The organism is Fulvivirga sediminis (assembly GCF_016757215.1).
Classification (GTDB): domain Bacteria; phylum Bacteroidota; class Bacteroidia; order Cytophagales; family Cyclobacteriaceae; genus Fulvivirga; species Fulvivirga sediminis.
Genome location: NZ_JAESIY010000002.1, coordinates 1 through 57,671, shown reverse-complemented (window position 1 = coordinate 57,671; position 57,671 = coordinate 1). Strand labels below are relative to the sequence as shown.

Below are 57,671 nucleotides of genomic sequence, written 5' to 3'. Positions count from 1 at the left end.
ACTTTTGTGGCGTCTAAGGATAATGACTATAATAATAAGATTTTGAAAGATTTGTTAGATAGCAAAGCTTCAAACTTTGTCTATACAGATTATATTTTGTAAATCATTCAGAAGCCGAATAGAATAGGGCTTGGGTTAAACTCTGTACCCAAGCCTTATTTTCTCTCTTATAATTGGTTATTATTCACTGATGATGTTAAAGTCAGTAGAATATGACACCTGCTTCCACTCATTGATGCTATTCATGATAGTACCTATTTTAGCGGTAGCTCTTTCGTGTGCATCACTACCTAAAAATAGATTTACAGGTGGGTTTTCGTCTTCAATAAGTTTTAATAGTGCGTAAGCTACTTGATCCGGGTCTCCAATTTGATGGCCGTCAGTTGATTTAAATTTTGCATGTGCGTCTCTGACGTGTTTATAGTCTTCAATTTGATTTTCACTGAGTTCAATCGACTCATCTTTGGCAAATGCAGTTCTGAACCAGCCGGGAGAAATTATTGAGACATGAATACCTAGTGGTTTTAGTTCATTGGCCAGCCCTTCAGATAGGCCGTTTATGGCTGCTTTCGCTGCTCCATATACAGACCACCCTGTGCCAGGTGCAAATCCTGCAATAGATGAAATGTTGATTATATGGCCGCTTTTCTCTTTTCTCATGTGAGGTAAAGCCTGTTGTATTACTTTTATTATAGCGAAGAAGTTAATCTCAAAGCTCTTTTGGATTTCAACTTGGCTAAGCTCTTCCAGTGCTCCTCCAGTACCATAGCCGGCATTGTTTACTACTACATCTATTTTTTTGAATTGCTTTATTGTAGCTTGTATCGACTTTTTGATGGAAATTTCATCGCTTAAATCTACTTCTAATGGTAAAAAGGAAGCTGAGTATTGCTCATCTACTTTGTGTTCCAGGTTTTTAGCGTCTCTGCTGGTAGCAGCTACTTGGTGTCCTAGCTTTAATAATTGATTGGTTAGGGCTAACCCGATGCCTTTTGAGGCTCCGGTAATGTACCATACTTTTGTGTTCTTCATAGTTTTTTACACAAAACTAGGTGAGACGTTATGAGCTTAATTTATATAAGCCAAACCAAAATTTGCGCTATTCAAATATTTCTATATTCGGAAGGGGAATAGTGAGTATGCTTTTTGAAAAAACTATTGAAATGAGACTGATCTTCATAACCTAGGGCTATACTTATTTCTGCAATATTCCAATGGGTATGTTTTAGTAATGCTTTGGCTTCAGCCAACGTCCGTTCGGCTATATGTTCAGTGGTGGTTTTTCCAGTAACTTTTTTTAAGGCTCTGTTCAGGTAGTTTACATGTACGGCTAGTTGATCAGCAAAGTGTGCTGGTTTTCTATATATGAAATTTTGATCTATGCTCTTAACAGGGAATTGTCTTTCTAGTAGTTCTAGAAAAACAGAAGTAATTCGCGCATTAGCATCTGTGGGGCCAGGTTTAACCTGGAGCGGTTCATATTTTAATGCAGAATATACTATTTGAGAGACATAACTTTGAATAAGAGCCGATTTATAGCTGAAATCAGAGTCTATTTCTTTTTTTATTTTTTCAAATAAAGTGTAGATGTCTGCTTTTAATGCGTTGGAAATCTTAAAAATGGGCTTGGCATTTGGTTTAAATAAAGGCAAGTTGGGTAGGCTTATTCTTAGGTTTTCTGCGAAAAACTCTTCTTTAAAAACGCAGAAAAAACCTTTAGTATCTGGTGTTAGTGGTTCGTATGAATAGGGGGTACTTGGGTTGAAAAATAACAGGGTAGTTCCCTCTACGGGAATACTTTCATCTCCAAAATGAAAAATATTGTTGCCTTCATATAGCATAATTTTATAAAAATCTCTGCGCACGTAAGCTGGGGTTTCATATTTAAACTTTATGTTCTCTTCTATATTAAAAATGTCAAAAAGGCCTATTTCATGATGCCTGATTTGGGGCGGTAATAGAAATTTATGATTATAAAATTCTTCTAATGACTCCACGCTTATGTGTTTTAATTGATATAATCTTAATTACTTTTAGTTTTTTGCTGCACTTTGGATGAATAATTCTTCAGGATTATCACTTTATTTTTGCATATATCTCAAGGCTAATAAACTGACCATTTTTTATTTCACAATCTCTCATAGTTCCTTCATGTTTAAAGTTGAGTTTTGTTAATGCCTTCTTGCTGTTTTCATTGTCTGATTCTACAAATCCTTCTATTCTATGTAGGTTAAGCTTATCGTACCCATATCTACAGATCTCTGGCAGTGCCTCTTGTATAATCCCTTGTCCCCAAAAAGGAGGTAGAAGCCAAAAGCCAATTTCTGCCTTATGGTGTTGATGTAATACGTCATTCAGGCCTGCTGCACCATAAAAAGTTTTATTATCAGCAGAGTTTATGGCCCACCAGTACTGGTCAGGAGCTGCGTACCAATCCATCTGCTCTTGGGTTGCTTCTAAGCTGTTGTAACTTATGCCATAGTATTGTATAACTTCAGGGTCTGACAGACCTCTGTAGATATTCTCAATATCCATTTCATTTATACTTCTGATAAGAAGGCGATTTGTTTTAATAGAGGGTAGATTATTCATCACAATATTTGTCAATAACCTTGAAATAAATTGACCTGTTTTAAAATTAAGTCAATAGAACCATCATTAACTATTACTATAATATAAAGGAGTTTATGCCTTGGTTCTTTCAAAGATATTTATAAAAATCAACATCATGTTAAGTGGCCTTTAGGCTAATAAAAAAGCCGTACTCAATGAAAAGTACGGCTTTCTATCTGACGTCCTAGGTGTAATTATGATTTGCGAACGGTTTTTACTCTAGTCAGTAATAAGGTTTTGTTAATAGTATTGTGATATCTTGATGGTTTTTCTTCAATGTCTACTACTTTAAACGTATCTACTATTAAGTCATTCCTTACTATTCTTATGAATATAGAATTTCCTTTGTCAATCACCTTAATGATGGTAGGTGATAGGTAGTACGATTTATCATAGTTTTGATTGCAGGTGGAGAGATCGGTCCAAATAAATTTGGAATCTGAAATCATACCCCATTCTATGAATTTGCAGCACTCTATGTTAGGGTAATAATTTTTATGTAGCTGGTGTATTTTTATAGTGTCTTGCTCGTAATACATACTGTCATCATTACAACTAACATAAAGAGCTTTTTCAGATTTATTTGCAAAATTAGACTCTATAAAATGTTTAATCTCTTTCCTTTTAAGGTAAGCTGAAGAGTTACTATTTTCTTCGTCTGGTATACGGGCCATTCCTTCGGAATTAGTTTCTGCCATAGCTAGGTTGGCTGGTTGAGCGTACACAATTCCAGAGATTAGAGTAAATATGGTAAGTATAATTATTTTCATGATCTTTCTCATTGGTGGTACCTTAATTATTGCCAATTAGTTGCCAAAGCCTGTTTTAGCTCATTTTGAGCTATGAAGCCCTTGTAGGGTCATTTCCGCGAGGAAGTATTTCTACATGATTGTATATTTATAGAGGAGTAGTGAATTGAAATTTCTACTGATTCAATTGTTGATAATGATTAATAAAAAGTAATTACTGATTTGATTTAAAAGCTGTGAATTTCGGCTTGTTATTTATAAAACGGATTTAATTAATATATTTATTTAAAAAATAAATATATTTGAAGTGAAATGGGTGCTATTTGATGCTCTGATCTTTTAATAAAATAGGCATGATTAACACTCACTATCTTATAAAAATCTATTTAAATGACTTTACAACAATTACAATATATAGTAGCGTTGGATACTCACAGACATTTTGTGAAAGCAGCAGATAGCTGCTTTGTAGCCCAGCCTACACTTACACTGCAAGTAAAGAAACTGGAAGAGGAGATAGGGATTAATATTTTTGACCGCTCTACTCAGCCTATAGCACCTACTTTAATGGGGGAGCGTTTTATTATTAAGGCACGGCAAATACTAAGAGAAGTGGCAGGCCTTAAAGAAATGGTAAATCAGGAATTGAATGAGGTCAAAGGAAAATTTAAAATAGGGATAATACCAACCATAGCGCCTTATTTATTACCGTTATTTTTGAAAAATTTCAGTGATGATCATCCAGATATCTATTTGGAAATAAAGGAGATTCAGAGTGAGGAAATTATTGCAGGTATTCAAAATAATACATTAGATATTGGAATTATGGCTACTCCTTTATCAGAAAGCCATGTTCGGGAAATTCCTTTATTTTATGAGCCTTTTCTGGTATATGCACATCGAGATCATCTGCTATTGAAAAAGGAAGCGGCAGATCCTGCTAATATTGAAAGAAAAGGGCTTTGGTTATTAGATAAAGGTCACTGTTTTAGAAATCAGGTATTAAATATTTGTGATGAAGAGCGACATAATAATACTGAAACTAGAATATCTTTTGAGAGTGGATCTATAGAGACTTTAAAAAATATGATCCAAAGTCATAGTGGCTTTACATTGATACCGGAGTTGGCAGTACACCCTAGCTATGATAATGATTTTGTGAAACGATTTAAAGAACCTCAGCCAGCCAGAGAAGTAAGCTTAGTGGTGCATAATAGTTTTACCAAAGAATTATTGCTTTCAAAACTCAGAAAATATATTTTGAAGGGAGTGCCTGATGGCTTTAAAAAGAACGAGCGCTTCATTACCGTGAAGTGGAGGTAGTCTCACAGTTAGTAAGCTGCCATTCTAATCTTATTAACTGAAAAAAAATAAAATCGTGAAACCTATAGAATGCTTTTACGTTATTAAATTGTGTACAATATAATTGCCTGCAATGAATAAATTTCTTTTAGAGAATCAGATTTGCTTTAAAATGCACGCTATATCAAGGCTGCTCACCTCGCATTATAGACCATTGCTAGATAAGTTGGATATAACTTATCCGCAATATCTGGTAATGCTGGTGCTATGGGAAGAGGAGGCTTTGTCAGTAAAAGAACTTGGAGAGCAGTTGTACTTAGATAGCGGCACACTCACTCCACTGCTTAAACGGATGGAGAGTAAGGGTATTTTGGAAAGAAAGCGCAGCGAAGTAGATGAAAGAAGTTTAATAGTAAGGCTTACAGATTCAGGTATGAACATGAAAGTGGAGGCAGAATGTATTCCAGATGAAATAGTAAAGTCTTTGGATATGAATAAAGAAGAGTATGATTTTCTGAAATCGAGACTTAATGAAATATTAAATAAGTTAAATCAAAAATAAATAATACAATTATGAAAGCGATATACACAGCACAGGCTACTGCTACAGGCGGTAGAAATGGACACGTTAAATCATCAAACGGCGTATTAGATGCAGATGTTAAAATGCCTAAAGAGTTGGGCGGTCCTGCAGAGGAGAATTTAAATCCTGAAATATTATTTGCAGCAGGTTATGCGGCTTGTTTTGATAGTGCATTGAACCTGATGATAAAAAATGCTAAGGTAAAAACAGGAACCACTTCAGTTACTGCTGATGTTAGCATTGGTAAAAATGGAGAGGCTTTTGGTCTTGCTGTTAAATTAGAGATTAATATTCCGGATGTTGACCAGGATACAGCTGAAGAATTAGCGAAAAAAGCGCACGAAGTTTGCCCTTATTCTAACGCTACAAGAAATAATATTGACGTAGAGTTGGAAGTAACTACCAAATAATCATTACCTTTGCTCGCTGTTGGAACATAGATTATTGAAGTTGGTGAGTGATGAGGATAAATGACGCTGTTGATAGAGTGAGTGAAACTGCTAAGAAAAGCGGTTACATAAGTACGGAAGATAAAGTGCAGGAGATTTTAGAGTCAATACGTATGGCTCCTACCTCTATGGGGGTTCAGCCGTTTCAGGTTTTTGTGATAAAAGATCAAGAGTTAAAGGGGCAGTTACTTCCTGTAACTTTTGATGAAAAGGAAATCGAAGATTGCTCTCATCTCTTAGTATTTGCAGCATGGGATAAGGTGACAGAGGCTAGAGTGAAAACTTTTATAGATATTAACATTGAAGTAAGAAATTTCACGCCAGAAAAATTGGCACCTCTGGGCGCTAAAATGGAAGAATACATAAAAGATACTCCTGAAAATAATTTTCTGTGGGCTGCTCGTCAGGCGTATTTGGCTTTTGGAGTAGGGTTGGTAGCCGCGGTTAAAGCGAACGTGAAGGCCACTCCAATAGAAAGTTTTAAATCTGAGGGCCTTGATAAACTGTTGGGGCTTAAAGAATTAGGGTTAAAGAGTGTTGCTATGATGCTTTTAAGTGATAAGATAGAGAAGAGAGATAGCGTAGCAGCACCTAAAACAGGCAAGTCTGAAGAAGATTTGCTAATACATGTGTGAAAGTTGGCTTAGTTTTAAAATATAAAGCTGTATTCATGATTTGAATGCAGCTTTTTTTATTTTAAGCATCTTTCATATACTATAATACGTACTCATATTTAGAGTTTAAACGACAAATTTAAATGGAGAGAAGAGAAGATATAAAGTACTCAGTTTTGGAGCTTGCCCCTGTTCTTTCAGGTGGTACTCCTAGAGATTCTTTTGATAATAGTGTGGCTTTAGCCAGACATGTGGAGAAATTGGGTTATAAACGTTTTTGGCTGGCAGAGCATCATAATATGATAAGTATTGCGAGCGCTGCAACAGCAGTGCTTATTGGTCATATTGCAGGAGCTACGGAATCTATCCGTGTGGGCTCTGGTGGTATTATGTTGCCAAACCATTCGCCGCTTATCGTTTCGGAGCAGTTTGGCACCTTAGGGCAGTTATACCCTGGTCGTATAGATCTTGGCCTTGGTCGTGCGCCTGGTACAGATCAAACTACAGCTCATGCCATTAGACCAGACCGTATTCAGGCGGTACACCATTTCCCTAGAGAAATAGAGCAAATTCAGGAATATTTTTCTCCTGAAAATGCTCAGGCAAGCGTAAGAGCTACTATGGCAGAGGGCATAGATGTGCCTATGTATATTTTAGGTTCTAGCACAGATAGTGCTTATCTGGCCGCTGAGAAAGGACTGCCTTATGTATTTGCTAGTCATTTTGCACCTACTCATCTGTTTGATGCTTTGAATATATATTATAATAATTTTAAACCTTCAGCATATTTGAGTGATCCTTACACTATTGCAGGAGTAAATATTATAGCTGCGGCCACTGACGAGGAAGCTGATAGGCTTTCTACTTCTATGGTTAGGATGATGCTAGGTGTTTTAACCAATAAGATGGACTATTTGCAGCCTCCTATTGATATGACTCCGGAAATAAGAGAGCTTATAGAAAATCCGGCCTTTCAAAGGATGATGAAGTATGCTTTTGTGGGATCTAAGGATACTGTGAAAGAGAAAACCGCTCAATTTTTGAAAGATACTGGCGTAAATGAATTGATAGTAACCTCTAACGTTTATGATATTAAAGACAGGTTGAAATCATTCACTATCTTTTCTGAAGTGATGCATGAGCTTAATATGGTAGAGCAGAGTGCATAAAAGAAGGTAGAAAAGCATAATTTCAATATGAATTAAAGCCGTATCAATGACAGTATTGATACGGTTTTTTATTTTGATGAATTAATGAAGGTATGAAATACTTTAAGAGGCATTGGAATGAATCAAGAGGAGATGAATATGATTCATGGGGTACTTCTTACTGGTGGTTTGAAACTACAGATCAAGGAGAAGTGATTAGGCAGATGGAATTTTACGACACAGGAACGGTACTTAAATATCATGAGCATTTTCGGGAAGATGAGTATGGTGGTTTAAGTGAGGTCTCATTGGATATAGAAGAGTTTGAATCCTTTGCTATTTCTAGAAGTGATTTTGAGTCTCAATGGAATACAAGCCAACATATGACATAGCGATCACTGACAAATGTCATATTCTCATATTTGAGAACAGATTAAATTTGCGGCCGGTTTTTAAAAAGAATAGGTAAGATGCAAAGTCGCAAGATAGAAATTATGGCACCTGTTGGTTCGTTTGAATCACTCTCTGCAGCTTTAAATGCAGGCTGTAATTCAGTATATTTCGGTGTAGAGCAGCTCAATATGAGAGCACGATCTTCTGTTAATTTCACCACAGAAGACCTTAAGGAAATAGTAAGGAGATGTAATGAAAAGGGGGTGAGAAGCTACCTTACTATTAACACGGTGCTTTATGATCATGATATCAGGCTTATGAAAACTTTGGTAGATCAGGCCAAAGAGAGCGGCGTGTCCGCAGTGATTGCTTCAGATCATGCGGTGATGTCTTATAGCCGAAAAATTGGCCTTCCTGTTCATATTTCAACTCAGGCCAATGTTACCAATATAGAAACCATTGAGTTTTATAGTGCTTTTGCTGATGTAATGGTCCTATCACGTGAGTTGAGCTTAAGGCAGGTGGCTCATATTACCAGAGAGATCGAAAGACAGCAGATTACCGGTCCTTCTGGCGAGCTGATCAGAATAGAGGTTTTCGCTCATGGAGCCCTTTGTATGGCGGTTTCTGGAAAATGTTACCTGAGCTTGCATTCACATAATGCCTCGGCCAATAGAGGTGCCTGTATTCAAAATTGCAGAAAAACCTATGTAGTGACTGATGATGAAGGCACAGAGCTGGCCATAGATAATGAATATATAATGAGTGCCAAGGACTTATGTACCATTGGGTTTATAGATAAAGTGGTAGAAGCAGGTGTTCAGATTTTGAAAATAGAAGGAAGAGGCAGATCAGCGGACTATGTGGATACTACTATAAGCTGTTATAAAGAGGCAGTAGATGCAATTGAGGCTGGTACTTACACCGCAGATAAAATTGAAGACTGGACTAACCGTCTGGCTAAAGTATATAATCGTGGTTTTTGGGATGGCTACTACCTAGGCCGTAAAATGGGTGAATGGAATAATACTTATGGCTCTAAAGCCACTGAGAAGAAGATTTACATTGGCCGTGGAGTAAAATATTTTGGCAAAATAGGGGTGGGTGAGTTTCAGCTGGAGGCCCATCAACTCAACAAAGGAGATAAGATATTGATTACCGGGCCTACTACCGGAGTAGTTTATGCCAATGTAGAAGAGCTCAGAAAAGAAGATTTATCAGTGGAATATGTAAGTAAAGGAGATACTTTTTCTATGCCTATAGAAAATGCAGTCCGTGCCTCTGATAAGTTGTATAAAATAGTAGATGCCTGATGCCTCGTATACTTTTTCAACGGAATAAATGTATAGGATGTAACGCATGCGTAGAAGCAGCCCCCAACCGTTGGCGTGTTTCCATGCGCGATGGTCGCTGCAATCTAGTGGGGGGCATAGAGAAAAAAGGCATTTTTCAAACAGATATACACATGGTAGAACTGGATGAAAATCTACAAGCCGCAGCCAACTGCCCCATGCGCATTATTCAGGTGGATGAGGGAAGGTGAGGCTTTTTTCAATCACATAGATTAATATTTAATTCCAATCTAATTTTTTGCTCACATCCTTTTACACCTTATTTGCGTATGGATAAAAGGTATGAGATCCTACAAAATACAAAAGTTCATTTTTTTCTTCGTGATTGTTGGTTCCTTAAGCTTCTGGGTATGTGATTGGGTGCCTATTGAGGTCACAAATAGAGTCATTCGTGATCTATTTACAGTAGTGGTGTTATGCGGCACTTTTTTATTATTGATTTTATCAGCCGGCAATATTTATAGGAGTAGTAAAACCAAGAGAATAGTACTAACTATTGCTTTCATTTTACTGATCCTGCATAATTTAATATTCGCCTTTGTAGCTTCATGGCGCCCTGTCTATGAAGATAAAAACGTATTGTGGACTGATCCTGAAAACCAAAGTAGAAAAAAGGTAGCACAACATGCTATGCTAGGCGTGAGTGTTGATCTTTATCGTACAGCAGAAATCATAGAGATAATGCCTGGTTTTCGGTATATTGTGGCTTCGGAGGGGCTATGATGAGATTTCTTGAGCGTGATGACTTAATCTGATGTGTTTATTCTGTAATTGATATTTCAAATAAAAGGCCTTTTGGAAATAAAAGGCCTTTTATTACTAATAAGTATTTATAATTACCACTGTTTAACAGAGGTTTTTAATCCCTGATATTGATAAATAATATTTTCAACATAATTAGAGAATTTATTGACATTACCACTCGTTGCCATTAGGTAATAATCTTTTATCTCTGAGTGACCCGTAGAATTTGATGAATAAAACGCCAAATAACCTGGCATACTATTAGCTATGGAAGCTCCTTTTAGCACGAAGTAGTGAACACCTATACCTGAATGAGTAGGAAGTAGGCCTATAGATGTTAGCACTAAAGGATCTCCATCCTTTGAAATTTTAACTTCATCAGAATTTCTCTCTACTTCAGTCATACTTACATACTTAAAAGCAAAAATATATTCATTCGACTTTATGTCTATGCTTTCGTTCAGGTCATCTTCATTTGATCTCGTGCATAGTGTAAAATCCTTTGCACCAGAATTGAGTAAATTAGTATCAGATATGAAGGTGGTGTCGTTTAGGCCCGCAGTAGAGACTTTGTACATCTGGCTTTCTAGGGCATCATATTCTTCTTTTGTTACTTCAATCCAGTCTCCGGCTGAAGCTTTATTATAAGAGTCAATTGAAGTAGATAAAATATGTAGAATATCATCTTTGTCGTTCAGATTGATAGTAACGTTTGATAACTCAAAAATTTCTCCTACGCTAATCCTTACAATGGCCTTAATATCTTGATTTAATTCGTAATTAAAAATAGAGGCCTCGGCAATTGTGAGTTCTCCGGTCACGGCATTTATTTGCATTGCACCAGCAGGTGTCTGGGAATCTATGCTAAAAATTATTTCACCTGTATTTGTGCTTGCAGGTACCGTACCTATTGATGTTCCTGTATCTGAGTTTTCATCTATGGAAGTAGTGTAGTCCGAAGCAGTAATAGTTGTAACAACTTCATCATCGTCCTTACATGAAAAAAGAGCAATATATATAACCAAAAGAACCCCAAATTTCAATGATTTTTTCATTCTGAAATGCTTTAATAAAATTTAAAAAATTAATGTATACTAAATGAAGCTTCATGTTTAAATCAATAGGGTTAATGATATGTAACCTTTAATATTTGATTTACAGTTGATTAACTTCTTTTTACTTGTTTCAGAATCTTTATATTGTCTAATAATAAACTATTTTATTTAATCATATCATCTACAAGTTATCTTATATATTTTTTATGTTTAATTTGATTTTTTTACATTAATAATGAATGTGCTATTTTATAAATAGCTTAGACTTCTATGTACAGGAGTGGATGCTGCTGTCAGCTCGGCCATAATTATATTATGCTGAAAGATTTGGATGTTACCTTTGCTTAAGATCACATTAGCTCGGGGCTCAGCGGCTAGTAGGCCGGAAAAGAATGATAATTTTGATAAAATGAAGGTACATGACTTCACAGTTCCTGCCAATGGCTACATAATGGTATATCTTAATAACGAAGGAGCCAATCTTACAGAAGCCTACTTTGATGATATGCAGCTGACATTAGAAGAATCTCCTATAATTCAGGTAGATGATTATTATCCCTTTGGCTTGGCTTTTAACTCTTATCAGAGGACCAGTGCGCAGCCTAATAAATATCTTTATAATGGAAAAGAACGTATAACTGATCTTGATTTAGGCTGGGATGATTACGGTGCCAGGATGTATATGTCAGATATTGGCCGTTGGGGTGTTATTGATCCTATAGCAGATAAAAGAGACTGGTTAACTCCTTACAATTATGTTCAAAATAATCCTTTGATTAGGATTGATCCTACCGGTATGTTAGATGAGTACGGTTTAGATACGGAAACAGGCAGTCTAACTTTTATAAGGGAAACCGAGGGTGATGATGTTATTTATACGGGAACGTATGAAAATGGAGAATTCATAAAAGATGGCGGTTCAAAAACTTTCACAAAAGGCTCGAGTAATATTAAAGAAATTACTACAGAGAGAATGGACGACGGAACGGTATTTGATGCTGGAGATGCTCAGTATGAAGGTTTGATATTTAAAGAGGGATATTTGCAGGAAGGTTTAGCTGTAATGGAGTTCATTTCATTTAAGACTGAAATAGAGTTGAATGCCTGGGGCTATGAAAGTAAAGATGGCCAAGGATTATATATTGAAAAATGTCATGAGAATGATTTTGCTAAGTCAAAGGAGTACCTTGATTTAGATAGTTATTATGTACCTGATTTAGGTAAGAAAATTGGTAACGTACATACGCATCCTAGTACTCGTAAAGGATATGGTATAGCAAATGATAATGATATTGAAATCAGAAATACTGGCGTAAGTAAAGAATTTAAGCATTTTATTAATTCTAGAAATAATGGATGGGTCGAATATTAAATTCATGAAAATTTTATTTATACTTATTACATTATCTTTTTCATGCACAAATACTTATGATGATAGTGTTAATACCAAGGCCTTAGATGAGATCGTTTACAATTATATTAACATGTTCAATTCACAAGGTTTTAAGGGCAAAGAATTCTTGTTAAGAGTAGATATTGACTCAGGGTATAATGAATATGATATATATAAGATACATATGACTCCAAATCTATTAAGTAATTATGAATTGCCTAATAAAATTGATAGCCACGAAGGTATTAAAATAGCTTATTTCACTAAATCTATGACATCCAAAGTATCAATAAGTAGAATGCGAGGCGAGCTTTCGCAAAGGAATTTTTATAGGGAGGATTCATCTTTGTATAGATATCACTATCCAGAATGGCTTGTTTTAAAAAACAAGCTTGATGGTAATCTTTTTCTTTTTAAAGATTCAAAAAGTGAATAATAATGGATTGTATTTTTTATGTAATTATTATAGAGGAATATAAATAATATAAGTCATTGCGCAATGCGAGGCTTTTTTTATGGATAAGCCGTCTGGTTTTGCATCCTCCGTTGCCTCCATGCCAAGCATGGAGTCATGATTACCTCAGCTCTTTGAATAAGCTGATTCAGCTTTTTGCAATTTGATTTAAAAATCTCACAAAACGCTAAGCCCTTAACACAATCATCTCTTTATAATTGTTTAATATTGATCTCAAAACAGTCTTCATTTTTGTTAGCTTCTATGGCTTTTACCTTGTAATCGCTTAGCTCCCACAAAAGTCAAGGTGAGACCTTAGTTCAACGTCATCAATGGTGCAAAGATGGTTTTGCAGAGCAGAACCCCTTGGAGTATCCTGGTCGAAAATAAAAACAAGGGGTTCAATATGTCCATTTTCCATTTCCATAAGAATTATTTTCTAGTATCCACTAGGCACTTTATGGGGTTTATCAGCGAAAGGAAGTGGTGGCATCTCTCTCATACAACGGACCAGTCATAACATAAACCACCTTGTATTTATTTACCATATTTCTTACTTTTTCTTCAAGTGCCAGCCAGGCTCCTTGGTTTAAATAAGATTTTTGAGGTGTAATATTAGAAAGGTAATTAGCTTTATAGTAATTTAGTTAAGCCATCCTTTTATATTAAAATGTTCGATCTGGTATAACTACTATCTCATTTTAAATCAACATAAACAAACCATGAAGCCTTTTGGCTAATACCTTCTTAAAGAAGATACTTTATGGGTTTCTAGGGTTTAATTCGATAACTAAAGTTTAATTTTGTTTTAATCATCAATTCATCCTGAAACAAATTTCAAGATGAGCATTCTTTTCATTTTCTAAAAAATGCCTCCAATAATTGAATTTGTTAAATTTTACTTTTATAATTTCATATAGCTGCCATCAATTTCCTGTTAACTCTTAAAATGTCAGCTCCAGCACAAGGCTGTTCTGTTTCTGTTAAGTGCTATCCGTAATGTTAAAAAACACATAATCAGTATTCTCGATTACCAGTTTGCTAAGTCGATAGATTTGTGGCAAAATTAAGCATGTCATAAGTATCTAATTATGAGTGCTTTATTAACTATCAATCTGACTTACTATGAGAAGAACTTTAATGTTTATTTTAATTTTGATGTTATGTTACGCAGGAGGGGCAATTGCGCAAGACATAATTAGGGGGAGGGTTACTGATGCTTCTGGTACCGCCTTGCCGGGTGTGAATATTATTGTAAAAGGCACCAACTTAGGTACGGTTTCCTCTTCTACTGGTGATTATCAGCTAGAAGCCTCGGCTGATGCTACTTTAATTTTTAGTTTTATTGGCTATCAAAAGCAAGAGGTGGAAGTGTCTGCCCGCAGTAAGGTAGATGTAACGCTGCAAGAAGAGCAAACTAGCCTTGATGAGGTGGTGGTAACGGCCATAGGTATCAAGCAGCAAAAGAAAAAGCTGGGTTATGCCACCCAGGAGGTGAATGCAGAAGTTATAGAAGAGGCTAGCACCATGAATTTAGGTAATGCGCTATCGGGCAGAGTGGCAGGGCTTACGGTAAATAACCCTACAGGAATTTTTCAGTCACCATCTTTTAGCTTAAGAGGCAAAGAGCCACTTATTGTATTAGATGGCGTGCCGGTAGAAACTGATCTTTATGATATTTCACCAGAAGATATTGAAAGTATAAATGTATTAAAAGGAGGAGCGGCCTCAGCGCTTTATGGTTCCAGAGGTCAGAATGGAGCTATTCTTATCACTCGCAAAAATGCTTCAAAACAAGGTCTAACCGTTACCGCTTCTACCAGTAATATGGTTACGGCTGGTTTTACGGTATATCCTGAAACACAGTCAGAATATGGAAATGGTTCTAATGGTAAATATGAATTCTGGGATGGGGCAGATGGAGGTATTTCTGATGGTGATATGATCTGGGGACCTAAATTTGAGCCTGGCGTTAAAGTTCCTCAGTGGAACAGTCCTATAAGAGACAAAGAAACGGGTGAGATTATACAGTGGTATGGTAATGTGGCTGGTACCGTGTATGACGATAAATCAAGGTACGAAAGAGTGCCTACGGACTGGGTGCAACATGATAATTTAAAAGACTTTTTAGGAACAGGAGTAGTTACAAAAAATGACTTTTCTGTGGCTTATCAGGGAGATAAATCCCGATTTTACTTTTCTGGTAACTATTCTTATCAGAAAGGCCGGGTGCCTAATACCTCTATGCATACGGGTGGACTTACTTTTAATTCTTCTTTTGATCTGGCCGATAATCTGACCTTAGATGCTGCAGTGAGTTATAACAAGGTATACTCGCCAAATTACCCACGCTATGGCTATGGGCCGAGTAATCATATGTATACCATACTTATTTGGATGGGAGATGATGTGAATGGCCAAGACCTTAAAGATCATATGTATGTGCCTGGGTTAGAGGGCTACCGTCAGGCAAATTATAACTATGCCTGGTATAATAATGTGTATTTTGCCTCTAATGAACTTAATCAGGAATTTAACAAGAACATTGTCGATGGGAAATTGAAACTTAGGTATGAGATTACTAAGGACTTTTATCTTCAAGGAAGGGTTTCTGCTCGCCAGCAAGGTACTTTTGAAGACAGGGAGACGCCAAAGTCCTATATGAATTATGATGACTCTCGTAATGGAGACTACAAAACATGGAATACTGGTCAGCTTAATTTTGATACGGACATTTTAGCCTCTTATTCTAAAGATATCAATAGTCAATTAGGTTTTACTGTTAATGCAGGGGCATCCGATTTTTATAGAAAATATCAGCAAGAATATTCTTCTACTGATGGTCTTATAGTTCCAGAAATTTATAATCTGAGCAATACGCAAGGTAATGTGAAGGCTACTAATAACCTGAAAGAAAAGGCTATTAAAAGTGTGTACGGTACTGTAGAGTTCGACTTTATGAATTCTATTTTTCTAAATTTCTCTGCTAGAAATGACTGGTCTTCTACATTACCCGTTGCTAATAATTCTTATTTCTACCCTTCGGCCTCTCTAAGCGGAGTGTTATCAGAATTTATCAATTTTCCTTCCGTTATAGATTATTTTAAAGTGTACGGTTCATGGTCCAGAGTTTCCAGTGACTTAAATCCTTATGAGATCTATGCTACCTATCAACAAGGCATAACTTATGGATCAACTCCATCAGTTAAATATCCTTCAGGTCTTATTAATTCAGAGATAATGCCGGCAAGATCTACTACTACAGAAATAGGATTTAACACCTCTTTAGTAGAGAGAAAACTATCATTAGAGGCTACTTATTACAGAATTCTAGATGAAAATCAGATTATTGACCTTAATATATCTGATGCTTCAGGCTTCTCTACACGTAAGGTGAACGGTAACGAGTATACTACTAACGGTGTGGAAGTAATGTTAAATTACAATGCTATTAGAAAGAGCGATTTCAACTGGAACATAGGGCTTAACTGGTCTCGGTCAGTGAAGAAAATAACAGATATCTATGGAGCCAGCGACCGCTTTGAAGATCTTAGAGAGGGAGATAGAGCAGATAGCTACTATGCCACTGTTTGGCAAAAAAGTGCTGACGGTCAGGTGATTATTGATGCTAACACTGGCTTGCCTACTAAAGATTCTTATAAGCAGAATTTAGGTCATTTAGATCCTTCATGGAGATTAGGCCTTCAGAATGTGTTTAAGATAAAGGATTTTACTGTGAACATAGATGTAGATGGTGCCTGGGGTGGTATTATAAACTCGATTACTGCAGAAAAAATGTGGTGGGGAGGTAAGCATCCTAACTCCACCAAATACAGAGACGAGGAGTACGCTGCAGGTAAGCCCATTTATGTGCCTCAGGGCGTTAATGTTACAGATGGTGAGCTTACCAGAGATGTGAATGGTAATGTTATTTCTGATACCCGCTCTTATTCGAAAAACACCACCGCTGTAAGCTGGCAAACCTGGAGCCAGGTTTATCCTTATCAGGCCAAGGTTACAGAAGATGAAAATGAGTTTTTTGCTAATACTTTTGATAGATCGTATTTCAAGCTCAGGAGGGTGTCCGTAAGCTACGATTTGATGAATATTATAGAATCGGATAAATTGAATCACCTCAACCTGTCATTATATGGGTATAATCTGGCCATTTGGAAGAAAATGCCGTACCTAGATCCCGATTATGGTGATGACAAAGACCTTCAGGATCCTTCTTCCAGGTATGTGGGATTTACACTGCAAGCCATATTTTAAGAATCACCCATCAAAGTATAGAAAGATGAAAAAGCTATTAATAATATTTGCAATTGCCTTAGGAATGACCTCTTGCCGGGATCTGGAAGAGATGAATGTAAATCCTAACTCGCCTACAGAATCGCACCCTCAGCTCTTGCTTACCAATGTAGAATGGACTGCGCCACAGGAATTTATAGGTACAGATCCACTTTATGCGATCAAAATGCTGGTACAGACTGATGGTGAAAATGCTTATCAGTATTATAAATGGAATCGTGGTGATTTTGATGATTTTTCTACGCTGCGTAATGTCACTAAAATGATGGAAGAAGCGGAGCGTATAGAAGACCAAACCTATGTAGCATTGGGTAAATTTTTTAGAGCCTATTATTTCTATAATCTTACCTTACAATTTGGAGATATACCATACACTGATGCGCTCTCTGGAGAAGTAAAAGAAAACTATCAACCTGCGTATACAAGTCAGCAAGAAGTTTTTCAGGGGATATTGGCTGAGCTCGCAGAGGGCAGTGATATTTTAAAAAAGAGTAATACAATCATAGCCGGAGATATAATTTATGATGGAAGCGTAACCTTATGGAGAAAGTTGATTAACGCTTTTCGCTTAAAAGTGATGCTTACCCTATCTAAGAAGAATGGGACTAATATGGCTACAGAGTTTGCTTCAGTTTATGCTAATGAGCCATTAATGGAAAGCATGGATGAAAGTGGCATGTTAAAATTTCTGAATCAGCAAGATAACAGGTATCCAAACTTTAACAGTAGTAGTTTTAGCTCAGGCATGTATATGGATTCTACTTTTATTAAAAGACTACAAGACCGTGAAGACCCTAGGTTATTTATCTACGCTACTCAAACAAAGAAGGCCAAGGAAGCAGGGAAGGATATAGATGATTTTACTGCTTATGAAGGCGGAGATCCTGCTGACCAATATAATGATGTCAACCTAAAGGCTGCAGAGGGTAGGGTTTCAAGAGTGAATGCACGCTATTATCAAGATCCTGAAAATGAACCTTATATGATTTTGGGTTATGCAGAACAGCAATTGATATTAGCAGAAGCAGCGGTTAGGGGCTGGATTTCTGCAGATGCCGCTTCATTATACATAGACGGAGTAAAAGCCTCATTTAAATTTTATGAGACGTATGCAGAAGCTTATTCGCAATATGTAAGTGAAGATGCTGCGGTAGATTATTTGTCTCACAATATCAATAATTTTAGCCTGGCTATAGGCACCGAGGCTCAACTAGAGCTTATCATAACTCAAAAATACCTACAGTCATTTATGCAGATAGGCTGGTCAGCTTACTATGAGCATTTAAGGACTGGTACACCTAATTTCAGGAGACCTTCAGGAGTTTCTATTCCTTACCGATGGATGTACCCACAGTCTGAATATAATTACAATGCAGCGCAGGTTTCTGCAGCCATAGCTAAGCAGTTTGGGCAGAGTAACGATGATATTCACGAGATACCCTGGTGGCTAAAATAAATAATTTAACATAAAGGAAACAATCCTTCATAAGCATAATATTTCGTGGTGCTTACTTTTAGGTGGTCTTAGGTTTTTTTGAATGAATAAAAGCCTGAGACAACCTTTTTTATCTATATCTAATATTTGTATTTATAATTTAATGAGTGATTCAAGAAGAGATTTTCTCAAGAAAGTAGCTTTGCTTACCGGTGGAGCAGGGGCTTGGCAGGTTTTGCCGGGTTCAATACATAAGGCCATGGCTATAGCTCCAAATCCTGGCACCACCTTTTATGATGCTGAGCATGTGGTAATGCTCATGCAGGAAAACCGATCTTTCGATCATTGTTTTGGCACTTTAAAAGGAGTGAGAGGATTTAATGATCCTCGAGCCATTAACCTGCCTGGTAAGTTTCCGGTTTGGCTACAGCCAGATAATAAAGGGAATCGTTTTGCCCCTTTTCGTCTGGATATTAAGAACACTAAAATCACCTGGATGGGCGGTGTGCCACATTCCTGGGAAGATCAGGTAGATGCTCGTAATGATGGTAAATATGATGGCTGGATAGAAGCGAAACGGCCCGGCAATAAGGAGTTTAGAGATTTTCCTATGACTATGGGCTATTATAGCAGAGAGGATATTCCTTTTTATTATGCTCTAGCCGATGCTTTCACCGTTTGTGATCAGCATTTTTGTGCCTCTCTTACGGGTACTACTACCAATAGAAACTATTTCTGGACAGGCAAAACCCACAACGGCCCACAAGATAAGGCGAAGGTGAGAAATGGAGAAATGGGTTATGATAATGAAGTGAATTGGAAGACTTTTCCTGAGAGGCTGGAAGAAGCAGGAGTTTCATGGCGTGTATATCAAAATGAGGTGAGCCTCCCTACCAATGTGGAGGATAGCTCGCTGTTGGCCAATTTTACTGATAATAATCTGGAGTGGTTTGAGCAGTATGGAGTAAGGTTTAGTGCAGGCCACTATGAGTGGTTGCAACAGAAAGAAAAGCAGCTGCTGAAAGAATGGGAGACATTAAAGGAGGCAGGTAACAAGGATGAAGCAACAAAGAAAGAACAGGAACTTACCGAAATAAGAGATTACGTTAGCAAATGGAATCCTGAAAAATTCAATCAGCTATCTTCTGAGAGAAAAAATCTTCATAATAAGGCTTTTACCACCAATATTGCAGATTCGGATTATCATCGCGTTCAAGCTATGCATTATGAAGATGATGGAGAGCAAAGAGAAACGCATATTCCTAAAGGTGATATTCTGCATCAGTTTAGGAGTGATGTGAGTAATGGTAAATTGCCTATGGTGTCTTGGGTAGTGGCACCTCAAAAATTTTCTGACCATCCGAGTGCTCCCTGGTATGGTGCCTGGTATGTTTCTGAGGTGTTAGATATCCTTACCCAGAACCCTGAAGTATGGAAAAAGACCATTTTTATCTTAAATTATGATGAAAATGACGGTTATTTTGATCATATCCCACCTTTTGTAGCTCCTGATCCTGCTAATGCTAAAAGTGGGAAAGTGTCTCAAGGTTTAGATGTAACCGGAGAGTTTGTAACAAAGGAGCAAGAGCAAAAAGAAGGATTTTCTGATAAAGAAGCAAGGACTAGCCCCGTAGGCTTAGGCTATAGAGTGCCGTTAGTAGTAGCTTCACCCTGGAGCCGTGGCGGATGGGTCAACTCCGAAGTGTGTGACATTACTTCAACCATTAAATTTTTAGAGAAATTCCTTTCTAAGAAAACAGGAAAGACTATTTCTGAACCCAATATTAGCCACTGGAGAAGAGCAGTAAGCGGCGACTTAACCTCAGTATTTAGACCTTATAATGGAGAGAAAGTTGATTTTCCTGATTCTGTTAATCAAGCCGAATTCACCAAAGAAATTTATAATGCAAAGTTTAAGGCTGCTCCAGGTGAAGTATTACCATTTTCTGAATCTGATGCGAGAATAGTATCTAAGCAAGGCAGGAAGTCAGGAAAATTGCCAGCTCAGGAAGCCGGAACTAAGCCTTCTAATGCACTCAAATATGATCTTCATACAGAAGCAAGCATCTCGAAAGATGGTAAAAATTTAGTGATCAGATTTGAGGCAGCTAAAGAAATATTTGGAGAAGAGTCATTAGGAGCTCCTTTTAATGTTTATGCTCCAGGCAATTATAAAAATGATTTTGACGGTCAATTTCAGCCAGTTAAAACCTGGGCGTTTGCCGTAAAGTCCGGTGATAAGATTGAGTATCAATGGCCTTTGAATGATTTTGAAGGGGATTCATATCATTTGCAGGTATATGGTCCTAATGGTTATTTCAGAGAATTTAAAGGGAAAAAAGGAGCAGCTTTTCCTGTGATTATGTGTGAGCCTGTGAAAAAAGGAAGGGAGTATAAAGATCAAATTAAATTAGTGATCAAGAGTGCAGAAGGCGGTAAAGTAGAGATAGTACAAGAGGTGTATGCTGAAAGTTTTAAATCCCTTTCATTAAAGCCTAATGATGTGGAAGAGGTGATAATTGATGCTTCTCAAACAAAAGGGTGGTATGATTTTAAAATTAAGCACCCCTCAGGAGAGATTCATTATGCCGGTAGGTTGGAGGTAGGCAAAAACAGTATTTCTGACCCAGCTATGGCATGATAAAAAAATAAGGTTAAGGCCATTGGCCTTAACCTTATTTTTACGTTTATGAAAGGGTGTTTATTTCAAATGTTTTGTAATCTCCTCATTTAGTGGATTTACCTTAGAATCGAAGTGCGCAATGAGCTTACCGTTTTCGTCTACTAAAAACTTGTTGAAATTCCATGATACTTTAAAATCATCTAATCCATTTTTATCCTTTTGTGTAAGCCACTGGTAAATAGGATGCTGATTTTTTCCTTTTACATCTATCACGGTAGTCATGGGGAAAGTTACCTGATAGTTATTAGAGCAAAACTCCTTGATTAATGATTCTTGGTTAAGCTCTTGCCCAGCAAACTGATCACAAGGCAGCCCCAGAATTACTAAATGATCTTTATTTAGTTCATAGAGTCTCTGTAAATCTTTGTATTGAGGAGTAAAACCACATTTAGAGGCTACGTTAACAAACAATATTTTCTTGCCTTTGAAGTCTGATAAATGAATAGTCTCATCACTATCCAGCGCTTCTATTGAAAAATCATAAATAGATGAATCGCTAATGGCGCAAATGCTAATAAGCAAGGTTATTATTATTGATTTCATGTGTGTTGGTTTGTTTAAGGTTTAAATCTACAAGCTTGCTCTAGAATAACGAAGCAGATGATATTAGAGTTTAGAAATTTATTGTGATAACCTATTAAAAGTAGCGGACAGAAGCTTAAGTTTTTTTATGCTTAAACCAATGTCTGATTTGTCTGCTGTATATCCATAAGCTAATAGATACCAATAGTGATATGCAGGCTGTAGTGCCTAATGCTCCGCCATATCCGTTAAAATAATGACTAGCGTTGATATACAGTATTGAAAATATTATACCTGAGATGGTTAGGAAAGTATAACTGTGAATAACTTCTGAAGAAACCATACCAATAAAGGAGCCACCTATAAAAACATAGGGAATAGTTGCGCAAACGGTAAGATCTTGAAGCAATGGAGTATGTTGAAAAATAATGGCTACTAGCAGAGAAAGTCCTGCGGAAGCACGAATAGGTCCTTGTTTCAGATCATGACTCACGAAAAAAGTGAGTAGCACACCTGCTACACCAGCGATAGTAATAATGATATAGTTCATTTAAGAAAATATTCTAAAATAATAGCTACCAAAACAACACCTCCAAAGGCCATGGTGCCAAGTTTTCCGCCATAGCCATGAAATACATTTTTTGATAAAATCAGCAATACACCGGCAGTAGTGGCGGCCAGCAATATAAATTGATAACCATGAGCGATGTCAGGACTCGTCATGCCTACAAACGCACCACAATAAATAGCGGCAGGTATCTGTTGGCTCAGAAGGTTGTCTCCGGTGAATTTGGGTACGAAAGAGGCTGCTAGGCCAACTAGTCCTACTGAGACTACCGAATTCATATGTAAACCCGAACTTAAAAAGAATGTTAAAACGGCACCTGAGGCTACAAAGGCGATGAGCCAGCAGTCTTCCCATAAATGATCATAGCGGTGGTGTGGTATCTTTCTCCAAGCGACTATAGTAAGTACACCGATAATTGTCAAGAGCCCTAATACTGTAGGAATATTGGTTTTCTCAAATATTATGGCTCCCAAAAAGGCTGACTGTAATACAAAAACTATCGCTAGAGCAAACTGAGAAATGGTCCTTTTCATATGTAATTCCTCCGAAATTTGGCGGGCAAAGGTAGGATGACATGGGAGCTAGTGCCAGAAAAGTCACATGATTATAGTCATGAAATGATAAATAACTGTAATAAATACGCTTTTAATATTACATATGTTTTTTGTAGAAAATCTAATCATGTAATTTTCAATTCATCTTAAGTTGTAACTTATAATATACATGAATATTAAATTGAAGCTAAGTCTTTTCATTTGTTTTATTTTACTAATAAATAATGTTAAAGTATCTGCTCAGGGAAATAAGGGGTATTTAACTAATGACGGCACCTGGTGTTGGTTTTCAGATCCCAGAGCCATTAAAGTGGGAGATTACATATTTACGGGTTGGGTTAAATCTAATGGCACTATTGAAGCCACTAAGTTTAACTTTAAAACACTGGAAAATGACCCTAGTGAGCTCTATTATCTTCTTGAAAACGATGATCATGATAACCCTGCTTTTGTGCCCACGGGCGAAGGTGACATACTTGCTATGTATACCAGACATAGTAGAAAGGATTTGTTTATCAATGTTTTAGAAGATTATAAAAATCAATCGAATTATAGTAAACCACAATTTATCCATCCTATAAGCAAAGCGGAGTTAGAGAAATTTCCCAGAGAGACTATGACCTACGCTAACCCTTTTCGCTTAACAGCTGAGAACGACAGAATATACTGCTTCGGTCGCTGGACAGGCTTTAAGCCTAATATGATGTGGTCTGATGATCATGGTGAAACCTGGTCTCAGAGCAAGGTATTTATTACCAATTACCCTTTTGATATTAATAATAGGCCTTATGTTAAATATGGTTCCAATGGTACTTCTAAGATTCATGTGGTGTTTACAGATGGGCACCCAAGAGATGAGCCTACTAACTCTGTTTACTATGCTTATTATGAAAGTGGAGCTTTCTTTAAAGCTGATGGAGAGAAAATAAGAGACACTACGGCACTGCCTTTTGAGCCGAAAGAGGCCGATTTAGTATTTAGATCCAATGAAAAAGAAGGCAGGGCGTGGATAGCTGATATTGCTTCTGATAAAAAGGATCAGCCGGTGATTTTATATACCAAAAGCCCTTCAGAAAATAATCATGAATACTGGTATGCGAGCTATCGTAAAGGGAAGTGGCAGAGTTATAAAATATGTGATTCAGGTAAGTGGTTTCCTCAAACACCTGAAGGCAAGAGGGAATATGAGCCGCATTATTTTGGAGGCATGAGCTTGCACCCAGATAATTCTCACGTAGTGTACCTTTCAAGAGAGATCAATGGCATTTTTGAAATAGAAAGATGGGAGACTGATGACTTGGGTAAATCCTGGTCAACAGAAAGTATCACTAAAAACTCAGTAAAAGATAATGTAAGACCCTATGTGCCTAGAGGGCTATCAGCAGATGAAGCTGAAATGGTTTTTTGGATGGAAAATGAAAAATATATTCATTATACCAATTTTAAAACTTCCATTAAGTATTTTATAAGGAAATAAAATGATGCATTGCTTTTTTAATAAAGGATCTATGTATGTAATTTAATGGCTTAGAAATTTTCTAAATAATAAAATTGATAGTCAGACGGTTCCTTTGTATAGATAAATGTATCTATTCAATAGTAGTTTTAATTAGCCTTTTTTCAGGATCTATATTGGCTAAATCCACTTTAGCTCTTCCTGATGACCCTGCACAGCTCAAATGTCTTCTTCAAACCAATTTAGATGATGAAACCAAGCTTCAGGTTCATTATCAACTGGCAAGAAAATATAGAAATGAAAACCCAGATCTAGCTCATTACCATTTAGATCAGGTGGAAGTGATAGCCCAGAAGGTAGATAATAAACCGCTGCTGGGTAAGGCTTTGTCTTTGAGAGGAAAGATATACAGGCAAAAGCGGGATTATGTTAATATTCTTAATGCAACATTAAAGGCCAAGTCAATTTTTAAACAGACTCAGGATACACTGAGAAGTGCGGATGAACTGAATAATATTGGGGTGATTTTTATGGATATAGGTAACTATTATAAGGCATTAGATTATTTGATTCAAGCAGCCGAAATTTATGAAGGTCAAAATGATATAAAATTTTATATAAGAACGAAAACAAATATTTCCATTTGCTACATAGAAAATAAGCAGTGGGAGTTGGCTAGAAAGCATATTAACAGCGCTATAGACAAACAGCTGAGCTTTGATAAGAAAGATTCACAGATGCTCGTGTGGTTATATACAGTAGCGGGCAACCTTGAGTATTATGAAGGTGCTTTTGATAAGGCTGTTGATAATTATAAAAAGGCCTTTTCTTTAGAAGGTATCTCAGATGATGCCAAGGCTGGATTATATTTCAATATGGCTAATGCATTTCAGAATGATCAAAATTTCGCAGAAGCAGAAAAATGGCTTATGGAAGGAAAGGAATTGCAGGAGGCTATACTAATGCGTGAAGAATCTATACTAAAGCATTACAATATCGAAGGCGAATTCTATCAGTTACAAGGTCAGCATGATAAGGCGATTAAGGTTTTGAATGAGGCCATTCATTACGCAACAAAAGTTTGCGCTAATAAAGATGTGACTAATAGCCTTCAGTTGTTATCTAAATCTCAGATGGCCATTTTGCCTGATAGTTTACGAATTAGTGTGGAGGCTTACCAAAGGGTGGAGGAGGAGTGCCGTCAACAGCTTAATCTTTTACTGGAAAAGGAAATAGACGATTTTGTGAAGGAAGAGAAAAGAGAGCGAAAGGCTCAAAAACAAGAAGCATTTGTAGATCAGCTTGGTACCTCGGTAGGTGTTTTAATATTAGTTCTTATAGGTATATCTATTACATTGAATCGCAAACGGCTTGTGTATAAAAGAGATCATTACAAACTCAATAAAATAAGGAGAGTTTTAAATGATGACTAATTTAGTTTGCTGTATATCAGGTTATTAAAGACTGTTTAAAGTTGTTTATATGGCCGTTTTTCCTGTGGTAGAAGCAAACAACTAAGAACTGGTGGAATAGTGACCTCAGTTGCTTTCATTCATAAATCCTCACTTCAAAGACCTGCCAAACCCTAAATGAACGATTAATACTAAAAGCCCAAAAGCACCCCCAGCAACGCAAACTCCTATCCATTGAAAATGGGTCCAGGCGAGGCCGCCAATGAGTGTGCCTGTGGCGCCACCTACAAAGTACATCACCATATATACAGTATTGATCCGGTTTCTTTCTGGTGGATTACCTGCAAATATGATGGTCTGATTGGTAATATGCACGGCCTGTACACCCAGATCTAGAAGTACGGCTCCGATAATTAACCCTAAAATGCTCGCATGAGAAAATCCAAGTATCAGCCAGGATATGGCTATAATAATAACAGAGGCAATTACTATTTTGCTTTTGTCATACTTATCAGCCAAGCGGCCTACATAGGAAGCTGCTATGGCTCCTACGATTCCTGCAAAACCAAATGACCCGGCGGCATCGCTGCCCATATTGAAAGGTTCTTCTTCCAATAAAAAGACCAAAGTGGTCCAGAAAATACTAAAGCTGGCAAAGTCAAATGCACCTCTTAGAGCCGCTATTCTTAGCCTTGGTCGTGTTTTAAATTGGTATACAATTGATTTTAATAGTTGAGCGTAGTTTCCACTAAACTCTGGCTTAAGTGTAGGGAGTTTAATTTTTAGAAGTATCCAAAGTAAAACCATCATGCCAGCGGCAATGAAGTACATAGACCGCCACCCTAAATGTGCACCTACAAAGCCGCTAATGGTTCTAGATCCTAATATTCCTATAAGCATGCCAGTCATCATGGTACCTATGGAAGCGCCTCTTTTTTCGTTGCTAGATAGCTGCGCAGCCATGGGTACAAAGAGCTGCGGAAGTACGGAGCTAAGGCCGATAAAGAAGCTGGAGATCATTAAAGTGAATAAGTTTTGAGCTACCGCAGCTGCTAATAATGACGCTATGATAAATATGAAATCTGAAAGTATCAGTTTTTTACGTTCGAATTTATCTCCTAATGGTACTATTAGAAATAGGCCCACAGCATAGCCTATTTGAGTAAGCATAGGAATTAAGCTTACTTCAGATTCAGCCACTTGAAATGAACGAGCCATTTCTCCTAGTAAGGGCTGGTTATAGTAGTTATTGGCTACTACCAGGCCGGTGCTAGTGGCCATGAGTACAAGCAGCTGTTTTGATAATTTATGAGGTGTCAATGTGAGTAGGAGTTATATGAGATACTTTTACTTATTGCCTATGTTTGAGGAGGTTATTCGACTTTTTTTAGCGCTGGTAAGCCATAAGGAAAAGGCTATTAACCCTACTGCAGCAAAACTTAGGTAACCTTGTCCCAACAGTTGCTCGTGGATAGGCTGAAAAATAGCGATGGATCCGTAGCTTAAAAATGAGGTTAAAAAATAGGTTCCTCCTCCTGTAATGCCGTTAGATATTCCTGCATATTCTGGGAAACGGGATAGGCAGTAGGTGAAGAATATATTAAATATGAAACCTGCAGCTACGTGAATCATAAATGCGGTGATAGAAAGAGATAAGAGACTTTGACCATACCACCCCGCAATGATCATAACCATGGCTATTAATAGCTGAAAGCTTAAGGCAGAATATGATTTATGGTGAGTCTTGTAATCCAACATAGATTTGGATAGGAAGCCGCCGCACATCCAGGCGATGCCTAGTAAAAGTGAAATATAACCTGTGATGACAGGGGCATATCCCATTTCATGCTCAATAATAAATGGACCAGACATGCTGTACATCATCACCATGCCATAGCTAATGCCGGTCATGCCTATTCCTAGCGCGAAATCGGCTGTTTTGAACATTTTGAAATATACAGATAATGTGGATTTTAGCCTTAATGGATGAGTTTTCTTAATAGTTTCACCGGAAAAGAGACCTTCTAAAATAATTAGTATAAACCCATATATAGCGAGTACATAAAAGTTACTTCTCCATGTAAAATAAGTTTCTAAATAACCACCAATAAAAGGCGCTATTATAGGAGCTGCGGCCCAAATTATGGTCATGGATGAAAGTAGGCTTCGCTGCTTCTGACCTTCGTATACATCTACAAAGAATACTCTTTTGCCTACTACGGCAAAGCCCGCACATACCCCTTGTACTGCTCTCATGGTCAGTATTACATGAATATTGTTTGAAACGGCTATGGCTAAACTGGAAAGTGAAAATAAAAGTAGAGCGAGCAGGGTTATTCGGTACCTGCCTAAGGCATCTAAAATGCTGCCTGCTAAAATTTGAGTAATTCCATAACTGATTAAAAAGAATGAAAGAGTTAGCTGTATAGTGCTTTCTGGAACATTCAGATCTATTGCCATATGTGGCATAGACGGTAAATAAATATCTGTGACTAAACCTGAGAGGGGTACTACTGAATATGCCAAAATAGTGGCTATCTTTTTGTTCTTATCCGTTATTCTTCTTACTGCCATTATATATCATCGTCCTACGGACTTCTTTGTAATTGTTTTTTCTATATTGACCAAGGCCAAATATAGAAGTAAAAAAACAGCCTTTAGTTATTAATATTTATTGTGCTACGACAAGTTGTATCTTATAAAAAAACACTTGCCAGCATAGTGCCGGCAAGTGTTCGAACCAAACATGTCAACATTAAAAAGATTTCTTCTTAAGCCATTTGGTTATAATTAGAAGCTTCATCCAGCTGCTTCATGTCTTCGTCACTAAGATTTAGCTCTGCAGCCTCTATAAAACCTTGCAGGTGCTTGCTTTTGGTGGCACTTGCAATAGGTGCAGTTACACTAGGTTTATTCAGTAACCAAGCTAGAGATACGCCAGCTTGTGAGGCATTATGTTTAGCAGCTACATCATCTAAGGCCTCTAAAATACTGCTACCTCTCTCGTTTAGGTATTTCTCTGTAAACATGGCTCTGGCCTTGCCTTCAAAATCTTCTTTTGATCTGTATTTACCGCTTAAGAAACCACTAGCTAAAGAAAAATAGGTGATTACACCCAGTCCTTCTTCTTTACATATCTTAGCTACCCCGTTTTCAAAACCTTCGCGATCGTAAAGGTTATATTCTGGTTGGAATACTTCATATCTGGGTAAGCCATTCTTCTTGCTGGCTTCTAACGATGCTGTCAGTCTTTCTGGTGAAAGGTTAGAGGCTCCAATGTATCTTACTTTTCCGGCTTTCACTAGTTTTTCGTAAGCGCCCAAAGTTTCTTCTACAGGAGTTTTGTCATCATCCCAGTGGGTTAGGTACAGGTCAATGTGGTCTACCTGTAATCTTTTTAAAGAGGCATCGGCTGCTTTTAAAATATATGCTTCCGTAAGGTCTTTATGACCTTGGCCCATATCTGCACCTACTTTGGTAATAATGTTCACCTGGTCTCTGTTACCTCTGGCTTTAAGCCAATTACCAATGATGGTTTCTGATTCACCTCCATCATTGCCATCTGCCCAGCGAGAGTATACATCTGCCGTGTCTATAGTATTGAAACCAGAGTTGAGGATTTCGTCCAGCATTTCAAAAGATTCCTTTTCATTGAGAGTCCATCCAAACACATTTCCTCCAAAAACTACCGGTGCTGTATATAAATCAGTATTTCCTAATCTTCTTTTCTCCATAATTTTAATTATTTATAGTTGCTAACTTCAATTTTCTTTTATTTTTCCTCACGTGAGCCAGTGTTGCGGCTATGCCTAATCCTGTGAGTGCCATAGCAGCGCCTACTAGCTGTGCTGAGGCTACACCATAGCCCATAGCAATGGGTAATCCTGCCAAGTATGCGCCTGAGGCATTACCCATGTTAAATGCACTTTGGTTTAACGATGATCCTAGCATTTCTGATCCTTCAGAGGCTTGTATCATTACCATTTGTATAGGTGTAGAAACTGTAAAAGCTGTTACTCCAATGATGAAAGTGGTAACCATGACCATTATTTCATTTTGCGCCAGATAGGTATTGCTCACCAGACAAATCACCATAGCTACTAATGCAATGAAAACCGCCCTCAAAGGAGAGAACTGTTCGGCTAATTTGGCGCCAATAAAATTACCTAGAACCATGCCTAATCCTGCCAAAATCATCCCATAACTCACCATGTTTTCAGGGTGGCCCGCTACATCGGTTATCAGTGGAGCTATGTAGCTATACCAAGCAAAAAAGCCTGCTGTGCCAATAGTGGTAAGGAAAAAGCCTAGCCATAACTCTTTCTTCTTCAAGACAGAGAATTCTGACTTCACATTTTTAGCGGATGACTTTGGTAAAAAAGGCATCCAAAAGTAAATGGAAGACAAGGTAATGATGCCAATTACACCTACGATGTAGAAGGTAATGTGCCACCCATAGTTATGCCCCAGGTAAGTGCCTAAGGGTACACCTACCACGTTCGCTACCGTAAGTCCGGTAAACATGATGGCAATAGCTCTGGCCGATTTACCTGGTTTTGCTAATCGTGAGGCTACTACGGCCCCCATACCAAAAAAGGCTCCGTGAGGAAGGCCTGCTAAAAACCTGAATGCTAATAAAGCCTCATAGCTGTTAGCTAGTGCTGATAGCGTGTTGAAGACAGTAAACCATGCCATTAACAATAAAAGCATAGTCTTGCTTGACCATCTGCCACCCAATATGGTAAGGGTAGGAGCGCCTACCACCACACCTAAAGCATACGCTGATATAAAATGTCCTGCCGTCGGGATACTGATATCCAGTGCATCAGCTACATCTGGAAGTACTCCCATAATCACAAACTCGGTAGTACCGAGGCCAAACCCTCCTATGGCAAGTGCTAATAAAGCTTTGTTCATTCAGAATTATTTAATTTATTTATTTTATACGATTGAATTCACCACACCGCCATCTACGCGCAGAGCGGCTCCGTTAGTGGCAGAAGAGAGCGGGCTGGCTACATAAGCCACCATATTGGCTACTTCATCTACCTCAGCAAAGCGCTGCGTAAGTGAGGTCGGCCTTCTGTTTTCAAAGAAATCATTCAGCACTTCGTCTACAGATTTGCCTTCGTCCTGCGCTTGCTGTTCAATGCCATTTTTATTGGCTCGGCTCCATGTGGGGCCGGGCAGCACAGAATTTACAGTTACATTGCTTCCTTTGGTAAGGCGGGCTAATCCGCGAGATACGGCCAACTGAGCAGTTTTACTCATGCCATAATGCACCATCTCTGTGGGTATATTTAGAGCTGATTCGCTACTGATGAAAATAATACGGCCTTCATTTTTCTCCATCATTTTTGAGAAGTAATGACGTGCCAGTCTTACTCCACTCATTACATTAATTTCAAAAGTTTCAAACCACTCTTCATCGGTGATCTCAGCAAAGTCTACCTGATTAAATATGCCTACATTGTTAATGAGTATATCTACATCAGGCACTGCTTTTAATAGTTTATCTATGTCCTTTTTCTTAGCAAAATCGGCAGCTATACCGTTGACGTTTTCGCTGCCAGTTTCTTGTCTTAGTTTCTCCATGGCCTCCACCAGCTCCTCTTGCTTGCGGCCATTGATAATTACAGATGCACCTTCTTTAGCCAGAGCCCGAGCTATGCCGTAGCCTATGCCTGCGGTTGATCCAGTAATTAAAGCAGTTTTATTATTAAGTTGTAAATCCATCTTATTTCTTGTTTTTAATACCAAGAGCATACCCATTACTATCTGCAAACAGATGTAAAATAGCTAGGTATAATCCATAAAATATCTGTATAGCCACAGCCGACCAGTTTTCTTGCAAGCTAGAACCAAAGATGAGTACACATACTAAAATGACTCCTGTGGTAGAAGTAACTTTCATCTTTAGGCCAGCGAGCAAGGCCATTCCCAACAGTAGTTCTATGATGGGAAGTACTGTAGCAAAATAGAATACAAAGTCATAGCCCAGCAGAGTTTCTTGAAATGACTGGGCCATTCCGTTTGCAAAGCTATCTAACTTTGGAATTCTAACTATACCATGTCCAAAAAAACTAAAGCCGATCGGTAGTCGGGCTAGGGCATACGCTGATTTTTGGGTTTGCATAGGTATTGGTTTTATAAATTCGTTTAATGTTATAACGCTTAAGCTCTTATTCCGTTTAGGTATATATCTATGTTATTTAGGTAAATGTATAAGGAGGTTTTCTGCTAAGCTTGAAAAGGAGAGAGATAAATTCATGAAACGATATACGCAGTTTGAAGATTTGGTAATTACAGATTTTGAGGTAGATAAATGGCCGCACCCTAGGCATAATCATAATCATTTTGAGATCGTATATATTGCCAAGGGTTGTGGTAGGCATTATCTTAATGATATCGATTTTTGTTATAAGAAGGGCGATTTATTTCTTTTAGGGCCGGATGATGAACATGAGTTTAAGGTGAAGCAGACTACCAGGTTCATCTATTTTAAATTTACTAAACTCTATTTTAATGCTCATACAGATCTGCCTCTGCCCGGTGATTGGAATAAAGACATAGATTACCTGATTAGCCATCCTGAACGAAAGACTGGGAGCCTTTTACAGTTCAAGGAAGATAAATTGATGGTGCATCAGCTAATGGAGATGGTAGTGCAAGAGTATCAGAACACACGGTTGCTTAATAAGAAAATCATATTTCAGATATTCAGTATAGTTATGCTGATATTAAAACGTAACAGCCATGCCTGCAGTGCCAAGGCTATGGATAGGCCTGCTTCCAGAGGAGTAGCGCAAGATCTGATTGAGTATATTGAACTTCATATTTATGATCCTGCTAAACTTACGCTAAAAGCTATGTCGGCTCATTTTAATTACTCTGATAACTATATCGGCATGTTGTTTAAAGAGAAGGTAGGTACTAGCTTAAGAGAGTATGTAAATAACTTTAGACAGCAACTGATCAGGCAGCGCTTATCTCACGGTACGGTGGCTATGAAGCAGATTGCCTCTGAGTTTGGCTTTGTAGATGAAAGTCATTTGTATAAGTTTATTAAAAAGAATAATTTGAGGTAAAGGCTGTATTTATGTCTAAAACCTCGCCCCGTCAAAAGTTATGGATATCATTTTCTGTATCCTTACTCATTTTAATATCAACATATTATTGGGCCATTAGTGATGTTGGCTGGTCTGCGGTGCATAACTATTGTGTATTTCTGCATTGGCCATTTTTTTATGCTAGCTTCTATGAGGGAAAAGGAGAGATGATACTGACCTTATTATTATGGTACTCTTTTTTATTGATGATTTTCACCAACCTGTTCTTATTGGTTTTTAAAGTTTTTGCCAATAGGAAATGAAGCGAACTTTTTCTTATTGCTTTAGCATGTTTTAATGTGTTTTTTTACATGAATATGATTTGATTGAAGATTTGTCCTCTTTGTTGTAAGGTTATGACTTAGGTTATACTTCTTTAGAAAATCTATTTTGAATAGCTTTATAATAGTTACTTTTGTGTCTTGAATATTTAAAAATTGAATGGATAAAATGTCAGTTATAAAGGGCTCATTCTTTAAAATAAGATTATCTGTTGTGCTTTTGATGTTGATGTCATTAAGTGCTTCGGCTCAGTTTTTAGGCCAACCTCAGGTAGAAAAGTCTGAAGAAGAGGAAGAGGTTCCTGCAGATTCACTGGGTAGAAGATCACCACAGGGAACGGTTGATGGCTTTATGAGTGCAATATCTGCGGGGAGATATAAAAATGCGATTGCTTATTTTGATTTAGGAGGCACCTATGAAGCTAGCAATGATGAAGCTACTGAGCTGGTAAAAAGCCTGGTGCTTATGCTGGATCAGGGAGGAAGCATATTTCCTAATGCCTGGATCAGTGACCAAGATCAGGGTAATTTGGAAGATGGTCTGAAGAAGCAAATTGATAAGGTGGGCTATGTTTCTGTCAATAACAAGAATATAAATCTTCTATTAGAACGAAAAAAGGATACAGAAGGAAACTATATATGGCTCTTTAGCTCAGAAACTTTACTGAAAATAGCTTCAGAAAAGGAGAATTTTAAGGAGCCGGTTATTAATAAATTATTACCTAATTTTCTCTTAAAAAATAGAAGGTTTGGGTTCTCTCTTGGTCAGTGGTTAGCTATGGGGGTCATAGTGGCGCTGGTATATTTCTGTGCGGTGTACTTGTCTAAAGGGTTAGTCTTTTTTGTGAAAAAGATATGGAAGAAGTCAAAGCATGAGTCTTTTTTAGGAATAGTAGATGCTTTTAGCCTTCCTTTAAGACTTTACCTGGCCATAGTATTATATCTCAAAGTATCAAAATACCTCGGTATTTCCGTGGTGGTGAGGCAGCAGTTTAGTTTTGTTTCAGTAATAGTATTCTGGGCCGCTGTTTTGCTGCTTTTATGGAGAATAGCAGACTTTGTGGCCGGTTTTATGGAACGCAAAATGAGCTTGAAAGGAAATTTGGCAGCGGTCAGTGCTATCATATTCTTTAGAAGAGCTTTTTATGTGTCTATCATTATTATTGGAGTTATCATGGCTATTGGGGCATTAGGCTTTGATATTACTAACTGGATAGCTGCTCTTGGTATTGGTGGTATTGCAATAGCCTTAGGTGCGCAGAAAACAGTAGAAAATTTTGTAGGTAGTGTTACTTTGGTGTTAGATAGACCCATAAGAGTAGGAGACTTTTGCAAAGTGGCAGAGACTATGGGAACAGTAGAACAAATAGGTATGCGCTCTACTAAAATAAGAACACTGGATCGTACCATAGTGACGATTCCTAACGGTGAATTCTCTTCTTTGAAAATAGAAAACTACACCCAACGAGATATGTTTTGGTTTCACCCTGTGCTTTCTATGCGCTATGAAACCACTCCGGATCAGATGCGCTATTTGCTGGTAGAAATAAGGAAACTCTTATATGCTCACCCTAAGGTGGACCCGGATCCGGCCAGAATTCGTTTTACAGGTTTTGGGCCTGATTATCTTCCGCTGGAAATATTCGCGTATGTAAGAACGCCCGACTACAATGGCTATTTGGAGGTGAAAGAAGATCTATTGCTTCGTATTATGGACATTGTAGAAGAAAGTGGTACAGGTTTCGCCTTTCCTTCACAAACTATTTATATGGCTAAAGATGAGGGTGTTTCTTCAGAAAAAACAGAAGCTATACACGCTAAAGTGAAAGAATGGCGAGAAAAAGAGCAGATGGAAATACCTAATTTTACCCCAGAAGCTATAGAAGCACTTAAAGGAACCATAACATATCCTCCAGAAGGATCAACTCAGAAGAATAATGGGTAAATTGTATGAAAAATAGTTTATTCTGTGTGTAACTGAGTCTTTTCATAAAAGAAATACTTACTTTTACTATCAGTAAAGTTCTTTACTTAATTTCATCAAACGGAGTAGGTTACACTTAACGTGCATTAATAGGGAATCTGGTGCAAATCCAGAGCTGTCGCGCAACTGTAATTAACACTAAAGGCTTTTGCCCTTGTGATCCACTGTTCTTGCTTAGTGAGGATGGGAAGGACGGCAAAAGCTGTTAAAAGTCAGGAGACCTGCCTTTTCCGCTATGACTTTGCTTTCGCGATATGAAGCTCACTGTCAGGTCTGATGCTAGCTTGTAAAACCACAGGATAGGTGTATGCTGCTGGTAATGGAAGCGGTGCATCTTCTCTTCAGTATCTTCCCGTTATCGCCAAGAGCAAAGGCGAAATTTTGCAACGAACTTTTAGAATTTTATCTAATTACTAAAAGTTAAAAAAATGCAAACACACATTCTTGGCTATCCGCGCATAGGTAGCCGACGTGAACTAAAAAGGGCTTGTGAAAGCTACTGGAATGAAAAAATTACGCTGAAGGAGCTGGTGCTTGCTGCTAAAGAAATCAGAGAGCACAATTGGAAACTTCAGAAAGATGCAGGAATTGATCTTGTTCCTTCTAATGACTTTTCATACTATGATCAGGTGCTGGATATGGCGCTTACCGTTAACGCCATTCCTGATAGGTATCATGATGTGATCCTTAAAGAAGGTAAAACGGAGCTGGACCTATATTTTGCTATGGCGCGAGGTTTTCAGCAAAATGACTTGGACATTACCGCTATGGAAATGACCAAATGGTTTGATACCAACTACCATTATATAGTGCCGGAGTTTACTAAAGATCAGCAGTTCAAACTCTTTTCTACTAAAATAATAGATGAATTTAAAGAAGCGAAGAGCATAGGTATAACCACTAAGCCAGTAATACTGGGGCCTGTTTCTTTTTTGCTGTTAGGTAAAGAGAAAGAAGAAGGTTTTAACCGATTAGAGTTAATAGATAATCTGCTGCCCGTTTATTTCGAGCTTTTCTCACAGCTTAGTGAGCAAGAGGCGCAGTGGATACAGGTAGATGAGCCTTTCCTGGCTCTTGATATAGATGCACATACTCAGGAGATTTATAAAAAGGTATACGCTGAAATCAGTAAGAAATTTCCTAAGCTGAAGATATTATTAGCTACTTACTTTGAAGGTCTTAAAGGAAATACTGAATTGGCGGTTTCACTTCCTGTTACGGCGCTACACGTAGACTTGGTAAGAGCTCCTGAGCAGCTTTCAGAAGTGCTAGATAAAATCCCGGATAACCTTACTCTTTCGCTAGGTTTGGTAGATGGAAGAAATATCTGGAAAAATAATTTCATAGCCAGCTTGGAGCAGATTAAAAAGGCAATAGAAGCTATTGGGCAAGAAAGAGTGATGATCGCAACCAGTTGTTCTTTGTTGCACTCACCATGTGATCTTAGTTTAGAAACTAAAGAAGATACACTTACCCCTATAATTAAAAGCTGGCTGGCATTTGCTAAGCAAAAAGTGACTGAAGTAGTAACGCTTAGTAAACTATCAGGCGAAGATAAGGCGGATGTAATTGAAGCTTTGCAGGCCAACACCCAAGCTCAGGAAAGCAAGCTAACATCTGCATTGATTCATAATACTGCCGTTAAAGACAGGGTTAATAATATTAAAGAATCAGATACGCATAGAGATCATGAGTTTGCTGCCAGAAAAGCAACACAACAGTCTGTGCTTAATCTGCCACTTTATCCTACCACTACCATAGGCTCTTTTCCTCAGACTAAAGAAGTGAGAAGCTGGAGAGCTAAATTCAAAAAAGGAGAGCTCTCTGAAAAAGAGTATAACGATCTCCTGGCTGAAGAAACAGCTCAATCTATAGAATGGCAGGAAAAAATAGGGTTAGATGTACTGGTACATGGCGAATTTGAAAGAAATGACATGGTAGAGTACTTCGGAGAAAAGCTCAATGGCTTTGTGTTTACTCAAAACGGATGGGTTCAAAGCTACGGTAGCCGCTGTGTGAAGCCTCCTATTATTTATGGAGATGTTTCCCGACCAGAGGCTATGACGGTGAAATGGAGTACCTATGCACAGAGCCTTACAGATAAGCTGGTGAAAGGCATGCTTACAGGGCCGGTGACCATATTACAATGGAGCTTTGTGAGAAACGATCAGTCCAGATCTGCCACTTGTAATCAGATAGCCCTGGCCATAAGAGATGAGGTAGTAGACCTGGAAGAAGCCGGCATTAAGGTGATACAAATAGATGAACCAGCCATAAGAGAAGGGCTGCCGCTGAGGAAGTCTGACTGGCAAGCCTATTTAGAGTGGGCCGTGCGCGCTTTCCGTATTGCTGCATCAGGCGTAAGTGATGCTACTCAGATACATACCCACATGTGCTATTCTGAGTTTAATGACATTATAGAGAGCATTGCGGCTATGGATGCCGATGTGATTACTATAGAATGTTCACGTTCGCAAATGGAGCTTCTAGACGCTTTCGTTCAGTTTAATTATCCTAATGATATTGGACCTGGGGTGTATGATATCCATTCTCCGCGTGTGCCTAGCAGGTTAGAAATGGAAGAGCTACTGGAAAAAGCAAAAGCCGTATTGCCAGAAGATCAGCTATGGGTAAACCCAGACTGTGGATTAAAGACCAGAGGCTGGGAAGAAACCAGAAAAGCACTGGTAGAGATGGTGAGTGCCGCCAAAAGCATGCGTGAAAGTGTAGAAACAGGAGTGTAATCACTGCAGTACTCTATGCCCAAGCATGAAGATAAATATTGCCCACGTTGTAATACCCTCTTTGAGTGTAAAGTGGGCAATATTGTCCTATGCCAGTGTAGTAAAGTGGAGCTTACCTATGAGCAAAGAAACTACCTCGCTCAACAGTATAATGATTGCCTCTGCGCCAGCTGTATGGCCGAATTAAAAACAGAATTTAACATCAAGCAGCACGAAGCCTCTATTAATAAAATTATAGGTGGATATAGAAGGGAGTGAGAGCTTTCAGGTTAAGGTCACTTCTATTGATGTACATACATATTCTTATCGATTATTAACATAAGTGTATGAAATGTCTTATTTTAAGAAAGCTTTAAGATCAGTTTGGTTATATCGGTTATAAATTATTAGGAAGACTGAGGATGAAATTTTATACTACTAGTTCAACAGGTGATTCTGGGCTTCTTTATTTAGGTCACTGGATTAATCAGTATTTTCATTTCCCTTTTAGAATAATGTCTGCCGATATTGGTATTGATGCTGAAATTGAGATCCTTGATGAAGATTTACATTCTAATGGATTGATAATAAAAGCTCAAGTAAAGTCGACTCAAAGTCCTATTAACGCTAATTTCTCTGAATATGTGGAAAAAGACCACATTGATTATTGGAGTAAACTTACTGTTCCCGTAATTTATTTTAAGGTTGATTTAAAAAATAATAAAATTTATCATAAAATAATATCATCATTGGATGGTATAGAATTGACTAGTTCAGGTAATGGCAATAAAAGGAAAATAGAGTTTGATTTATCAAAGGATTTACTTGATTTAAGTAGTAAGCAAAAATGGCTTGATTTTTTTAAAGTGGTGGAATATCATAACATGTATTCTTACATTGAAAAACTTCATGATGAAATAGATTCTGTAGTTGTAGACAATGTATCTTTCTTCCAGAATGAGGTTATTGAAGAGCTTCTAGAAAAACTAGATATAACAGAAATTTATTTCAAAAAGTTGGAGGCTTTAAAAAATCTTTATCCATGGAAATTTGGAAAAGAAATAAATGATAAAATTGAATGTCTGAATGAAGAGAGGAGGAGGAAAATGGACTATTTACATCGAGAACAACAGATGTTAAACTATGATTAATGTTTGGTGAATTTAATAGCTAATCAAAGTCACCGAAGCACCCGTTCTAATACCTTGCTCAAAGTATAGAGACTATATCTCTTTAACTTAACCATATTTAGAGGTGTTTTCTTCCCAAACAAAGCAGCATTTTTTGAAACCCTATTTTGTTAGATTTCAAACCGTCATTCTAGCTTCTTTAGTTATAACTATCTAACTTATATATCTATAAACCTAAAGGAAAAATAATGCACCGGCTCAAGGATATTAGTGATCCTCAGTTGTTGCATGAACTTCTTAAAGCTGTTGAACTTGAATATGAGATAGAGCATATTGAAAAGCTAACAATACTTGAAAAAAAGCAATAGATGAGGGGGGTGGATGTTGAAGTTGGAAAACTACATTCAAACGAAGAGGCAAGCCTATTAGTTAAGGAATTGCTAAAAAGATAAAATGGACAACTCTTTCCAGTAATGACCGAGTCACTGTTAATATCCCTTTATGGCATTTATAGTACATGGAAATTATTTAAAGCTCCTTATGATGAAGCTGACAACATATTGAAGTATAGTAATTTTTGTAGAAAGAGAAGTGTGGCATGATATTACAAAATATTTCACGGAAAGTTACATTCTTTTAATGAAGTAAATGCTAATCCAATCTGGTTGTCAGATGCTATCCATATATAGCTTGAACATCCGCTCAAATTCTTTTGCATACCGTAACTAATATCATTCTGAAAATAATGATTGTGAATTGTAGCTTTAGCCATCTAATTATATTATTCTGAGCGAAAGCTCTTATTCCTGGTAGGTCCTAGGACCGCTGCGCTTAAGTTAAGACTAGGAGGGAGAAAACGCTAGCAAATCTGCTGGTGTTTTCCCCTCTTAAAAGACCAATAAGCATACAAACTTTACACCGCTTCTATAAATCTAAGGCTGACGATAGTACATAAAGTCTACCAAACCAAGAAGATTATTTTCATTGTTTAAATTGCCATCCTCAAAAGGATCGCCGAGGCCTTCGGGAAAAGATGTTGATGTTCCGTTGTTAAAAAGATAACTCTGACGCTCGATCACAATTCCATCTGCCGACCTTTCTTTTTCAGTATCTGCATTTAAAAAGAAATCTCTCTTTAGATACCAGGTTGAATTTGGTACATGTAAGGCGATGATATAACTTCCTGCCCCCAGGTCAACAGGTTTTCTAAGGTCAAAATACATCATTCTGCCTCTGTTGGCAGCTATCCGCCGTTTATCGTAGCCAGTAGGTTCTCACGTATCCGGGCTGAGACTCGTTATGATATTGATCAGCACCTATGATGATGGCATTTCCCTGGTTGTTTATTGACACTGCAACGCCAAAACGATCACCCGCTTTTCCTTCAAAGTCAGGTCCTATTTGCATCCAGTCTTTTTTTACTTCGTCATATTTATACACTCTTACATATCCGGAATGATCTCCGTTTTGGTTTGAATCAAAACCACCCACTACAAGAGTACTGCCGTCGCCATTAATACTTATGCCCTGTCCCATTCGATCTGCATCGTCTCTGCCATAGATGGTAGATCCTAACTGCACCCATTCGCCTGATTCATTTCTATACACCTTGAAATATCCTGGTTTATCTGATTGGCCACTAGCATCCGCACCAATAGCGAGAATTTGACCGTCATCTGAAAGACTTATACCTATGCCTAACCTGTCCAAAGCTTCATCTCCAATTATGGAAGAACCTATGCTCGTCCATTCTTCTCCTATAAGTTCATATACATTAACGTGGCCTTTTCGGGCGCTACTCTCCGGGCTTCCAACAGCCTGTATGGTTCCATCTTCATTGAGACTTACGGCGTAGCCCGTACGTTCGTTCACGCTCCCGCCTTCTTTTCTGTTCCCCAACTGCTTCCAACCATTTGTCTCTGATGCTTCGAATGCTACAGTGTATCCACGGGAATTATTGCCATTATATACCGATGGGGCGCCTACCGCTATTCTTTCTCCCGTGCCACTTATAGACACTGCCTGGCCAAAGTTTGTATCATTTATAGTTCCATCTGGCGAAAGCTTGTATCCGCCTAACGTAATTCCTAGCTTTGACCAGGATTCTCCCTCTAATGAGAAAACGCGAGCATGCCCTCCTCTGGCTGAAGCAAAGCCAGGATAATAGTTGCTGGATCCTTGGTATGATCCTATTAGTATCCTCTCTCCGCTATCATTTATCGAAACAGCTAGCCCAGACATGTCGCCGGAGCCACCGTCAATGTCATCACCTAACTGAGTCCATGCGCCGTCTAGAGTACCTCTGGAGTAGGCCCGAACATGGCCAGCATAAGAAGCATTTTCTTTATTTCTAGGCGCTCCAACTGCCATCACAGTACCATCTTTGTTTATGCTTATGCCTCTTCCAAACTGATCGCCTGCAGCCTCTCCTAAAATATCAGTTCCTACCTGTACCCATTCGTCGGGGAGGTTATTAATATTTATTTTTACGGTTGCTGTTTTGCTCATATCCGCAGCAGTTACATCTACTGTAGCAGTTATGTTAGCATTAACCTCAAAATTAAAAACGCTCGAATCAGCAACGGCAAATTCACCGGTGGTTTCATTGAGAACAATGGCTCCTTCTATAGACTGATTGATGAGAGTGTATTTAAGCTGTTCACTCTGTGGCATTATAGCAGTACTAGCGTTTAGTTTACCTATTAAAGCACCATCCATGGGGTTTTCGTCTACTGCGAAAGTCGTATCTCTTACATTCACCGATGGATCTGTCTTGGAGCCCTCATCATCTGAGCAGGAGAACACCAGAAACAACAGTGAAAGCGCTAAAGATGCTTCAATAATTCGATTCATTTTCATAAAATTTTTCAATTTATTAGTTATACAAAATAAAGAGGACTGCACTGTGCACATCTCTTTTAATTTCTTAAGCAAGTTTAAATTTTCTGGTATTTTGAACTAATAACACACCTGGACATTAACTGGACAATGCCCTTTGCGAATCAAAATAGCGCATTTTAGGTCTGCTTGATGTATTGAAATGTATGCATAACTGGTTCTGGGTAGAGCTTCATTAATGCAATAGGCTTTCGTTAAACCCAAAGAAAATGGGTGTACCTGAAGTATATATTGTGATATGAAGGTCTGAAAATGAACACTTTTTGCCGAAGCTAAAAGGTCTGAATGTAGGCGGATAGATTTTGACTGCCGTCCAATTCCATTTTTTTTCGCAGCCGGTACCGCGCTTTCTCTACAGCTGACAGTGACGTGTGCATGAGCTGTGCTATTTCTTTTGATGACAGGCTTAACTTAAGATATGCACAGAGCTTCTGATCATTGGCCGTAAGAGAAGGGTGCCGTGCTATCAGATTGTTAAAAAAATTCTGATTGACTTGTTCAAAATGTAGTTTGAAAGTTTCCCAGTTTTTATCAAATGCCAGGTCCTGTTCGATCATCTTCAATAAAGGTTTAAAATCTGACTCAATAGACGAATGCTGAGAATATTTTTTTACCTGCTCAAGTACTGTATTCTTTCTGGAAAGATGCAGAGTCATTGTAGACAACTTCTGGTTTTGTTTAGCTATAGCCATTTGTTTTTGTGTGTTTTTTAACTTCATCCGGTTATATCTAAACGAGAATATAATGGAAAAGAAAACGGACTGACACAATACTCCAGAGAAAAGAAACAGGTCATCGTATTTTGTAGTTATATGTGCAAACCCGGTAGCAAAGAAGAGGTATATGAGTGTCCCAAGGAAAAAGGGTAAGTTTGCTAGAAGGAAAAATAGTGAAAATGGTATTTTTTTTAGATATGCACTTATAGAGATGTATAAAAAGCCTACAACAACAATGGAAATGACTATATAGTCGGCTAACACCAGATAAAACTTGCCAGGTGTAAACATGGCAATTATAGGTACAAGACCCAAAATTCCCATAAAGATATCAAAAACCAATTTTTCATGCGGGAAATGCGTTTTAAAGTCGATCAGATGATACATTACCAATATGGCAGTAATAGTAATGATGGATGAGCCTAAGGCAATATCAAGAAATGGTATGTAAGCCGGGAAATTAGGGATATACGAAAAGACGGCAATAAGCTGACCACTGTTGTGACTTATGGTGTACACCCACAACAGTAGATATGTTATAAAAATAATAAGCGCTTTTTCACGAGAGTATGAATACAAAAAGAACAAAAAAATAATTATGCACAGTAGAAAACCTTGCAGGAAAGGTGCAATGTAGCTACCTGAAGTGTTTGCAGAAATCAGCTTGGGGGTTGAAACAGATAGAGGCTTTATTCCATTTGGTATTCTTATGCTATTCAAGGAAAAAGAGAGTTTTACATAGCCAAAAGCTTGTTTGTGCTCGGGTACCCTCAATAACAGTTTATTTTTGAAAGGAACATCTCGTTCCAAGTAAGGAACCAAATGCCCCGTTTTTTGGACAGTCCAGGTGCCCGTACTGTCCGCCGTGTAAAATTCAACAAACGACCAATCTGAAAACACTAGAAAATCCTCAATTTCTCTCAAATTCAATTTTACCCAATAAACCTTATCGTCCTGGGGCCGTAAAGTATACGGAAAGGTTACCTGGGTAAAAGCGGCATGTGAAATTTGATCTATTGTGGCGGCTCCAGTGCTGTCAATGTATAATCCTCCTTCTAACTGTTTCGCTGCGTATGCGTCGAGTTGAAATAATAAGAACAATAAAAGGGCTATTCTTCGTAAAATCATAATTGTTTCAATGCCTTCTCAGCGGCACAGTGGTATACAAATGTAAAACTTGCCAGCTCCGCAACCTAAAAACGTATGCTCTTAATGGCCTATAACTTCACGTAGCTCCATGCTTTGAAATACCCTTAGGGCTTTAATATAGCAGCAAACGTTTAATAAAGCACATCACCCTTCTTGCGACCAGTTTTTTGCAAGATGCTAAACCATGTATACCTTCTTTCCTTAGTGTATTTTAAGGAAATCTCAAAAGTTTTCTATTTGCCTTATCCTTTTTTTATCTTCAGACTTTATACCTTAACCTATAATTTATGCGAAACGTTCTGTTTATACTAGGTGTGCTGATAGCTCAGTTGGCTGTTGGTCAAACTCACTCTTCTGTTTTTATAAAGAATGCTACTTATTTAGATGTAAAGAAGGGTAAATATATAAAGGGAGTTAATCTTCTGATACGAGATAGCCAAATTGCTGAGATAGGGAGAAAAGTAAAAAAGCCTGAAGGTGCCATTGAACTTGATGCTAGTGGTAAATACATTATTCCCGGTCTTATAGATGCTCATATTCATTTCTTTCAGTCTGGAGGGTTATACACTCGCCCAGATGCTATAGACTTAAGAGATGTTAGGCCATATAATAATGAACTTCTCTACATGCATGAGAATTTGGATAATACCTTAGATAGATATTTGAAAGTGGGTATTACCACTGTATATGATGTAGGAGGACCTATGGCTAATTATGATATTAGAGAAAAGGCCAGTAGGAAAGATGTGGCTCCTAATGTTTTTCTTACTGGTCCGCTCATTTCTACCTATCAGCCTAAAGCTTTTGAAATAGAAGATCCGCCCATTATAAAAGTAAATACAGAGGAGGAGGCTAGGGAAATGGTAAGAAAACAGCTGCCATATAAACCAGATTTCATTAAGATATGGTATATCAATTTGCCAGATCTTCCGTCAGACCAAACTTATCAGCTTATTGAGGCAGGAATTGAAGAAAGTCATCAAAATAATTTGCCCGTGGCAGTGCATGCTACCGAGCTAAATACAGCTAAGCTGGCTATAAAGGCAGGAGCTGATTTTTTGGTACATAATGTAGATGATAAGCCCGTTGATTACGAGTTTATCCAATTACTAAAGGATAATCATGTTACGCTGGTGCCTACTCTTATTGTGGCAGGTAAGTATAACCAAGTGTTTTCTCAGAATAACCACCTCGCTACGGCGGACTTTAAATATGCCGATCCTTTTGTGCTCGGATCATTATTTGACCTGCAACATATCGCTGGCAAGAAGGAGCTGATTGAAAAATATAAGAACTACGGTGAAAAAGGGAAGGAGCGCCTGGCCGTGGCAGATGGTATGAGGAAGGCTAATTTAAAAGCACTATATGATGCAGGTGTAAAAATAGCCACTGGCACCGATGCTGGTAATGTTGGGACACACCATGCAAGCTCTTATTTTGAAGAATTAAAGTGGATGAAAGAGAGTGGCATGGCTCATATAGATATCATTAGAGCATCTACCATAAATGCAGCGGAAATATTGAATAAGGATAAATTAGGGAATATTAATGAAGGGATGCAGGCCGATCTCGTTATTACTCATATAGATCCTCTCGCAGAAATTAATTTTGTGGATGGCATTGAGTATACCATTTCATCAGGAAATTTGATTAAAACGGATACCCTTCTGTCCGATTCTCCTGAGATGCTGGCGCAAAAACAACTCAACGCTTATAATGCCAGAGATATTGAGGCATTTTTAGAGCCTTATGCAGAAGATGTGAAGGTATATGAGTTTCCTAATAAACTGACAATGGAAGGCAAGGAAGCCATGCGAAAAGCGTATTCGGGCATGTTTGAGAAAGTTACTAATCTTCATTGCGAATTGGTAAACCGGATAGTTCAAGGTAACACGGTTATTGATCAGGAGTCAGTTACAGGCTTTGGGGAAGATAAATTTGAGGCCATAGCCGTGTATAAAGTTAAGGATGGAAAGATCGCAGAGGTTTACTTCCTAAGATAGATATAATAGTGAGTAATTTCAGCCCTTCAATCTGAAAAATCTGCTGTAACTGCTATTCTCAGCAAAGAGCTTTTAAAATAAAATTTTGCTATATCATCATCAAAAACAAATCGGAATTTAGAATGATAAAACCGAAAAAATTGAAGAATTTCTATGTGATTACAGGAGGTCCAGGGGTTGGAAAAACCACTTTATTAGAGGAGTTAAGCTCACAGGGATATGAATTTATTCCTGAAATTGCTAGAGAGTTGATTAAGGAGCAGGTGGAAAATGGGGGAGAGGCACTGCCCTGGAAGAACAAGGAGTTGTATAAGGAAATTATGTTTGAGCGTTCTATAAGCAGTTTTGAACAAGTAGAGGAAAATCTGAGGACTCGTAAGATGCCCATTTTTTTTGACCGCGGATTCTTAGATAGTATTGGTTACGCTGATCTTATTCAATTAGAAATTAGTGAAAGAATGAATGATTACGCTAAAAACTGGAGGTACAATGAAACTGTTTTTATCCTTCCTCCATGGCAAGAAATTTATAAAACTGATAGTGAGCGAAAACAGGATTGGGAAGAAGCAGTTGTGACATTTGATCAAATGCGAGAAACCTATGAAAGATACGGATATAATATCGTGGAAATACCTAAAGTGGCTGTAAGAGAAAGAGCTGACTTTGTGATGAAATTTATTGAGAATTAAAATATATAGATTACTTTGAGGTCCTTTGCCTGGTAATGGGGGCTAATTATAATAAATCTTAGTCAGCCTCTAAATTAATTCCTTATCAGAGCTAGGGTATAGGGGGCATAACAAACTTCCATTGAAGAGTATATTTGGTTTGTGTAGCATTGGTGAAAGTTTGTTAGATTAGAAGAGAACTATATAGATCGGCTACAGGTAATGGATTCCTTATTATTTTGTAAAGGCCGTAGTAATCTTAAATAATGTACTATGAAACGTAAACTCAACAAAAACCTTCTATTCATTGCAGCCGGGCTTTGCTTAATATCTAGTGCATTTTTGATTTCTCAATATACTCACCTTCATGACTCGCTAAAAGGGATGTTATATGGCGTTTCTATGGTAGTAATTTTGTTTCCATTTATTCGTATTAAAAGAATTAACGGCTAATAGCCTCAATAAATCATCTAAGCTAACCTGCTTATTATCGTCTCACCGCTGTTTTTGATATCTTTCAACAGTTAGATAAAAGGCTTTTGTGCTTTGCTATAAGTGAAGTAACAGATGAGTTTTGAGATATTACTTGACACATCAAGTAATCGTAAATCTTGAAATCACCGACAAGCACTGCCTTATATGTCATTCATACAATTTTAAGGCTTATTTTGAGCTATCTATTAAAAAATGAATAACCATTAAGTACACTCATACCATATAAATCACGTGTGTGGAGTGATAGAATTTTTAACTTTGTAGTTAGAGGTAGAAATTTTCAATAATTGGGTTTCCAAGAGGTTATGTGCCATCCTGTTGAATCAAATTAAGAAGAATAAAGAATGCGAAAAATACTGATAATAATAGGATGTGTGATCACATTTTTAATAGTGTTAGTGATGAGTAACCCTGCCATAGTCTTTGGTCTAGCACCATGGAAATCTCAAAAAATCATTTATAGGCACCGTCTGGATCAGCAACATAGGATAGAGTTTCAGATGCAGGATGTGGGAGCCTTAGGCTATAACAGAAGAATCGTGGAGATTAAGCCCTTTTTATTCTTTCATTTAACAGAAGAAATTGATACTAGTAATATTGATAAGAATGAATGGCTCCAAGTGGACGAGGAAATTAATGAGATAGAGTTTAAAGGAGCGTGAACTTATGAATAGACTATGTCGTCGCTTTGCCTCTGCCTAAGATGGGCAACACACATGAATAAGGTGGCACGCCCAAGTTAATGGTAGTAAACAGGTTTTGAATTAAGAAAATTTAAAAGCTTATTTTCTAAATTATGGCTTTCTTAATTTGGTCATAGAATACGTTCTTAATACAGGTTCTCCCGCTTTGCTTTTTACTTGTTCTTCCTTTTGCAGAGTTTGTATCATTTGTAAGTCAGTGATGCTTACCAGCTCTTCCAGGTCTTTGGGATCATAAAGTCTGAATTTTTCACCTACAAAAGGAAGGTTTTTCATAAAATCTTTATTCGCATAAGTCAGTATACAAATGCCACCTGGCTTTAAAGTCCTTTCAATTTCCTGCATCAGTTTTTCTCGATTAGCCCAGAAGTATATCGTATTTACGCTAAAAGTTCTATTAAAGGAATTGTCAGGAAAAGGGATATTTATACCATCATATAGGTTGAACTCAGCCTCCTGGTTCTGGTTATTGTTTTTAGCCTCGTGCATCATGGTTTCTGATATTTCTAAGCCAAAATATTTCATGTACTTACCTGCATTCAGTACTTCATCCAAATGACCACAGTTGCCATGACCGAGCTCTAAAACCTGGTGTCCGTTTTGAAGTTCTAGAAATTCAATGGTGTTTAAGGTCATCCCGATATTGCTTTCATTCATATTTTTACCTACTTCAGTGCCCATTTCACCACTGGGGCAGCTGAGTTGTTTTTCTAGTTCTTCTATCTGCTCTTTAGTTAATTGTTTATCCATAAATGTAAGGTTATAGTCAATAGATGCATGCCAAACATACCAAAATACCTTTGATATGTTAATCTATGATATTTTAAATTTATTAACTCAGAAAATCAGTTAATAGTATAGCCCATGCTGAATAATCACTGATTCCCGTGATTTAATTGAGTAGGGAATAATATAGCTTTGAGGCATCAACAATAGGGAATATAACACCCTTTTAACTGAAAAAATCTATGAAAGAGCTTGATAAGAATATCCATGATCATGTTACCATACTATGTGAAGAAGGTGATGAGTTGGCAGAGCAGGAGGATCTAAAAGGAGCTTTAGCCAAATACTGGGAAGCCTTTGATCATCTGCCTGAGCCACAAACCCTTTGGGAGGCTACCACATGGGTACTTACAGCCATTGGAGATGCTAACTTTTCAGGAGGTGATTATAAAGCTGGAGTGGATAATTTAAGTTATGCCATGCATTGTCCGAAAGCTATTGGTAATCCGTTTATCCACCTGAGGTTGGGGCAGTGTCAGCTGGAGCAAGGTAATGAAAAAAGAGCCGCAGAAGAGCTAACCAGGGCTTATGCCATCGCTGGATCAGAAATTTTTGAAGATGATGACCCTAAATATTTTGAGTTTTTAAAGTCTAAAATTGACATGTAATATCGGTTTTGCAGTCCATTATTCTTTTGAACATGGTAAGGTTATAGTGAATATTTTTATTTTTAAAATCCTTTTCCTACCTTGCAGACATCACTTTGGGGGTGCCAATACGCTGGCTGAGAAATACCCTTAGAACCTGATCCCGGTAATGCGGGCGCAGGGAAAAGTAGCGAACACACAAATCTATATTGAATTGCTATCTGGTAATTCATCCTCGTTATTCATCTCTGAAGTGCATATTTCTATTAAAAAAAGATTTTATGGACTTCACTATCAACGACCAACCATTTTCTGTAGATCAAGATTCCCTCACCTTAGAAGAGGTATTAGCTCTTAAAGGGTTTGAAAATTTGCAAGGAGTAGCCGTGGCTGTTAATCAGCAGGTGGTGCCACGTACTGCCTGGAAGAAAAAGTCTATAAAATCTCATGATCAATTATTAATCATCACCGCTACACAGGGCGGCTAAACCCATTGAGTTATGAGAGGAATAGACAAAACTCCAGAGATGGAGTGCATTACCCGAGATCCATTTCCCAAGTCAAAGAAGATTTATGTGCCGGGCAAAATCCATGATATACAAGTGGCCATGCGCGAAATCTATTTGAGTGATACCAGTTTGAAGTTTAACCCGGAAGCCCCGGTAGAGAAAAACCCTCCGGTTACGGTGTATGACACTAGCGGTCCTTACACAGATCCTAATGTGGAAATTGATGTAAAAAAGGGCTTGCCTAAGCTTCGCGAGGCATGGATTAACCAAAGAAACGACACTGAGGTGCTTACAGGAATCTCCTCTGCTTATGGCAATCAGCGTTTGAATGATGCCTCCCTTGATGATTTACGTTTTGCCTATCTGGAAAACCCCAGAAAGGCTAAAAAAGGCCAAAATGTAACCCAACTGCATTATGCCAGAAAAGGGATTATCACCCCTGAAATGGAGTACATTGCCATAAGGGAAAATCAAAAAATTGAAGAGTGGAATCATCTGAATGTTCAGCATGAAGGCCAGAGTTTTGGAGCTAACACGCCTAAGGGGCTCATTACCCCTGAGTTTGTAAGAGATGAAGTAGCCAAGGGCAGGGCTATTATACCCGCTAATATCAATCACCCGGAAGCAGAGCCTATGATTATAGGTAGAAATTTCCTGGTGAAAATCAATGCTAATATTGGTAATTCTGTGGTCACTTCCAGTATTGAGGAAGAGGTAGAAAAGGCAGTGTGGGCTTGCCATTGGGGTGCTGATACTATAATGGATCTTTCTACAGGTAAAAATATCCATGAGACAAGAGAGTGGATATTGCGTAATTCGCCGGTGCCTATTGGTACAGTGCCTATTTATCAGGCCTTGGAAAAGGTAAATGGCAAAGCAGAAGACCTTACCTGGGAAATATTTAGAGATACGCTAATAGAGCAGGCAGAGCAGGGGGTAGATTACTTCACCATTCATGCTGGGGTAAGACTTAAATATGTACCGCTTACCGCGAAAAGAGTGACCGGAATAGTTTCTCGTGGGGGATCTATTATGGCCAAATGGTGTTTGGCGCATCATAAAGAGAGCTTTTTGTATACTCATTTTGAGGAGATTTGCGAAATAATGAAGGCCTATGACGTGTCCTTTTCATTAGGAGATGGTCTGCGTCCAGGTTCTTTGGCCGATGCCAATGACAGGGCTCAGTTTGCTGAACTAGAAACTCTGGGTGAGCTCACCAAAATAGCCTGGAAGCACGATGTGCAGGTGATGATAGAAGGCCCCGGACATGTGCCTATGCATATGATTAAGGAGAATATGGAGAAGCAATTAGAGGCTTGTGATGAAGCTCCTTTTTATACTTTAGGGCCACTTACTACGGACATTGCACCAGGTTATGATCATATCACTTCGGGTATTGGGGCGGCTATGATTGGCTGGTATGGTTGTGCCATGCTGTGCTATGTTACGCCAAAAGAGCACCTGGGATTGCCTAATAAAAAGGATGTAAAAGATGGGGTGATCACCTATAAAATAGCCGCTCATGCAGCAGACCTGGCCAAAGGACATCCCGGAGCCCAATATAGAGATAATGCTTTGAGTAAAGCTCGCTTCGAGTTCCGCTGGGAAGATCAGTTCAACTTATCTCTAGACCCAGATACGGCTAGCCAGTTTCATGATGAAACCCTACCGGCTGAAGGAGCCAAAGTAGCTCACTTCTGCAGTATGTGTGGTCCTAACTTCTGCTCTATGAAAATTACGCAAGATGTACGTGATTTTGCTAAAGAGAATAACCTTACTGATGAAAGTGCCATTGAAAAGGGTATGGAAGAAAAGGCCTCTGAGTTTAAACAGCAAGGCAGTAATATTTACCTAGAGCAATAGTTTATGCAGGTCGTGATCATCACCCATGAGCGTAACTGTGAAGGAGAAATAGATACGGTAAAGCAAATACTGGATCAAGGACTTCACCTGCATATCAGAAAACCTCATTACTCAGATTCGGAGTTGAGTAACTACTTAGAACAATTACCAAAAGAGTGCAGAAATCAGGTTGTATTGCACGGTAACGTTCAATTAGCGGAAGCTTTCCAATTGGGAGGCTTCCACTTAAAAAGTACACAAGAGCATAAACTGGCAAGTAACTGGAGTGGTAGCCTGTCGAGGTCCTTTCATACTTGGAAAGCATTGAAAAGCTATCAATGGCCGCTGAGTTATGCGTTTTTGAGTCCTGTTTTTAATAGTATTTCTAAGCAGAACTATAAAGCTCAGTTTGATCATGAGCAGCTCAAAGAGGAATTGACTAAAGATAGTAATATTCCTGTGCTGGCTTTGGGAGGTGTTACGGTAGATCTTTTGGGGACTGTAGTAGAGATGGGATTTGCAGGCGCCGCACTGCTAGGAGAGGTGTGGACGAAGCCCACGGTGAAAGAAAGACTGCAGATCATCCATCAAATTAAAGAATATGCTTGAGGGCGGCTTAGCTGCAACCCAAAGCTGGATGTATGAAATGCAGCAAGTAGCTAAAAAGGCCTTTGAGCAAAATTATTAATTGAAATGATAGACCGATTACATTATATATCGCAAGAAGGAGCGCATGGTGAGAACCATGTACAGATGATAGAACGAGCCTGTAAAGCAAGGGTGAGTTGGGTGCAGCTTCGCATCAAAGAAGCTTCTGAGGCTTATATACTAGAGCAGGCTGAGCAGGCTGCTGAAATATGTAAAAAATATGGAGCCAAACTCATTATCAATGATCATCCGCATATAGCTATGCAAGTAAAAGCCGATGGTGTGCACCTCGGGCAGCAAGACGCGGACCCGCTGGAGGCAAGGAGGCTTTTAGGAGATGACTTTATCATAGGAGGTACGGCAAACACTTGGGAGCATGTAGAAGGCTTAATTAAAAAAGGGGTGAATTACATTGGTTTGGGGCCTTTTCGCTTTACCGCCACCAAAGAAAAGCTGAGTCCTATACTTGGGTTAGAGGGGTATGAGCAAATAATTAAACGCATGCGTCTATTGCCCTTGCAGGTTCCTGTAATCGCTATAGGAGGTTTGTCTTTGGAAGATGTGCCATCGCTAAGGTCACTTGGGGTACATGGTGTGGCAGTGGCCTCGCTGATTAATAAGTCTGAAGAGCCTACCAATATCATCAAAAAATTAAAAATTGCATTAAATGAAGAATTTGAAAATAGCTAATAAATTATTTAACTCGCGTCTTATTCTGGGATCAGGAAAGTTTAGTAACCCCGGTTTAATGAGCGCAGCTATTACAGCTTCCGCTACTGAGTTGGTAACGGTGGCATTGAAAAGAGTGAATTTAGGGTCAGAGCAAGATGATATGCTTGAGGCTGTAGGATCAGTAGATCTTTTGCCCAATACCTCTGGCGTACGTACAGCCAGGGAGGCTGTATTTGCCGCAGAAATGGCAAGAGAAGCCTTGGGAACTAACTGGCTTAAGCTGGAGATCCATCCTGATCCGAAGTATTTACTACCTGATCCGGTGGAAACCCTCATGGCCACAATTGAGCTTGCGAAGAAAGGTTTTGTAGTAATGCCGTATGTTCATGCAGATCCGGTTTTGTGTAAACGGCTGGAAGAAGCCGGAGCGGCATGTGTAATGCCTCTCGGAGCACCGATTGGCAGTAATAAGGGGTTGAAAACGCTTGATTTTTTACAAATTATTATAGAACAAAGTCAGGTACCAGTGGTAGTAGATGCGGGCATTGGGGCTCCTTCTCATGCTGCCCAAGCCATGGAAATGGGAGCTGATGCGGTATTGGTAAACACAGCCATTGCCGTATCTGGAGATCCTGAGAAAATGGCTCAGGCCTTTAAAATGGCAGTGGAAGCAGGCAGAATGGCTTATGAATCTAAGCTGGGAGCCATTGCCGATCAGGCACAAGCCAGTAGCCCATTAACTTCTTTTATCGATGCCTAGTTTTAAAGATGTATTTGAAAAATACGATTGGGAGGCTTTAAAAGCGGATATCTATAATAAAAAGGCCGCTGATGTAGAACGTGCTTTGGCCAAAACCAACCGTGATCTGGAAGATTTTAAGGCGCTAATATCTCCTGCTGCTGATAATTATCTGGAAGAAATGGCCAGGCAAAGTAAACAGGATACCTTGCAGCGTTTTGGCAATACCATACAGATGTATGCTCCGTTATATCTCTCTAATGAATGCCAAAATATATGTACTTATTGTGGCTTTAGTTTGGGTAATAAGCTGCCTCGAAAAACACTTAATCCTATTGAAATTGATAAGGAAGTAGAAGCCATAAAAAAAATGGGATTTGAGCATGTGCTGTTAGTAACGGGCGAAGCCAATAAAATGGTGGGAGTGCCTTATTTTAAAAAGGTACTTGAGCAAATTCGTACTCAGTTTGCTAACGTAAGTATGGAGGTGCAGCCTTTAGATGAAGCGGATTATCATGAGTTAATTCCCTACGGATTACACGCTGTATTAGTCTATCAGGAAACGTATCATCAGGCTGATTATGCCAAGCATCACCCAAAAGGGAAGAAATCAAATTTTTTATATCGATTGGAAACGCCTGACCGACTAGGCAGGGCAGGGGTGCATAAAATGGGGCTGGGAGTGCTCATAGGTTTGGAAGACTGGCGCGTAGACAGCTTTTTTGTAGCCTTGCACCTCAGGTATTTAGAGCAGACTTACTGGCGCACCAAGTATAGTATCTCCTTTCCTAGACTCAGGCCTTTTTCCGGTGGACTTGAGCCTAAAGTGGAAATGACTGATAGGCAGCTGGTACAGCAGATTACCGCTTACCGTTTATTGAATAAGGATGTAGAGCTTTCATTATCAACTCGAGAGGCCATGAAATTTAGAGATCATGTTTTTCAGCTGGGCATTACTTCTATGAGTGCCGGCTCTAAAACTAATCCAGGAGGCTATGCAGTGGCTCCAGAGTCGTTAGAACAGTTTGAGATTTCAGACGAACGCTCACCACAAGAAATAGCTCAATTAATCAAATCAAAAGGCTATGAGCCTGTTTGGAAGGACTGGGATACCGCATTAGAATATGTTACTAAGTAAAGCAGAAGAAAATCAATATAGCAGGCAGCTAATCCTTAAGGGATTTGGTGCAGAAAAGCAGGAGGCCTTAAAAGCGGCCAGGGTACTGGTGATAGGTGCCGGTGGTTTGGGCTGTCCTGCGCTCTTGTATCTGGCTGCTGCAGGCGTCGGCACTTTGGGCATAATAGATGGAGATGTAGTGGAAATCTCCAACCTGCATAGGCAAGTACTGTACACACATGATGATATTGGTGAAAATAAGGCCGAATGTGCTGCCAAGAGGTTGCAAGCCAATAATCCTTTTATAGACGTAACCGTTTATAAAGAAGCTTTGGATAATAGTAATGCCCTGGAAATTATTACTCATTATGATTTGGTAATAGATGGTACTGATAATTTCCATACACGCTATTTAATTAATGATGCTTGCGTAATACTCAGTAGGCCTTTTGTTTATGGTGCTATTGCTCAGTTTGAAGGACAAGTAAGTGTTTTTAATTATAAAAATGGTCCGACTTACCGTTGCCTGTTCCCCGAACCACCACTTCCTGGTACAGTAGCTTCTTGTTCAGAAGCAGGGGTGATTGGTGTATTCCCGGGTCTCATAGGTACCTATCAGGCTATGGAAGCTATTAAAATGATAACAGGTTTAGGTAAGGTTAGGGCAGGTAGTTTATTGGTGATCAATACTTTGGAAAATACACAATACACCTTGAAAATATCGCTTAATGCAGCTAATAAAAATATAATTGAGTTATCTGATTATGAGTGGTTTTGTGGGGTAGGGCAGGTGCCGGAGATGTCAGTGGATGAGGTAAAAAAGAAGCAGTTAAAAGATCAATTTACTTTGCTTGACGTGCGCGAACCTCACGAAGTGGAGGCCTATAATATAGGGGGTCTTTTTATACCTCTCTCAGAGTTGACAGATCATTATGATCGTATTCCTGATCAGGAAATAGTGGTAGTGTGCCAGTCAGGAATCAGGAGTGCGAGAGCGGTAAATATTTTAAAGCAAAAGGGTTTTACAGCTGTTTATAGCTTGGCTGGCGGACTAAACGCCTGGAAAAATAGCTAGTCGCACTTTTTATACTTTTGTTCCCAAGTTTCTAATTGTTTGAAGATGGGTAATAACTCCAGCCCTTTGGCGGATAAGCTGTACTCCACCCTGGGAGGAACCTCTTTATGCTCCTCTCGTAAAAGTATACCATCAGCTACTAGCTCTTTTAGCTGTTCAGTAAGCACTTTGCGAGAAATAATGTGGATGAGAGCGGCAATGCTACCAAAACGTAATGTCTTTTTGCCTATAGCACAAATTATTATAGGTTTCCATTTGGTGCCTAGTGAGTTCATGGCATCTGCCAGTGAGCAATTACATTCCGCCAGTTTTTTTCGCGTCATAGCTATTAGTTACAAAAAGGTTACCACTTTCTTTATGATATTGGTTACGAAATATAACCAATAATAGTTTCTTTTCGTAACTAAAATTATTGACATGAAAAGAAAATTGAAGATATGAATTTAGAATCTTTATTCGAACCATTCTCATATAGAGGATTATCGTTAAAAAACAGGTTTGTTATGGCTCCTATGACTCGTACTAAGTCACCTCAGGGTGTACCTACTGATCAGGTAGCTGATTACTACTCCCGTCGTGCTGCTTCAGACTTAGGCCTCATTCTCACCGAAGGTACTGTAATAGACAGACCCTCATCTAAAAATCACCCTGACATCCCTAATTTTTATGGCGAAGCGCTTAATAGCTGGGAGAAAGTGGTGCAAGATGTACATGCTAACGGTGGAAAGATAGCACCTCAGATATGGCACGTGGGAAATACCACTATTCCAGACGTTACCATGCCTGACCCTATGGAAGGCCCGGAAACCATGAGTGTAGAAGATATAGAAGATGCTATTCAGAAGTTTGCTGAGTCTGCCGCTGCAGCCAAGAGGTTGGGTTTCGATACGCTGGAGCTGCACGGTGCACATGGTTACCTGATAGATCAGTTTTTCTGGCCAGGCACTAATAATCGTACCGATGAGTATGGAGGAGACACCATTGCTAAACGAAATAAGTTTGCTATAGAAGTAATAAAAGCGGTGCGTGCAGCGGTAGGTAAGGATATGGTGATCATTTTAAGGCTTTCTCAGTGGAAGCAGCAGGATTTTTCTGTGAAGATAGCACAAAACCCTACAGAAATGGAGCAGTGGCTACAGCCATTGGCCGATGCAGGGGTAGACATCTTCCATTGTTCTCAGAGGCGTTTTTGGGAGCCAGAGTTTGAAGATTCTGATCTTAACTTTGCTGGATGGGCTAAGAAGATTACCGGTCAACCCACCATTACTGTAGGTAGTGTAGGCCTTAGTGGAGATTTCTTAGGCAGTTTTGCAGGCCAAGGAGCAGAGAAAAATAATAACCTAGACGAGCTGGTGAGAAGGTATGATAGAGGAGATTTTGATTTAATAGCCGTAGGAAGAGCCATTTTACAGGATTTTGAGTGGGTGAAAAAAGTGAAGGAAGGAAAGCTTGATGAGCTGAAAGAATTTTCACCAGAAAGCCTTGGTGTATATTATTAAAATCCAGACGTGTTTTGTGTAAAGTGAAGAGCTGCCCGAGAGGGCGGCTTTTTTTGTGCCCTCATGCAAGGATATGGAAATAGGCTAAAATATCTATTTATACATTTCCTTCTACTTCAATGCAGGCTAACTCCTATAATCTAGCCTTTGAAGCAGGATATATTTAGTGATACATCTATTCATTGGTTTAAGTAAAGCTTTTCATACAGCTGTTTGCTTGGTTAATCTACTGCCTACATTCCATAGCTTGTGTTCCTTACTTTTTTGCAATCGAGCAAAAAAGTAACAAAAAAATCTTTCTTGCTGTGAGGTCTTCCGCCCACAGGTGCATTTCATATAAATGAATTGCCACTAAGGACTTGATAATAGCCTGTTTTCCAAACCTCTTTCACCTCACGATGGTACAGCAAGATAATACCACTACCGAGTCACGCTGAACACGTCTAGACGGTAAATATTTCTTTCGAAACCTTCCTGTCAAAGACCCGGTATGGATTTGCAACAAAAAACTGGACAATAAATTAAGCACATTTAGATTGGTTTTGTTTAT

The 57,671-nt window shown here is 38.4% G+C and carries 53 protein-coding genes, 1 pseudogene and 2 riboswitches (1 of these 56 running past the window's edge); of the genes and pseudogenes, 34 read left to right on the top strand and 20 right to left on the bottom strand.

Going from position 1 to position 57,671, the window contains the following annotated elements:
• Window positions 1–102 carry the 3' portion of an NADP-dependent glyceraldehyde-3-phosphate dehydrogenase gene (locus JL102_RS03615; RefSeq protein WP_237390379.1) on the top strand. The gene continues 1,518 nt to the left of window position 1, outside the view, so 102 of the gene's 1,620 nt are visible here — the last part of the coding sequence; the start codon falls outside the window, past its left edge; the stop codon is at window positions 100–102.
• A 78-nt stretch (window positions 103–180) separates the two neighbouring features.
• On the opposite strand, the gene JL102_RS03610 is transcribed toward JL102_RS03615, so the two are convergent.
• The 4 genes from JL102_RS03610 to JL102_RS03595 all read right to left on the bottom strand — a co-directional run bounded on the left by JL102_RS03610 (window position 181) and on the right by JL102_RS03595 (window position 3,383).
• The gene (locus JL102_RS03610) at window positions 181–1,032 is read right to left on the bottom strand and encodes an SDR family oxidoreductase (protein ID WP_202242596.1); all 852 of its coding nucleotides are present in this window, start codon (window positions 1,030–1,032) and stop codon (window positions 181–183) included.
• Between the two features lie 71 nt (window positions 1,033–1,103).
• Entirely contained in the window at window positions 1,104–1,997 is an 894-nt protein-coding gene (locus tag JL102_RS03605) for an AraC family transcriptional regulator (RefSeq protein ID WP_202242594.1), read from the bottom strand.
• 79 nt (window positions 1,998–2,076) lie between these two features.
• Window positions 2,077–2,592 carry a GNAT family N-acetyltransferase gene (locus JL102_RS03600; RefSeq protein ID WP_202242592.1) on the bottom strand — a complete coding sequence of 172 codons (516 nt, stop codon included), beginning with the start codon at window positions 2,590–2,592 and terminating at the stop codon, window positions 2,077–2,079.
• A 215-nt stretch (window positions 2,593–2,807) separates the two neighbouring features.
• Window positions 2,808–3,383 carry a hypothetical protein gene (locus JL102_RS03595; RefSeq protein WP_202242590.1) on the bottom strand — a complete coding sequence of 192 codons (576 nt, stop codon included), beginning with the start codon at window positions 3,381–3,383 and terminating at the stop codon, window positions 2,808–2,810.
• A gap of 369 nt (window positions 3,384–3,752) precedes the next feature.
• On the opposite strand from JL102_RS03595, the gene JL102_RS03590 reads away from it, so the two are divergent.
• The 9 genes from JL102_RS03590 (at window position 3,753) to JL102_RS03550 (ending at window position 9,926) form a co-directional block, all read left to right on the top strand.
• Window positions 3,753–4,685, top strand: a complete 933-nt coding sequence (locus JL102_RS03590) for a hydrogen peroxide-inducible genes activator (RefSeq protein ID WP_202242588.1) — start codon at window positions 3,753–3,755, stop codon at window positions 4,683–4,685.
• A gap of 112 nt (window positions 4,686–4,797) precedes the next feature.
• Window positions 4,798–5,226, top strand: a complete 429-nt coding sequence (locus JL102_RS03585; RefSeq protein ID WP_202242586.1) for a MarR family winged helix-turn-helix transcriptional regulator — start codon at window positions 4,798–4,800, stop codon at window positions 5,224–5,226.
• 11 nt (window positions 5,227–5,237) lie between these two features.
• The gene (locus JL102_RS03580; protein WP_202242584.1) at window positions 5,238–5,657 is read left to right on the top strand and encodes an organic hydroperoxide resistance protein; all 420 of its coding nucleotides are present in this window, start codon (window positions 5,238–5,240) and stop codon (window positions 5,655–5,657) included.
• A 50-nt stretch (window positions 5,658–5,707) separates the two neighbouring features.
• Complete coding sequence (locus tag JL102_RS03575; RefSeq protein WP_202242582.1) at window positions 5,708–6,331, top strand: nitroreductase family protein; 624 nt, start codon at window positions 5,708–5,710, stop codon at window positions 6,329–6,331.
• A 122-nt stretch (window positions 6,332–6,453) separates the two neighbouring features.
• Entirely contained in the window at window positions 6,454–7,479 is a 1,026-nt protein-coding gene (locus JL102_RS03570; protein ID WP_202242580.1) for an LLM class flavin-dependent oxidoreductase, read from the top strand.
• 92 nt (window positions 7,480–7,571) lie between these two features.
• Window positions 7,572–7,850 carry a hypothetical protein gene (locus JL102_RS03565; RefSeq protein ID WP_202242578.1) on the top strand — a complete coding sequence of 93 codons (279 nt, stop codon included), beginning with the start codon at window positions 7,572–7,574 and terminating at the stop codon, window positions 7,848–7,850.
• A 78-nt stretch (window positions 7,851–7,928) separates the two neighbouring features.
• The gene (locus JL102_RS03560; protein WP_237390377.1) at window positions 7,929–9,164 is read left to right on the top strand and encodes a peptidase U32 family protein; all 1,236 of its coding nucleotides are present in this window, start codon (window positions 7,929–7,931) and stop codon (window positions 9,162–9,164) included.
• Window positions 9,164–9,394 carry a ferredoxin gene (locus JL102_RS03555; protein WP_202242577.1) on the top strand — a complete coding sequence of 77 codons (231 nt, stop codon included), beginning with the start codon at window positions 9,164–9,166 and terminating at the stop codon, window positions 9,392–9,394. The genes JL102_RS03560 and JL102_RS03555 overlap by 1 nt, the downstream gene beginning before the upstream one ends.
• 91 nt (window positions 9,395–9,485) lie before the next feature.
• Entirely contained in the window at window positions 9,486–9,926 is a 441-nt protein-coding gene (locus JL102_RS03550) for a hypothetical protein (RefSeq protein WP_202242575.1), read from the top strand.
• A gap of 113 nt (window positions 9,927–10,039) precedes the next feature.
• On the opposite strand, the gene JL102_RS03545 is transcribed toward JL102_RS03550, so the two are convergent.
• The gene (locus tag JL102_RS03545; RefSeq protein WP_202242573.1) at window positions 10,040–11,002 is read right to left on the bottom strand and encodes a cadherin repeat domain-containing protein; all 963 of its coding nucleotides are present in this window, start codon (window positions 11,000–11,002) and stop codon (window positions 10,040–10,042) included.
• Window positions 11,003–11,342: 340 nt separating this feature from the next.
• On the opposite strand from JL102_RS03545, the gene JL102_RS03540 reads away from it, so the two are divergent.
• Together JL102_RS03540 and JL102_RS03535 are read left to right on the top strand one after the other, a co-directional pair.
• Entirely contained in the window at window positions 11,343–12,374 is a 1,032-nt protein-coding gene (locus JL102_RS03540) for an RHS repeat-associated core domain-containing protein (RefSeq protein ID WP_202242571.1), read from the top strand.
• A 4-nt stretch (window positions 12,375–12,378) separates the two neighbouring features.
• Complete coding sequence (locus JL102_RS03535; protein WP_202242569.1) at window positions 12,379–12,831, top strand: hypothetical protein; 453 nt, start codon at window positions 12,379–12,381, stop codon at window positions 12,829–12,831.
• 488 nt (window positions 12,832–13,319) lie between these two features.
• Here the strand turns inward: JL102_RS03535 and JL102_RS24085 are convergent.
• Window positions 13,320–13,466: pseudogene (locus tag JL102_RS24085) on the bottom strand (DNA/RNA non-specific endonuclease); the annotation flags it as partial.
• 508 nt (window positions 13,467–13,974) lie between these two features.
• Here JL102_RS24085 and JL102_RS03525 point away from each other — a divergent pair.
• The 3 genes from JL102_RS03525 to JL102_RS03515 all read left to right on the top strand — a co-directional run bounded on the left by JL102_RS03525 (window position 13,975) and on the right by JL102_RS03515 (window position 21,236).
• Complete coding sequence (locus tag JL102_RS03525; RefSeq protein WP_202242567.1) at window positions 13,975–17,121, top strand: SusC/RagA family TonB-linked outer membrane protein; 3,147 nt, start codon at window positions 13,975–13,977, stop codon at window positions 17,119–17,121.
• Between the two features lie 25 nt (window positions 17,122–17,146).
• Window positions 17,147–18,616 (top strand): SusD/RagB family nutrient-binding outer membrane lipoprotein, encoded by a 1,470-nt coding sequence (locus tag JL102_RS03520; RefSeq protein WP_202242557.1) that lies wholly within the window; start codon window positions 17,147–17,149, stop codon window positions 18,614–18,616.
• A gap of 142 nt (window positions 18,617–18,758) precedes the next feature.
• Window positions 18,759–21,236, top strand: coding sequence for a phosphocholine-specific phospholipase C (locus JL102_RS03515; protein ID WP_202242555.1), 2,478 nt, complete (start codon window positions 18,759–18,761; stop codon window positions 21,234–21,236).
• Window positions 21,237–21,296: 60 nt separating this feature from the next.
• Here JL102_RS03515 and JL102_RS03510 read toward each other — a convergent pair whose 3' ends face one another.
• The 3 genes from JL102_RS03510 to JL102_RS03500 form a co-directional block, all read right to left on the bottom strand.
• Entirely contained in the window at window positions 21,297–21,821 is a 525-nt protein-coding gene (locus JL102_RS03510) for a glutathione peroxidase (protein ID WP_202242553.1), read from the bottom strand.
• Window positions 21,822–21,936: 115 nt separating this feature from the next.
• Window positions 21,937–22,350 (bottom strand): hypothetical protein, encoded by a 414-nt coding sequence (locus JL102_RS03505; protein ID WP_202242551.1) that lies wholly within the window; start codon window positions 22,348–22,350, stop codon window positions 21,937–21,939.
• Entirely contained in the window at window positions 22,347–22,901 is a 555-nt protein-coding gene (locus JL102_RS03500) for a hypothetical protein (RefSeq protein ID WP_202242549.1), read from the bottom strand. Before JL102_RS03500 ends, JL102_RS03505 begins: the two co-directional genes overlap by 4 nt.
• A gap of 190 nt (window positions 22,902–23,091) precedes the next feature.
• Here JL102_RS03500 and JL102_RS03495 point away from each other — a divergent pair, with 190 nt between their 5' ends.
• Together JL102_RS03495 and JL102_RS03490 are read left to right on the top strand one after the other, a co-directional pair.
• On the top strand, window positions 23,092–24,399 hold the full coding sequence (locus JL102_RS03495; protein ID WP_202242547.1) for a BNR-4 repeat-containing protein: 1,308 nt from the start codon (window positions 23,092–23,094) through the stop codon (window positions 24,397–24,399).
• Window positions 24,400–24,554: 155 nt separating this feature from the next.
• Window positions 24,555–25,811: a tetratricopeptide repeat protein gene (locus JL102_RS03490; protein ID WP_202242545.1), complete on the top strand. Its 1,257-nt coding sequence runs from the start codon at window positions 24,555–24,557 to the stop codon at window positions 25,809–25,811.
• A gap of 129 nt (window positions 25,812–25,940) precedes the next feature.
• On the opposite strand, the gene JL102_RS03485 is transcribed toward JL102_RS03490, so the two are convergent.
• The 6 genes from JL102_RS03485 to JL102_RS03460 form a co-directional block, all read right to left on the bottom strand.
• Window positions 25,941–27,071: an MFS transporter gene (locus JL102_RS03485; protein WP_202242543.1), complete on the bottom strand. Its 1,131-nt coding sequence runs from the start codon at window positions 27,069–27,071 to the stop codon at window positions 25,941–25,943.
• A gap of 66 nt (window positions 27,072–27,137) precedes the next feature.
• The gene (locus JL102_RS03480; RefSeq protein WP_202242541.1) at window positions 27,138–28,364 is read right to left on the bottom strand and encodes an MFS transporter; all 1,227 of its coding nucleotides are present in this window, start codon (window positions 28,362–28,364) and stop codon (window positions 27,138–27,140) included.
• A gap of 197 nt (window positions 28,365–28,561) precedes the next feature.
• Window positions 28,562–29,524: an aldo/keto reductase gene (locus tag JL102_RS03475; protein ID WP_202242539.1), complete on the bottom strand. Its 963-nt coding sequence runs from the start codon at window positions 29,522–29,524 to the stop codon at window positions 28,562–28,564.
• Between the two features lie 4 nt (window positions 29,525–29,528).
• A complete protein-coding gene (locus tag JL102_RS03470; protein ID WP_202242537.1) occupies window positions 29,529–30,707 on the bottom strand; it encodes an MFS transporter in 1,179 nt (392 codons plus the stop codon).
• A gap of 24 nt (window positions 30,708–30,731) precedes the next feature.
• Complete coding sequence (locus JL102_RS03465) at window positions 30,732–31,526, bottom strand: SDR family NAD(P)-dependent oxidoreductase (RefSeq protein ID WP_202242535.1); 795 nt, start codon at window positions 31,524–31,526, stop codon at window positions 30,732–30,734.
• A gap of 1 nt (window position 31,527) precedes the next feature.
• Window positions 31,528–31,926: a DoxX family protein gene (locus JL102_RS03460; RefSeq protein ID WP_202242534.1), complete on the bottom strand. Its 399-nt coding sequence runs from the start codon at window positions 31,924–31,926 to the stop codon at window positions 31,528–31,530.
• A gap of 133 nt (window positions 31,927–32,059) precedes the next feature.
• On the opposite strand from JL102_RS03460, the gene JL102_RS03455 reads away from it, so the two are divergent.
• The 5 genes from JL102_RS03455 to JL102_RS03435 all read left to right on the top strand — a co-directional run bounded on the left by JL102_RS03455 (window position 32,060) and on the right by JL102_RS03435 (window position 39,038).
• The gene (locus JL102_RS03455) at window positions 32,060–32,878 is read left to right on the top strand and encodes a helix-turn-helix domain-containing protein (protein WP_202242532.1); all 819 of its coding nucleotides are present in this window, start codon (window positions 32,060–32,062) and stop codon (window positions 32,876–32,878) included.
• 471 nt (window positions 32,879–33,349) lie between these two features.
• Window positions 33,350–35,125 (top strand): mechanosensitive ion channel family protein, encoded by a 1,776-nt coding sequence (locus tag JL102_RS03450; protein WP_202242530.1) that lies wholly within the window; start codon window positions 33,350–33,352, stop codon window positions 35,123–35,125.
• Window positions 35,126–35,214: 89 nt separating this feature from the next.
• A riboswitch (cobalamin riboswitch) is annotated at window positions 35,215–35,407 on the top strand.
• Window positions 35,408–35,592: 185 nt separating this feature from the next.
• Window positions 35,593–37,908: a 5-methyltetrahydropteroyltriglutamate--homocysteine S-methyltransferase gene (gene metE / locus JL102_RS03445; RefSeq protein ID WP_202242528.1), complete on the top strand. Its 2,316-nt coding sequence runs from the start codon at window positions 35,593–35,595 to the stop codon at window positions 37,906–37,908.
• Between the two features lie 15 nt (window positions 37,909–37,923).
• Window positions 37,924–38,166 (top strand): cysteine-rich CWC family protein, encoded by a 243-nt coding sequence (locus tag JL102_RS03440; protein WP_202242527.1) that lies wholly within the window; start codon window positions 37,924–37,926, stop codon window positions 38,164–38,166.
• Between the two features lie 143 nt (window positions 38,167–38,309).
• Complete coding sequence (locus JL102_RS03435) at window positions 38,310–39,038, top strand: DUF4365 domain-containing protein (RefSeq protein WP_202242525.1); 729 nt, start codon at window positions 38,310–38,312, stop codon at window positions 39,036–39,038.
• Window positions 39,039–39,949: 911 nt separating this feature from the next.
• Here the strand turns inward: JL102_RS03435 and JL102_RS03430 are convergent.
• The 3 genes from JL102_RS03430 to JL102_RS03420 all read right to left on the bottom strand — a co-directional run bounded on the left by JL102_RS03430 (window position 39,950) and on the right by JL102_RS03420 (window position 43,759).
• Complete coding sequence (locus JL102_RS03430) at window positions 39,950–40,243, bottom strand: hypothetical protein (RefSeq protein ID WP_202242523.1); 294 nt, start codon at window positions 40,241–40,243, stop codon at window positions 39,950–39,952.
• A gap of 28 nt (window positions 40,244–40,271) precedes the next feature.
• Window positions 40,272–41,870 carry a hypothetical protein gene (locus JL102_RS03425; protein WP_202242521.1) on the bottom strand — a complete coding sequence of 533 codons (1,599 nt, stop codon included), beginning with the start codon at window positions 41,868–41,870 and terminating at the stop codon, window positions 40,272–40,274.
• A 317-nt stretch (window positions 41,871–42,187) separates the two neighbouring features.
• Window positions 42,188–43,759, bottom strand: a complete 1,572-nt coding sequence (locus tag JL102_RS03420; protein ID WP_202242518.1) for a 7TM diverse intracellular signaling domain-containing protein — start codon at window positions 43,757–43,759, stop codon at window positions 42,188–42,190.
• 308 nt (window positions 43,760–44,067) lie between these two features.
• Here JL102_RS03420 and JL102_RS23460 point away from each other — a divergent pair, with 308 nt between their 5' ends.
• The 3 genes from JL102_RS23460 (at window position 44,068) to JL102_RS03405 (ending at window position 47,608) form a co-directional block, all read left to right on the top strand.
• On the top strand, window positions 44,068–45,783 hold the full coding sequence (locus JL102_RS23460) for an amidohydrolase family protein (RefSeq protein WP_237390376.1): 1,716 nt from the start codon (window positions 44,068–44,070) through the stop codon (window positions 45,781–45,783).
• 140 nt (window positions 45,784–45,923) lie between these two features.
• Window positions 45,924–46,472: an AAA family ATPase gene (locus JL102_RS03410; RefSeq protein WP_237390374.1), complete on the top strand. Its 549-nt coding sequence runs from the start codon at window positions 45,924–45,926 to the stop codon at window positions 46,470–46,472.
• An 818-nt stretch (window positions 46,473–47,290) separates the two neighbouring features.
• Window positions 47,291–47,608: a hypothetical protein gene (locus JL102_RS03405; protein ID WP_202242514.1), complete on the top strand. Its 318-nt coding sequence runs from the start codon at window positions 47,291–47,293 to the stop codon at window positions 47,606–47,608.
• A 132-nt stretch (window positions 47,609–47,740) separates the two neighbouring features.
• Here JL102_RS03405 and JL102_RS03400 read toward each other — a convergent pair whose 3' ends face one another.
• Window positions 47,741–48,397 carry a class I SAM-dependent methyltransferase gene (locus JL102_RS03400; protein ID WP_202242512.1) on the bottom strand — a complete coding sequence of 219 codons (657 nt, stop codon included), beginning with the start codon at window positions 48,395–48,397 and terminating at the stop codon, window positions 47,741–47,743.
• A 218-nt stretch (window positions 48,398–48,615) separates the two neighbouring features.
• Here JL102_RS03400 and JL102_RS03395 point away from each other — a divergent pair, with 218 nt between their 5' ends.
• The 8 genes from JL102_RS03395 (at window position 48,616) to moeB (ending at window position 55,622) form a co-directional block, all read left to right on the top strand.
• Window positions 48,616–49,041 carry a tetratricopeptide repeat protein gene (locus JL102_RS03395; RefSeq protein ID WP_202242510.1) on the top strand — a complete coding sequence of 142 codons (426 nt, stop codon included), beginning with the start codon at window positions 48,616–48,618 and terminating at the stop codon, window positions 49,039–49,041.
• An 87-nt stretch (window positions 49,042–49,128) separates the two neighbouring features.
• Window positions 49,129–49,221, top strand: a riboswitch (TPP riboswitch).
• A gap of 80 nt (window positions 49,222–49,301) precedes the next feature.
• The gene (thiS, locus tag JL102_RS03390) at window positions 49,302–49,508 is read left to right on the top strand and encodes a sulfur carrier protein ThiS (protein WP_202242508.1); all 207 of its coding nucleotides are present in this window, start codon (window positions 49,302–49,304) and stop codon (window positions 49,506–49,508) included.
• A 12-nt stretch (window positions 49,509–49,520) separates the two neighbouring features.
• Window positions 49,521–51,392, top strand: a complete 1,872-nt coding sequence (gene thiC / locus JL102_RS03385) for a phosphomethylpyrimidine synthase ThiC (protein ID WP_317191610.1) — start codon at window positions 49,521–49,523, stop codon at window positions 51,390–51,392.
• A gap of 3 nt (window positions 51,393–51,395) precedes the next feature.
• Window positions 51,396–51,980 (top strand): thiamine phosphate synthase, encoded by a 585-nt coding sequence (locus tag JL102_RS03380; protein ID WP_202242506.1) that lies wholly within the window; start codon window positions 51,396–51,398, stop codon window positions 51,978–51,980.
• 84 nt (window positions 51,981–52,064) lie between these two features.
• Window positions 52,065–52,709, top strand: coding sequence for a thiamine phosphate synthase (locus tag JL102_RS03375; protein WP_202242504.1), 645 nt, complete (start codon window positions 52,065–52,067; stop codon window positions 52,707–52,709).
• Complete coding sequence (locus tag JL102_RS03370) at window positions 52,687–53,451, top strand: thiazole synthase (RefSeq protein WP_202242502.1); 765 nt, start codon at window positions 52,687–52,689, stop codon at window positions 53,449–53,451. Before JL102_RS03375 ends, JL102_RS03370 begins: the two co-directional genes overlap by 23 nt.
• The gene (gene thiH / locus JL102_RS03365) at window positions 53,444–54,568 is read left to right on the top strand and encodes a 2-iminoacetate synthase ThiH (protein WP_202242500.1); all 1,125 of its coding nucleotides are present in this window, start codon (window positions 53,444–53,446) and stop codon (window positions 54,566–54,568) included. Before JL102_RS03370 ends, thiH begins: the two co-directional genes overlap by 8 nt.
• The gene (gene moeB, locus JL102_RS03360; protein ID WP_202242498.1) at window positions 54,555–55,622 is read left to right on the top strand and encodes a molybdopterin-synthase adenylyltransferase MoeB; all 1,068 of its coding nucleotides are present in this window, start codon (window positions 54,555–54,557) and stop codon (window positions 55,620–55,622) included. The genes thiH and moeB overlap by 14 nt, the downstream gene beginning before the upstream one ends.
• Here moeB and JL102_RS03355 read toward each other — a convergent pair.
• Complete coding sequence (locus JL102_RS03355; RefSeq protein WP_202242496.1) at window positions 55,619–55,945, bottom strand: winged helix-turn-helix transcriptional regulator; 327 nt, start codon at window positions 55,943–55,945, stop codon at window positions 55,619–55,621. The two genes, moeB and JL102_RS03355, sit on opposite strands and share 4 nt — an antisense overlap.
• Window positions 55,946–56,059: 114 nt before the next feature.
• On the opposite strand from JL102_RS03355, the gene JL102_RS03350 reads away from it, so the two are divergent.
• Window positions 56,060–57,121: an NADH:flavin oxidoreductase gene (locus JL102_RS03350; RefSeq protein WP_202242485.1), complete on the top strand. Its 1,062-nt coding sequence runs from the start codon at window positions 56,060–56,062 to the stop codon at window positions 57,119–57,121.
• Window positions 57,122–57,671: the final 550 nt, after the last annotated feature.

Excerpts from the sequence above, each read along its gene's own strand:
- JL102_RS03610 (WP_202242596.1), bottom strand. The coding sequence starts at position 1,032 with ATGAAGAACACAAAAGTATGGTACATTACCGGAGCCTCAAAAGGCATC.
- JL102_RS03600 (WP_202242592.1), bottom strand. The coding sequence starts at position 2,592 with ATGAATAATCTACCCTCTATTAAAACAAATCGCCTTCTTATCAGAAGT.
- JL102_RS03595 (WP_202242590.1), bottom strand. The coding sequence starts at position 3,383 with ATGAAAATAATTATACTTACCATATTTACTCTAATCTCTGGAATTGTG.
- JL102_RS03590 (WP_202242588.1), top strand. The coding sequence starts at position 3,753 with ATGACTTTACAACAATTACAATATATAGTAGCGTTGGATACTCACAGA.
- JL102_RS03585 (WP_202242586.1), top strand. The coding sequence starts at position 4,798 with ATGAATAAATTTCTTTTAGAGAATCAGATTTGCTTTAAAATGCACGCT.
- JL102_RS03580 (WP_202242584.1), top strand. The coding sequence starts at position 5,238 with ATGAAAGCGATATACACAGCACAGGCTACTGCTACAGGCGGTAGAAAT.
- JL102_RS03575 (WP_202242582.1), top strand. The coding sequence starts at position 5,708 with ATGAGGATAAATGACGCTGTTGATAGAGTGAGTGAAACTGCTAAGAAA.
- JL102_RS03570 (WP_202242580.1), top strand. The coding sequence starts at position 6,454 with ATGGAGAGAAGAGAAGATATAAAGTACTCAGTTTTGGAGCTTGCCCCT.
- JL102_RS03565 (WP_202242578.1), top strand. The coding sequence starts at position 7,572 with ATGAAATACTTTAAGAGGCATTGGAATGAATCAAGAGGAGATGAATAT.
- JL102_RS03560 (WP_237390377.1), top strand. The coding sequence starts at position 7,929 with ATGCAAAGTCGCAAGATAGAAATTATGGCACCTGTTGGTTCGTTTGAA.
- JL102_RS03555 (WP_202242577.1), top strand. The coding sequence starts at position 9,164 with ATGCCTCGTATACTTTTTCAACGGAATAAATGTATAGGATGTAACGCA.
- JL102_RS03550 (WP_202242575.1), top strand. The coding sequence starts at position 9,486 with ATGAGATCCTACAAAATACAAAAGTTCATTTTTTTCTTCGTGATTGTT.
- JL102_RS03545 (WP_202242573.1), bottom strand. The coding sequence starts at position 11,002 with ATGAAAAAATCATTGAAATTTGGGGTTCTTTTGGTTATATATATTGCT.
- JL102_RS03535 (WP_202242569.1), top strand. The coding sequence starts at position 12,379 with ATGAAAATTTTATTTATACTTATTACATTATCTTTTTCATGCACAAAT.
- JL102_RS03525 (WP_202242567.1), top strand. The coding sequence starts at position 13,975 with ATGAGAAGAACTTTAATGTTTATTTTAATTTTGATGTTATGTTACGCA.
- JL102_RS03520 (WP_202242557.1), top strand. The coding sequence starts at position 17,147 with ATGAAAAAGCTATTAATAATATTTGCAATTGCCTTAGGAATGACCTCT.
- JL102_RS03515 (WP_202242555.1), top strand. The coding sequence starts at position 18,759 with ATGAGTGATTCAAGAAGAGATTTTCTCAAGAAAGTAGCTTTGCTTACC.
- JL102_RS03510 (WP_202242553.1), bottom strand. The coding sequence starts at position 21,821 with ATGAAATCAATAATAATAACCTTGCTTATTAGCATTTGCGCCATTAGC.
- JL102_RS03505 (WP_202242551.1), bottom strand. The coding sequence starts at position 22,350 with ATGAACTATATCATTATTACTATCGCTGGTGTAGCAGGTGTGCTACTC.
- JL102_RS03500 (WP_202242549.1), bottom strand. The coding sequence starts at position 22,901 with ATGAAAAGGACCATTTCTCAGTTTGCTCTAGCGATAGTTTTTGTATTA.
- JL102_RS03495 (WP_202242547.1), top strand. The coding sequence starts at position 23,092 with ATGAATATTAAATTGAAGCTAAGTCTTTTCATTTGTTTTATTTTACTA.
- JL102_RS03485 (WP_202242543.1), bottom strand. The coding sequence starts at position 27,071 with ATGGCCACTAGCACCGGCCTGGTAGTAGCCAATAACTACTATAACCAG.
- JL102_RS03480 (WP_202242541.1), bottom strand. The coding sequence starts at position 28,364 with ATGGCAGTAAGAAGAATAACGGATAAGAACAAAAAGATAGCCACTATT.
- JL102_RS03475 (WP_202242539.1), bottom strand. The coding sequence starts at position 29,524 with ATGGAGAAAAGAAGATTAGGAAATACTGATTTATATACAGCACCGGTA.
- JL102_RS03470 (WP_202242537.1), bottom strand. The coding sequence starts at position 30,707 with ATGAACAAAGCTTTATTAGCACTTGCCATAGGAGGGTTTGGCCTCGGT.
- JL102_RS03465 (WP_202242535.1), bottom strand. The coding sequence starts at position 31,526 with ATGGATTTACAACTTAATAATAAAACTGCTTTAATTACTGGATCAACC.
- JL102_RS03460 (WP_202242534.1), bottom strand. The coding sequence starts at position 31,926 with ATGCAAACCCAAAAATCAGCGTATGCCCTAGCCCGACTACCGATCGGC.
- JL102_RS03455 (WP_202242532.1), top strand. The coding sequence starts at position 32,060 with ATGAAACGATATACGCAGTTTGAAGATTTGGTAATTACAGATTTTGAG.
- JL102_RS03450 (WP_202242530.1), top strand. The coding sequence starts at position 33,350 with ATGTCAGTTATAAAGGGCTCATTCTTTAAAATAAGATTATCTGTTGTG.
- metE (WP_202242528.1), top strand. The coding sequence starts at position 35,593 with ATGCAAACACACATTCTTGGCTATCCGCGCATAGGTAGCCGACGTGAA.
- JL102_RS03440 (WP_202242527.1), top strand. The coding sequence starts at position 37,924 with ATGCCCAAGCATGAAGATAAATATTGCCCACGTTGTAATACCCTCTTT.
- JL102_RS03435 (WP_202242525.1), top strand. The coding sequence starts at position 38,310 with ATGAAATTTTATACTACTAGTTCAACAGGTGATTCTGGGCTTCTTTAT.
- JL102_RS03430 (WP_202242523.1), bottom strand. The coding sequence starts at position 40,243 with ATGATGTATTTTGACCTTAGAAAACCTGTTGACCTGGGGGCAGGAAGT.
- JL102_RS03425 (WP_202242521.1), bottom strand. The coding sequence starts at position 41,870 with ATGAATCGAATTATTGAAGCATCTTTAGCGCTTTCACTGTTGTTTCTG.
- JL102_RS03420 (WP_202242518.1), bottom strand. The coding sequence starts at position 43,759 with ATGATTTTACGAAGAATAGCCCTTTTATTGTTCTTATTATTTCAACTC.
- JL102_RS23460 (WP_237390376.1), top strand. The coding sequence starts at position 44,068 with ATGCGAAACGTTCTGTTTATACTAGGTGTGCTGATAGCTCAGTTGGCT.
- JL102_RS03405 (WP_202242514.1), top strand. The coding sequence starts at position 47,291 with ATGCGAAAAATACTGATAATAATAGGATGTGTGATCACATTTTTAATA.
- JL102_RS03400 (WP_202242512.1), bottom strand. The coding sequence starts at position 48,397 with ATGGATAAACAATTAACTAAAGAGCAGATAGAAGAACTAGAAAAACAA.
- JL102_RS03395 (WP_202242510.1), top strand. The coding sequence starts at position 48,616 with ATGAAAGAGCTTGATAAGAATATCCATGATCATGTTACCATACTATGT.
- thiS (WP_202242508.1), top strand. The coding sequence starts at position 49,302 with ATGGACTTCACTATCAACGACCAACCATTTTCTGTAGATCAAGATTCC.
- thiC (WP_317191610.1), top strand. The coding sequence starts at position 49,521 with ATGAGAGGAATAGACAAAACTCCAGAGATGGAGTGCATTACCCGAGAT.
- JL102_RS03380 (WP_202242506.1), top strand. The coding sequence starts at position 51,396 with ATGCAGGTCGTGATCATCACCCATGAGCGTAACTGTGAAGGAGAAATA.
- JL102_RS03375 (WP_202242504.1), top strand. The coding sequence starts at position 52,065 with ATGATAGACCGATTACATTATATATCGCAAGAAGGAGCGCATGGTGAG.
- JL102_RS03370 (WP_202242502.1), top strand. The coding sequence starts at position 52,687 with ATGAAGAATTTGAAAATAGCTAATAAATTATTTAACTCGCGTCTTATT.
- thiH (WP_202242500.1), top strand. The coding sequence starts at position 53,444 with ATGCCTAGTTTTAAAGATGTATTTGAAAAATACGATTGGGAGGCTTTA.
- moeB (WP_202242498.1), top strand. The coding sequence starts at position 54,555 with ATGTTACTAAGTAAAGCAGAAGAAAATCAATATAGCAGGCAGCTAATC.
- JL102_RS03355 (WP_202242496.1), bottom strand. The coding sequence starts at position 55,945 with ATGACGCGAAAAAAACTGGCGGAATGTAATTGCTCACTGGCAGATGCC.
- JL102_RS03350 (WP_202242485.1), top strand. The coding sequence starts at position 56,060 with ATGAATTTAGAATCTTTATTCGAACCATTCTCATATAGAGGATTATCG.